The organism is Devosia pacifica (genome assembly GCF_014652635.1).
In the GTDB taxonomy this organism is placed as follows: domain Bacteria; phylum Pseudomonadota; class Alphaproteobacteria; order Rhizobiales; family Devosiaceae; genus Devosia; species Devosia pacifica.
In genome coordinates this window covers 1,022,741-1,077,866 of record NZ_BMZE01000001.1, presented here as the reverse complement: position 1 = coordinate 1,077,866, position 55,126 = coordinate 1,022,741, and the positions used below count along the sequence as shown (strand labels likewise).

Annotated in this window: 59 protein-coding genes (2 of these 59 cut by a window edge); 28 read left to right on the top strand and 31 right to left on the bottom strand. The window is 59.2% G+C overall.

Annotated features, from left to right (window positions below):
- The 6 genes from IE127_RS05490 to IE127_RS05465 form a co-directional block, all read left to right on the top strand.
- Window positions 1-158, top strand: the end of a protein-coding gene (locus tag IE127_RS05490) for an ABC transporter permease (RefSeq protein WP_189424117.1). Its footprint begins 928 nt before the window's first position; 158 of the gene's 1,086 nt are visible here — the last part of the coding sequence; its start codon lies beyond the left edge, outside the window; its stop codon occupies window positions 156-158.
- A gap of 2 nt (window positions 159-160) precedes the next feature.
- The gene (locus IE127_RS05485) at window positions 161-1,084 is read left to right on the top strand and encodes an ABC transporter permease (protein ID WP_210310446.1); all 924 of its coding nucleotides are present in this window, start codon (window positions 161-163) and stop codon (window positions 1,082-1,084) included.
- Window positions 1,085-1,121: 37 nt separating this feature from the next.
- Window positions 1,122-2,213 (top strand): BMP family ABC transporter substrate-binding protein, encoded by a 1,092-nt coding sequence (locus IE127_RS05480; RefSeq protein ID WP_210310422.1) that lies wholly within the window; start codon window positions 1,122-1,124, stop codon window positions 2,211-2,213.
- Between the two features lie 69 nt (window positions 2,214-2,282).
- Complete coding sequence (locus IE127_RS05475; RefSeq protein ID WP_189424113.1) at window positions 2,283-3,506, top strand: urate hydroxylase PuuD; 1,224 nt, start codon at window positions 2,283-2,285, stop codon at window positions 3,504-3,506.
- Window positions 3,503-4,789 (top strand): guanine deaminase, encoded by a 1,287-nt coding sequence (gene guaD / locus IE127_RS05470; protein WP_189424111.1) that lies wholly within the window; start codon window positions 3,503-3,505, stop codon window positions 4,787-4,789. The genes IE127_RS05475 and guaD overlap by 4 nt, the downstream gene beginning before the upstream one ends.
- Window positions 4,790-4,860: 71 nt before the next feature.
- Window positions 4,861-7,038, top strand: coding sequence for a malate synthase G (locus IE127_RS05465; protein WP_189424110.1), 2,178 nt, complete (start codon window positions 4,861-4,863; stop codon window positions 7,036-7,038).
- Here the strand turns inward: IE127_RS05465 and IE127_RS05460 are convergent.
- Window positions 7,035-8,672: a CocE/NonD family hydrolase gene (locus tag IE127_RS05460; protein WP_189424107.1), complete on the bottom strand. Its 1,638-nt coding sequence runs from the start codon at window positions 8,670-8,672 to the stop codon at window positions 7,035-7,037. The two genes, IE127_RS05465 and IE127_RS05460, sit on opposite strands and share 4 nt — an antisense overlap.
- A 7-nt stretch (window positions 8,673-8,679) precedes the next feature.
- Entirely contained in the window at window positions 8,680-10,389 is a 1,710-nt protein-coding gene (gene ade / locus IE127_RS05455) for an adenine deaminase (RefSeq protein ID WP_189424105.1), read from the bottom strand.
- 126 nt (window positions 10,390-10,515) lie between these two features.
- Here ade and IE127_RS05450 point away from each other — a divergent pair, with 126 nt between their 5' ends.
- A complete protein-coding gene (locus IE127_RS05450) occupies window positions 10,516-10,674 on the top strand; it encodes a hypothetical protein (protein WP_189424104.1) in 159 nt (52 codons plus the stop codon).
- Between the two features lie 3 nt (window positions 10,675-10,677).
- Here the strand turns inward: IE127_RS05450 and IE127_RS05445 are convergent, their stop codons facing one another.
- Window positions 10,678-12,894 carry a putative bifunctional diguanylate cyclase/phosphodiesterase gene (locus tag IE127_RS05445; protein ID WP_189424102.1) on the bottom strand — a complete coding sequence of 739 codons (2,217 nt, stop codon included), beginning with the start codon at window positions 12,892-12,894 and terminating at the stop codon, window positions 10,678-10,680.
- A 103-nt stretch (window positions 12,895-12,997) separates the two neighbouring features.
- Between IE127_RS05445 and IE127_RS05440 the strand changes: the two genes are divergently transcribed.
- Together IE127_RS05440 and IE127_RS05435 are read left to right on the top strand one after the other, a co-directional pair.
- Window positions 12,998-14,047, top strand: a complete 1,050-nt coding sequence (locus IE127_RS05440; RefSeq protein ID WP_189424100.1) for an NAD(P)-dependent alcohol dehydrogenase — start codon at window positions 12,998-13,000, stop codon at window positions 14,045-14,047.
- 58 nt (window positions 14,048-14,105) lie between these two features.
- Window positions 14,106-14,600: an MgtC/SapB family protein gene (locus IE127_RS05435; RefSeq protein WP_189424097.1), complete on the top strand. Its 495-nt coding sequence runs from the start codon at window positions 14,106-14,108 to the stop codon at window positions 14,598-14,600.
- On the opposite strand, the gene murD is transcribed toward IE127_RS05435, so the two are convergent.
- Genes murD through IE127_RS05420 form a run of 3 tightly spaced genes read right to left on the bottom strand, consistent with a single transcriptional unit; the run spans window position 14,597 to window position 18,166 of the window.
- Window positions 14,597-15,898, bottom strand: coding sequence for a UDP-N-acetylmuramoyl-L-alanine--D-glutamate ligase (murD, locus tag IE127_RS05430; RefSeq protein ID WP_189424096.1), 1,302 nt, complete (start codon window positions 15,896-15,898; stop codon window positions 14,597-14,599). The two genes, IE127_RS05435 and murD, sit on opposite strands and share 4 nt — an antisense overlap.
- Window positions 15,888-17,219 (bottom strand): MurL-like N-terminal domain-containing, encoded by a 1,332-nt coding sequence (locus tag IE127_RS05425; protein ID WP_189424094.1) that lies wholly within the window; start codon window positions 17,217-17,219, stop codon window positions 15,888-15,890. Before IE127_RS05425 ends, murD begins: the two co-directional genes overlap by 11 nt.
- Before the next feature lie 56 nt (window positions 17,220-17,275).
- Complete coding sequence (locus IE127_RS05420) at window positions 17,276-18,166, bottom strand: metallophosphoesterase family protein (RefSeq protein ID WP_189424092.1); 891 nt, start codon at window positions 18,164-18,166, stop codon at window positions 17,276-17,278.
- Window positions 18,167-18,273: 107 nt separating this feature from the next.
- Here IE127_RS05420 and IE127_RS05415 point away from each other — a divergent pair, with 107 nt between their 5' ends.
- Window positions 18,274-18,750, top strand: coding sequence for an NUDIX domain-containing protein (locus IE127_RS05415; RefSeq protein WP_244639944.1), 477 nt, complete (start codon window positions 18,274-18,276; stop codon window positions 18,748-18,750).
- On the opposite strand, the gene IE127_RS05410 is transcribed toward IE127_RS05415, so the two are convergent.
- Window positions 18,747-19,715 carry a glutathione S-transferase family protein gene (locus tag IE127_RS05410; RefSeq protein ID WP_189424090.1) on the bottom strand — a complete coding sequence of 323 codons (969 nt, stop codon included), beginning with the start codon at window positions 19,713-19,715 and terminating at the stop codon, window positions 18,747-18,749. The genes IE127_RS05415 and IE127_RS05410 overlap by 4 nt on opposite strands.
- Window positions 19,716-19,960: 245 nt before the next feature.
- On the opposite strand from IE127_RS05410, the gene IE127_RS05405 reads away from it, so the two are divergent.
- The 3 genes from IE127_RS05405 to IE127_RS05395 all read left to right on the top strand — a co-directional run bounded on the left by IE127_RS05405 (window position 19,961) and on the right by IE127_RS05395 (window position 22,455).
- Window positions 19,961-20,512 carry a GNAT family N-acetyltransferase gene (locus IE127_RS05405; RefSeq protein ID WP_189424088.1) on the top strand — a complete coding sequence of 184 codons (552 nt, stop codon included), beginning with the start codon at window positions 19,961-19,963 and terminating at the stop codon, window positions 20,510-20,512.
- 117 nt (window positions 20,513-20,629) lie between these two features.
- Window positions 20,630-21,256, top strand: a complete 627-nt coding sequence (locus IE127_RS05400; protein WP_189424086.1) for a CoA pyrophosphatase — start codon at window positions 20,630-20,632, stop codon at window positions 21,254-21,256.
- On the top strand, window positions 21,253-22,455 hold the full coding sequence (locus IE127_RS05395) for a CCA tRNA nucleotidyltransferase (protein ID WP_189424084.1): 1,203 nt from the start codon (window positions 21,253-21,255) through the stop codon (window positions 22,453-22,455). The genes IE127_RS05400 and IE127_RS05395 overlap by 4 nt, the downstream gene beginning before the upstream one ends.
- On the opposite strand, the gene IE127_RS05390 is transcribed toward IE127_RS05395, so the two are convergent.
- Both IE127_RS05390 and IE127_RS05385 read right to left on the bottom strand, forming a co-directional pair.
- A complete protein-coding gene (locus IE127_RS05390; protein WP_189424082.1) occupies window positions 22,456-22,644 on the bottom strand; it encodes a DUF1059 domain-containing protein in 189 nt (62 codons plus the stop codon).
- Between the two features lie 65 nt (window positions 22,645-22,709).
- Window positions 22,710-23,858 carry an AAA family ATPase gene (locus tag IE127_RS05385; RefSeq protein ID WP_189424080.1) on the bottom strand — a complete coding sequence of 383 codons (1,149 nt, stop codon included), beginning with the start codon at window positions 23,856-23,858 and terminating at the stop codon, window positions 22,710-22,712.
- A 138-nt stretch (window positions 23,859-23,996) separates the two neighbouring features.
- On the opposite strand from IE127_RS05385, the gene IE127_RS05380 reads away from it, so the two are divergent.
- Window positions 23,997-24,566: a DUF2062 domain-containing protein gene (locus IE127_RS05380; protein ID WP_189424078.1), complete on the top strand. Its 570-nt coding sequence runs from the start codon at window positions 23,997-23,999 to the stop codon at window positions 24,564-24,566.
- Here IE127_RS05380 and hemF read toward each other — a convergent pair.
- Both hemF and IE127_RS05370 read right to left on the bottom strand, forming a co-directional pair.
- A complete protein-coding gene (gene hemF / locus IE127_RS05375) occupies window positions 24,563-25,462 on the bottom strand; it encodes an oxygen-dependent coproporphyrinogen oxidase (RefSeq protein WP_189424076.1) in 900 nt (299 codons plus the stop codon). The genes IE127_RS05380 and hemF overlap by 4 nt on opposite strands.
- The gene (locus tag IE127_RS05370; protein WP_189424074.1) at window positions 25,459-25,929 is read right to left on the bottom strand and encodes a tRNA (cytidine(34)-2'-O)-methyltransferase; all 471 of its coding nucleotides are present in this window, start codon (window positions 25,927-25,929) and stop codon (window positions 25,459-25,461) included. Before IE127_RS05370 ends, hemF begins: the two co-directional genes overlap by 4 nt.
- A 233-nt stretch (window positions 25,930-26,162) precedes the next feature.
- On the opposite strand from IE127_RS05370, the gene petA reads away from it, so the two are divergent.
- The 5 genes from petA (at window position 26,163) to IE127_RS05345 (ending at window position 30,960) form a co-directional block, all read left to right on the top strand.
- Window positions 26,163-26,687: a ubiquinol-cytochrome c reductase iron-sulfur subunit gene (petA, locus tag IE127_RS05365; RefSeq protein WP_189424072.1), complete on the top strand. Its 525-nt coding sequence runs from the start codon at window positions 26,163-26,165 to the stop codon at window positions 26,685-26,687.
- Window positions 26,688-26,697: 10 nt separating this feature from the next.
- Entirely contained in the window at window positions 26,698-27,948 is a 1,251-nt protein-coding gene (locus IE127_RS05360; protein WP_189424070.1) for a cytochrome b, read from the top strand.
- Window positions 27,949-27,965: 17 nt separating this feature from the next.
- A complete protein-coding gene (locus tag IE127_RS05355; protein WP_373297282.1) occupies window positions 27,966-28,823 on the top strand; it encodes a cytochrome c1 in 858 nt (285 codons plus the stop codon).
- Window positions 28,824-29,017: 194 nt separating this feature from the next.
- Complete coding sequence (locus IE127_RS05350; RefSeq protein ID WP_189424067.1) at window positions 29,018-30,100, top strand: DUF4214 domain-containing protein; 1,083 nt, start codon at window positions 29,018-29,020, stop codon at window positions 30,098-30,100.
- 311 nt (window positions 30,101-30,411) lie between these two features.
- Complete coding sequence (locus IE127_RS05345; protein ID WP_189424065.1) at window positions 30,412-30,960, top strand: adenine phosphoribosyltransferase; 549 nt, start codon at window positions 30,412-30,414, stop codon at window positions 30,958-30,960.
- A gap of 57 nt (window positions 30,961-31,017) precedes the next feature.
- On the opposite strand, the gene IE127_RS05340 is transcribed toward IE127_RS05345, so the two are convergent.
- The 4 genes from IE127_RS05340 to IE127_RS05325 form a co-directional block, all read right to left on the bottom strand.
- The gene (locus IE127_RS05340) at window positions 31,018-31,368 is read right to left on the bottom strand and encodes a hypothetical protein (RefSeq protein WP_189424063.1); all 351 of its coding nucleotides are present in this window, start codon (window positions 31,366-31,368) and stop codon (window positions 31,018-31,020) included.
- An 87-nt stretch (window positions 31,369-31,455) separates the two neighbouring features.
- Entirely contained in the window at window positions 31,456-32,553 is a 1,098-nt protein-coding gene (ychF, locus tag IE127_RS05335) for a redox-regulated ATPase YchF (protein ID WP_189424061.1), read from the bottom strand.
- A 75-nt stretch (window positions 32,554-32,628) separates the two neighbouring features.
- On the bottom strand, window positions 32,629-33,342 hold the full coding sequence (locus IE127_RS05330) for an anti-sigma factor (RefSeq protein ID WP_189424059.1): 714 nt from the start codon (window positions 33,340-33,342) through the stop codon (window positions 32,629-32,631).
- Entirely contained in the window at window positions 33,339-33,893 is a 555-nt protein-coding gene (locus tag IE127_RS05325; protein WP_189424057.1) for a sigma-70 family RNA polymerase sigma factor, read from the bottom strand. The genes IE127_RS05330 and IE127_RS05325 overlap by 4 nt, the downstream gene beginning before the upstream one ends.
- Before the next feature lie 160 nt (window positions 33,894-34,053).
- On the opposite strand from IE127_RS05325, the gene IE127_RS05320 reads away from it, so the two are divergent.
- On the top strand, window positions 34,054-34,842 hold the full coding sequence (locus IE127_RS05320; protein WP_189424055.1) for a DUF4394 domain-containing protein: 789 nt from the start codon (window positions 34,054-34,056) through the stop codon (window positions 34,840-34,842).
- 68 nt (window positions 34,843-34,910) lie between these two features.
- Here IE127_RS05320 and IE127_RS05315 read toward each other — a convergent pair whose 3' ends face one another.
- The 4 genes from IE127_RS05315 to IE127_RS05300 form a co-directional block, all read right to left on the bottom strand.
- On the bottom strand, window positions 34,911-35,702 hold the full coding sequence (locus IE127_RS05315; RefSeq protein WP_280516634.1) for an amino acid ABC transporter ATP-binding protein: 792 nt from the start codon (window positions 35,700-35,702) through the stop codon (window positions 34,911-34,913).
- A 2-nt stretch (window positions 35,703-35,704) separates the two neighbouring features.
- Window positions 35,705-36,844: an amino acid ABC transporter permease gene (locus IE127_RS05310; RefSeq protein ID WP_189424053.1), complete on the bottom strand. Its 1,140-nt coding sequence runs from the start codon at window positions 36,842-36,844 to the stop codon at window positions 35,705-35,707.
- Window positions 36,845-36,847: 3 nt separating this feature from the next.
- Entirely contained in the window at window positions 36,848-38,068 is a 1,221-nt protein-coding gene (locus tag IE127_RS05305; protein WP_189424052.1) for an amino acid ABC transporter permease, read from the bottom strand.
- A gap of 108 nt (window positions 38,069-38,176) precedes the next feature.
- Window positions 38,177-39,196 carry an amino acid ABC transporter substrate-binding protein gene (locus IE127_RS05300; RefSeq protein ID WP_189424051.1) on the bottom strand — a complete coding sequence of 340 codons (1,020 nt, stop codon included), beginning with the start codon at window positions 39,194-39,196 and terminating at the stop codon, window positions 38,177-38,179.
- Window positions 39,197-39,313: 117 nt separating this feature from the next.
- Between IE127_RS05300 and IE127_RS05295 the strand changes: the two genes are divergently transcribed.
- Window positions 39,314-40,084 carry a class I SAM-dependent methyltransferase gene (locus IE127_RS05295; protein WP_210310421.1) on the top strand — a complete coding sequence of 257 codons (771 nt, stop codon included), beginning with the start codon at window positions 39,314-39,316 and terminating at the stop codon, window positions 40,082-40,084.
- 4 nt (window positions 40,085-40,088) lie between these two features.
- On the opposite strand, the gene pth is transcribed toward IE127_RS05295, so the two are convergent.
- The 6 genes from pth to lgt all read right to left on the bottom strand — a co-directional run bounded on the left by pth (window position 40,089) and on the right by lgt (window position 45,399).
- On the bottom strand, window positions 40,089-40,829 hold the full coding sequence (gene pth / locus IE127_RS05290) for an aminoacyl-tRNA hydrolase (RefSeq protein WP_189424050.1): 741 nt from the start codon (window positions 40,827-40,829) through the stop codon (window positions 40,089-40,091).
- Between the two features lie 74 nt (window positions 40,830-40,903).
- On the bottom strand, window positions 40,904-41,539 hold the full coding sequence (locus IE127_RS05285) for a 50S ribosomal protein L25/general stress protein Ctc (RefSeq protein ID WP_189424049.1): 636 nt from the start codon (window positions 41,537-41,539) through the stop codon (window positions 40,904-40,906).
- A 141-nt stretch (window positions 41,540-41,680) separates the two neighbouring features.
- Window positions 41,681-42,613 carry a ribose-phosphate pyrophosphokinase gene (locus IE127_RS05280; protein WP_189424048.1) on the bottom strand — a complete coding sequence of 311 codons (933 nt, stop codon included), beginning with the start codon at window positions 42,611-42,613 and terminating at the stop codon, window positions 41,681-41,683.
- Window positions 42,614-42,732: 119 nt separating this feature from the next.
- Window positions 42,733-43,497 (bottom strand): peptidoglycan editing factor PgeF, encoded by a 765-nt coding sequence (gene pgeF / locus IE127_RS05275; protein ID WP_189424047.1) that lies wholly within the window; start codon window positions 43,495-43,497, stop codon window positions 42,733-42,735.
- Window positions 43,494-44,579, bottom strand: a complete 1,086-nt coding sequence (locus tag IE127_RS05270) for a class I SAM-dependent methyltransferase (RefSeq protein WP_244639942.1) — start codon at window positions 44,577-44,579, stop codon at window positions 43,494-43,496. Before IE127_RS05270 ends, pgeF begins: the two co-directional genes overlap by 4 nt.
- The gene (lgt, locus tag IE127_RS05265) at window positions 44,566-45,399 is read right to left on the bottom strand and encodes a prolipoprotein diacylglyceryl transferase (protein ID WP_189424046.1); all 834 of its coding nucleotides are present in this window, start codon (window positions 45,397-45,399) and stop codon (window positions 44,566-44,568) included. Before lgt ends, IE127_RS05270 begins: the two co-directional genes overlap by 14 nt.
- Window positions 45,400-45,506: 107 nt before the next feature.
- Between lgt and IE127_RS05260 the strand changes: the two genes are divergently transcribed.
- The 4 genes from IE127_RS05260 to IE127_RS05245 all read left to right on the top strand — a co-directional run bounded on the left by IE127_RS05260 (window position 45,507) and on the right by IE127_RS05245 (window position 47,114).
- Window positions 45,507-45,752 (top strand): accessory factor UbiK family protein, encoded by a 246-nt coding sequence (locus IE127_RS05260; protein WP_189424045.1) that lies wholly within the window; start codon window positions 45,507-45,509, stop codon window positions 45,750-45,752.
- Between the two features lie 73 nt (window positions 45,753-45,825).
- Window positions 45,826-46,407, top strand: a complete 582-nt coding sequence (gene pgsA, locus IE127_RS05255) for a CDP-diacylglycerol--glycerol-3-phosphate 3-phosphatidyltransferase (RefSeq protein WP_244639938.1) — start codon at window positions 45,826-45,828, stop codon at window positions 46,405-46,407.
- On the top strand, window positions 46,404-46,655 hold the full coding sequence (moaD, locus tag IE127_RS05250; RefSeq protein ID WP_189424043.1) for a molybdopterin converting factor subunit 1: 252 nt from the start codon (window positions 46,404-46,406) through the stop codon (window positions 46,653-46,655). Before pgsA ends, moaD begins: the two co-directional genes overlap by 4 nt.
- Window positions 46,656-46,661: 6 nt before the next feature.
- Window positions 46,662-47,114: a molybdenum cofactor biosynthesis protein MoaE gene (locus IE127_RS05245; protein WP_189424041.1), complete on the top strand. Its 453-nt coding sequence runs from the start codon at window positions 46,662-46,664 to the stop codon at window positions 47,112-47,114.
- A gap of 50 nt (window positions 47,115-47,164) precedes the next feature.
- On the opposite strand, the gene IE127_RS05240 is transcribed toward IE127_RS05245, so the two are convergent.
- Window positions 47,165-48,055: a branched-chain amino acid aminotransferase gene (locus IE127_RS05240; protein WP_189424039.1), complete on the bottom strand. Its 891-nt coding sequence runs from the start codon at window positions 48,053-48,055 to the stop codon at window positions 47,165-47,167.
- A 203-nt stretch (window positions 48,056-48,258) separates the two neighbouring features.
- Between IE127_RS05240 and IE127_RS05235 the strand changes: the two genes are divergently transcribed.
- Window positions 48,259-48,711, top strand: coding sequence for a MarR family winged helix-turn-helix transcriptional regulator (locus tag IE127_RS05235; RefSeq protein WP_244639995.1), 453 nt, complete (start codon window positions 48,259-48,261; stop codon window positions 48,709-48,711).
- Between the two features lie 42 nt (window positions 48,712-48,753).
- Window positions 48,754-49,227 carry a hypothetical protein gene (locus tag IE127_RS05230; RefSeq protein WP_189424037.1) on the top strand — a complete coding sequence of 158 codons (474 nt, stop codon included), beginning with the start codon at window positions 48,754-48,756 and terminating at the stop codon, window positions 49,225-49,227.
- Here IE127_RS05230 and proC read toward each other — a convergent pair.
- The 3 genes from proC to IE127_RS05215 all read right to left on the bottom strand — a co-directional run bounded on the left by proC (window position 49,224) and on the right by IE127_RS05215 (window position 51,912).
- The gene (gene proC, locus IE127_RS05225) at window positions 49,224-50,051 is read right to left on the bottom strand and encodes a pyrroline-5-carboxylate reductase (protein ID WP_189424035.1); all 828 of its coding nucleotides are present in this window, start codon (window positions 50,049-50,051) and stop codon (window positions 49,224-49,226) included. The genes IE127_RS05230 and proC overlap by 4 nt on opposite strands.
- Window positions 50,048-50,548 (bottom strand): type III secretion system chaperone family protein, encoded by a 501-nt coding sequence (locus IE127_RS05220; protein WP_189424033.1) that lies wholly within the window; start codon window positions 50,546-50,548, stop codon window positions 50,048-50,050. Before IE127_RS05220 ends, proC begins: the two co-directional genes overlap by 4 nt.
- 290 nt (window positions 50,549-50,838) lie before the next feature.
- Complete coding sequence (locus IE127_RS05215; protein ID WP_189424032.1) at window positions 50,839-51,912, bottom strand: 3-deoxy-7-phosphoheptulonate synthase; 1,074 nt, start codon at window positions 51,910-51,912, stop codon at window positions 50,839-50,841.
- 297 nt (window positions 51,913-52,209) lie between these two features.
- On the opposite strand from IE127_RS05215, the gene msrA reads away from it, so the two are divergent.
- Window positions 52,210-52,929, top strand: a complete 720-nt coding sequence (msrA, locus tag IE127_RS05210) for a peptide-methionine (S)-S-oxide reductase MsrA (protein ID WP_244639936.1) — start codon at window positions 52,210-52,212, stop codon at window positions 52,927-52,929.
- A gap of 24 nt (window positions 52,930-52,953) precedes the next feature.
- Here the strand turns inward: msrA and uvrC are convergent, their stop codons facing one another.
- Together uvrC and IE127_RS05200 are read right to left on the bottom strand one after the other, a co-directional pair.
- Entirely contained in the window at window positions 52,954-54,861 is a 1,908-nt protein-coding gene (uvrC, locus tag IE127_RS05205) for an excinuclease ABC subunit UvrC (protein WP_189424029.1), read from the bottom strand.
- On the bottom strand, window positions 54,858-55,126 hold the end of the coding sequence (locus IE127_RS05200; RefSeq protein WP_189424027.1) for an SDR family oxidoreductase. Its footprint extends 514 nt past the window's final position; the window shows 269 of its 783 coding nt (coding positions 515-783); the start codon falls outside the window, past its right edge; its stop codon occupies window positions 54,858-54,860. The genes uvrC and IE127_RS05200 overlap by 4 nt, the downstream gene beginning before the upstream one ends.

Below are 55,126 nucleotides of genomic sequence, written 5' to 3'. Positions count from 1 at the left end.
TCGTCGGCGGCGAACTGGCACAAACCACCATCGGCCTTCCGAACGCAGCGAGCGGGATTTTCCAGGCTCTGATCCTTTTCCTGTTGCTCGCGGCAGATCTTCTGGTGCGCTATCGCGTGCGCAGCGTCAGCACCTCGCCCAGAGGAGCAACGACATGAGCATGGACCTGCTGATCGCGATCTGCATGACAGTTATCGGCGCCGCAACACCCATCCTTCTCGCTGCGACCGGCGAACTCGTGGTCGAGCGATCGGGTGTTCTCAACCTCGGTGTCGAGGGCATGATGCTGATCGGAGCGGTCACGGGCTTCATCGTCATGTTCACGACAGGAAATCCTTGGCTGGCAGTCTTTGTGGCTGCAATCGCGGGGTTACTGTCCTCGCTGATCTTCGCCGTGCTGACACTCTCGCTATCCGCCAACCAGACCGCTACCGGGCTGGCGCTGACAATTTTCGGAACGGGATTTTCTGCCCTTGCGGGACAAAACTACTCGGCGCAGCCGGTGGAACTCTTCCGCTCCATTTTTCCGCCAGAACTTGTCGGGCATCAGGTGCTTCGGCTGGTGTTCGGGCACTCGCCGCTGGTTTACTTCTCGCTGTTGATGGTGGTTGCCTGCTGGTGGTTCCTCAATCGCTCGCGCGCCGGGATGATCCTGCGCGCCGTCGGGGAGAACGATCACTCGGCGCACTCGCTCGGCTATTCCGTTATCGGCGTGCGTTATGCCGCGGTGGCCTTTGGCGGGGCGATGGCTGGAATTGCCGGCGCCGCATTCCCGCTGCTGTTGACGCCGCAATGGGCCGAACGGATGACAGCCGGGGGCGGCTGGATTGCTGTCGCGCTTGTGGTCTTTGCCTCGTGGCGCCCGTTCAGGCTGCTGGCGGGTGCGTATCTGTTTGGTCTTGTGATGACCATGGAACTCTATTCGAAGGCAGGGGGTGGGCCGCTTTCGGCAATCCCGGCGGAACTTTGGGCCGCAATGCCATATCTCGCGACAATTCTCGTTTTGGTGCTGATCTCGATGCGGCGATCGGGCAGCACCAGCGCGCCGGCCTGCCTGGGCAAACCCTTCATTCCCAGCAGCTAGCGTATTCAGGGGCAGTCATCATTATCAGGAGAAACAGATGATCAGGATCAATCGTCGAACAGCGCTGATGCTCGGCGGCAGCGCCATGGCCTTGCCGTTGGTGGGCGGACGCGCCTTCGCACAGGCCGAAACGCCGCTCAAGGTGGCGTTCATGTATATCGGCACGATCAACGACAATGGCTGGAACTACGCGCACAATCAGGCGCGGCTGGCGCTTGAGGAAGAACTCGGCGACATGGTCGAGACGACCTATATCGAGAATGTTCCCGAGGGCCCCGACGCAGAGCGCGTGTTGCGCGACTTCGCGCAGGCCGGCAACAAGCTGATCTTCGCTACCAGCTTCGGGTACGGGGACTATGTGCTCAAGGTGGCCCAGCAGTTCCCGGATGTGAAGTTCGAGCACGCAACCGGCTACCAGCGCGCCGACAACGTAGCCACCTACAATGCACGGTTCCATGAGGGCCGGGCAGTGTGCGGCACCATTGCCGGGCATATGTCCGAGACCGGTCAGGCCGGCTATATCGGCTCCTTCCCGATCCCGGAAGTCGTGCTTGGCATCAACTCGTTCACTCTGGCTGCGCGCAAGATCAATCCGGAGTTCACCATGACGCCGGTGTTTATCTCCACCTGGAACAATCCTGCGCGCGAAGCCGACGCGGCCCGTGCAATGATCGATCAGGGTATCGACATCATCGCGCAGCACACCGATGGCCCGGCGGCCCTTCAGGTTGCTCAGGAGCGCGGCATCGTCGGCGGCTTCGGCCAGGGTGCAGACATGAGCAGGTTCGCGCCTGACGCACAGCTGACATCGATCATCGACAATTGGGCGCCGCACTACATCGCGACCGCCCGCGAAGTTATCGATGGCACATGGGTGTCGGAAGACGTCTGGCCCGGCCTTGCCGAGGGCGAGGTTGTGATCGGGCCGTATGGTGAGAAGGTGCCGGAAGATGTTGTCGCTGACGCTGAACGCGTCAAGCAGGAGATCATCGAGGGCACCAGCGACATCTGGACCGGCCCGATCCGCGATACCGAAGGCAATGTCCGTATCGAGGAAGGCCAGACGATGACCGACGAGCAGATGCTGACCATCGACTGGTACGTCGAAGGCGTGAACCCGCCCGCCTGATCGGCCGGCACTCCATCATGACTAGGAGGCGGGGCTCGCTCCGCCTCTTCTTATGCAAGCGGGCTGATCATGGGCGAATACGCAATTCTCTGGGAGTGGCTGAGCTTTTCAGCACGCTGGCTGCACGTGATCACTGCGATCGCGTGGATCGGCTCCTCGTTCTATTTTATCGCCCTTGATCTCGGGCTGAGAAAGACTCCGAGCCTGCCCCCGGGCGCCCATGGCGAAGAATGGCAGGTGCATGGTGGCGGCTTTTACCACATACAGAAGTATTTGGTGGCGCCGGATTTTCTGCCGGAACACCTGACGTGGTTCAAGTGGGAAAGCTATGCCACGTGGCTCTCCGGCTTTTCGGTGCTCGTAATCGTCTACTACGTTGGCGCTGATCTTTATCTGATCGATCGCAATGTGCTGGATGTGCCAGGTTGGGCCGGTATCCTGATTTCGCTCGGCTCGATTGCCGGCGGGTTTCTCATCTACAACACGCTGTGCAAATCGCCGCTCGGCAACAGCCAGAACGGGCTGATGCTGGTGCTGTTCGCGCTGCTGACGGCAATGGCTTGGGGCTACACGCAGGTCTTCACCGGGCGCGCTGCGCTGCTGCATATGGGCGCGTTTACCGCCACCATCATGAGCGCCAACGTGTTCATGATCATCATTCCCAACCAGAAGATTGTGGTCGCCGATCTCAAGGCCGGGCGCACACCGGACGCGAAGTATGGGCGTATTGCCAAGCAGCGCAGCCTTCACAATAACTATCTGACGCTGCCCGTCATCTTCTTCATGTTGTCCAACCACTACCCTCTGGCGTTTGCCACGCAGTGGAACTGGTTGATCGCGGCACTGATTTTTCTCGTCGGCGTCGTTATCCGGCATTATTTCAACACCAGGCACGCCGGCAAGGGCAACCCGCACTGGACATGGGCTGCGGCCGTGATCCTGATGGTCATCATCGCCTGGCTCTCGACGGGGCCAAAACTTTACGGTTCAGCCGCTGATGTCGCTTCGCGCGGCGCAGAGCCGTTCATGGCGGCAGAGCATTTCGCGGCGGCGAGCCAGACCGTTCAGACACGGTGTTCGATGTGCCACACGGCAGAGCCCGTGTGGCCGGGCGTTCGTCAGGCACCGAAGAACGTTATTCTCGACAACGATATCGCTGTTGCCAACGCAGCGCATCAGATCGTCATGCAGGCCGGATGGAGCCATGCCATGCCGCCCGGCAACCTGACAGAGATGACGAGCGACGAGCGTGCGCTGCTGGTCGAGTGGTATCTCGAAGGTTCGGGCAGATGAGCCGCAGGGTTGTTCGCGGGCGTGTGCTGAGTTTTGTGTTGGAACCGCAAGGCGTCGATGATGTCGCCAGCTATCGGTACTACGAAGATGGTGCCATCTCGATTGAGGATGGGCGAATTATCTCCGTCGAAGAGTTCGATCCGGCAGGTTTGGCCGGGCTAGACGTCATCGATCACCGGCCGAACCTGATCCTGCCAGGTTTCATCGATACGCATCTGCACTATGTGCAAATGCAGATGATCGCGTCTTATGCCGGCGATTTGCTGGAGTGGCTCAATACCTACACCTTCGTTGAAGAGCAGAAATTCGCGCAGCAGGGGCATGCTGCGTCCGTTGCGGCGCTGTTTTTTGACGAGTTGATCCGGCAAGGCACGACCACCGCGGTCGCATATTGTTCGGTACATGCGCAGTCCGCCGAGGCTTATTTCGCTGAAGCCGAGCGGCGCAACATGCTGATGATCGGCGGCAAGGTTATGATGGATCGCAATGCGCCCGAAGCGCTGTGCGATACGGCCCAGTCGAGCTACGACGAAACCAAGTCGCTTATTGCCCGATGGCACGGCAAGGCGCGTTCGCTCTATGCCATCTCTCCGCGTTTCGCGCTGACCTCGACATCGGAGCAGATGGAAGCGGCGCAAGCACTGGTTGCCGAACATCCCGATTGCTACCTGCAGACCCATTTGAGCGAGAACAACGCCGAGATTGAGTACGCTGCCGAACTCTACCCTACCGCAAGGGACTATACCGGCATCTACGAAGACTATGGGCTGTTGGGACGAAAGAGTCTGATGGGGCACGCCATCCATCTGTCTTCGCGAGAGCGCAGTGTTTTAGCGGAGACCGGAGCAGTCGCGGTGTTCTGCCCAACGTCGAATCTTTTTCTTGGCAGCGGGCTGTTCGATAGAGATGGCCTTCGGGCTGCAGGTGTGCGGACTGCCGTTGCGACCGATACCGGGGGCGGCACCAGCTTCTCGATGCTGCGCACCCTGGATGAAGGCTATAAGGTGCTGCAATTGCGCGGCCAGCGGCTCGATCCGCTGTCCTCATTTTATATGGCGACGCTGGGCAATGCGCGCGCGCTTTCGCTTGAAGACCGGATCGGCACGCTGGAGCCTGGCAGTGATGCAGACCTCGTCGTGCTCGATGCCACCGCCACGCCGGTCATGGCCAGCCGCATGCAGACAGCGCAGAGTCTTGTCGAAGAGTTGTTCGTACTGCAAACACTTGGAGATGATCGCTCAGTCAGCGCAGTGTATGTCGCCGGCGACCCTGTCAAATCATAGCAGTAAGGCTTTTAACTTGCTTGCCATTCGCTTAGAGGTCATGACGCGAGTGTGACATAAGGGTGGCGTATATGAGCGATTACCAAGGCAGATCCGGGCTCCAGGTTAACGCGCTTCTGGTGGATTTCGTCGAGCGCGAGGCGCTTGCCGGTACCGGAATCGCGCCTGATCAGTTTTGGTCGGGCCTTGCTCAGTTGATTGCTGACCAGCGCGACACCAACCGGCGATTGCTGGAAAAGCGTGACGCTCTTCAGGGAAAGCTCGATGATTGGCACCGCGCCAATGGTCCCGCCGCCGGTGAACCTGAAGCCTATGAGGCGTTCCTGCGGGACATTGGTTATCTTGTCGCCGAACCTGATGATTTCGAGATCGAGACCACGGGGCTTGATCCCGAAATCTCATCGATCTGCGGGCCTCAGCTCGTGGTTCCGGTGTCCAACGCCCGGTATGCCCTCAACGCGGCGAATGCGCGGTGGGGCAGCCTATACGACGCGCTTTACGGCACTGACGTCATCAGCAAAGACGGCGCATTGGCGCCTGGCGCGGAGTTCAATCCAGCGCGCGGCCAGGCGGTGATCGATCGGGCGGCAGTCTTTTTGGACGAGGCTTTTCCGCTGGCAAAGGGCAGCCACAAATCAGTGACGTCCTATGTTGTGGCCGAGCAGGGCGGGCTCGCCAGCCTTGTCATCGATACGGAGGGGGGACCCACCACACTTGCCGACAAGGGCGCATTCGTTGCGTATGGTGGCGAAGGGGAACGCGCCGAGATCGTGCTGCGCCACAACGGGCTGCATGCGATCCTGGTGATCGACAAGACGCATCCGATCGGTATCGGGCAACCGGCAGGTCTTGCCGACGTCATTGTCGAAAGCGCGATCACGACAATCCAGGATTGCGAGGATTCGGTCGCGGCGGTCGATGCTGAAGACAAGGTCGGTGTCTATCGTAACTGGCTCGGCCTGATGACCGGCAAGCTAGAGGATACGTTTGAAAAGGCCGGAAGGACAGTTACCAGGCGGCTCGCATCCGATCGGTCCTACACTGACGTGAACGGCAAGGCTTTGACCCTCAAGGGCCGCGCCCTGCTGCTGGTCCGCAATGTTGGGCACCTGATGACCACGGACGCCGTACGCGACCAGCGCGGCCAGCCGATCGGCGAGGGGCTTCTGGATGCCGCCGTCACCGCGCTTTGCGCGCTAAGCGACAAGGTGAATTCGAAGACTGGCGCGATCTATGTGGTCAAGCCAAAGATGCATGGCCCGGAAGAAGTAGCCTTTGCCTGTGCGGTTTTCGCCCAGGTCGAGCAGTTTCTCGGCCTTGCGGAGAATACCATCAAGATTGGCATCATGGACGAGGAGCGCCGCACCTCCGCCAATCTAAAGGCCTGCATCTACGAGGCGCGGGAGCGGGTGTTCTTCATCAATACCGGGTTCCTCGACCGCACAGGCGATGAAATCCACAGTGCCATGGAGGCCGGGGCGGTTCTGCGCAAGGACGAAGTTCGCTCCGAGCGTTGGCTGCAAGCTTACGAAGACCGCAATGTGCTGATCGGCCTCAATACGGGATTTTCCGGACGCGCGCAGATCGGCAAGGGTATGTGGGCGCGGCCGGACGACATGGCAGCGATGCTTGAAGCCAAGATCGGGCACCCCAAAGCCGGGGCAAATACAGCATGGGTGCCGTCACCGACAGCAGCGACACTGCACGCGTTGCACTACCACCAGGTGGACGTATTCGCGGCCCAGGCCGAGCGCAGCGGGGAGGTTATTCCTTCGCTTGCAGAGCTGTTCTCAATGCCGGTCCTAGCCCCCTACCAATTGAGCCGTGATGAGATAACGCGCGAACTCGAGAACAACGCGCAGGGCATTCTTGGATATGCCGTGCGTTGGGTGCAGCAGGGCGTCGGCTGCTCAAAGGTGCCTGACATCAATAATGTCGGATTGATGGAAGATCGTGCCACTTGTCGGATTTCGTCGCAGGCGGTAGCCAACTGGTTGCGGCATGGCCTTGTGAGCAAGGACGATGTGACGTCTGTGTTCGAGCGGATGGCGGCGGTGGTCGACGAGCAGAACCGGAACGATCCCATTTATCGCCCGATGGCCGAGAATTTCCAGTCCGTGGCCTTTCAGGCGGCGCTCGATCTGGCGCTGCACGGTGCCGATCAGCCCTCGGGCTATACCGAGCCGGTTCTTCATGCCCGGCGGGCTGCGGTCAAGGCTCGGGAGGCCGAGAAAGCTCGGCAATCCTAGAGTTCGTAGCAGCGCAACATAATGCTGCTCGGGTGCTCGGCATCGCGGTGAACCGTTACGGCGTTCGTCAGCAAAGTCGTCGTCGTGCCAAGGGGTTCGCCGGTGCCGAGATTTCTAGCATAGCGTGGATGCGCGCCCGATGAGACCTGAACCCGGATGCGGTGGCCGCGCAAAAAGCAGTGCGCCGTAGCATGCAGGGTAAACTCAAGGCGCCATGTGCCGTCTGTCTGACGCGGCGTGTTCGGTGTCACGCGTAGCAGACCGTCGGTGATGTTGAGCGATTTTCCCTGCGGATCGACATCGCAGAGCCGGACGAAAAAATCGGTGTGCTCCAGTTCCGCCGACGCAAACAACACCACGTCGCTCTGGCCTATTATAGTGACAGGCTGGGCCAAGGGCTCAGTCGAGAAGCAAAGAACATCGTTGCGCGCCTCGCGTGCGGCATTGTCTGCAGGGCCGGCGCCCTTAAACGCGAACATTGCACCGCCGATATTGGGGGTGGGGTCCGCCGGATCATATGTGTATGTGTCCGTTGCGGCGTCGATGGTTGGCGCCTGCTCCGTCAGTTTCTCCTCCTCGTTGAGGTAGAACTGCGTGGCGCTGAACGCACCGGGCGGAAAGCTCTCGAACTCGTGCCATGTTTCGGTGCCGGTGACGTAAATACGCACCGGGTGCTCGCGAAGGCCGGATGGGTCCTCCAGCAGCTTGGCGTTCATCCAATGCAGCGTCTGGCGTAGGCTCTCGGCCTGCAACTCGCCCGAAACATGTGTCCATGGGCCAATCGTCAGGTGCGGGCGATGCCCAAATCCGACGAGTGTTGTGTAATCGCGCAGCAATTGGTCGATCATGAAGTCGTACCAACCCGACACGAAGTGGTTGGGCGGCGTTGTTTCCGAGAGCCTGTGGCGATGGTCCATCTCCCTCCAGAACTCATCGTTGCCGATGGCGTTCTCGAACCACTCGCGCCAGAAGGGCACGCGATGCCCGGTGACGATCTCGTCGCCTTCGACCAGCGGAAGGTGCATGGCCGCCTTGTGCGTCAGTCGTTCCACCGTTCCCGAAAACATGCGACCGGTCATCTTCAAGGGATTACCCCTGAGGCCTTCGATCACCTGCATCCAGCTCAACCAGAGCCCCAGATGGAACGCGCCGGACGGAAAGACGACTGATTGGAATTCCGAACTCGTGACCTTCGTCGCCATGGCAGATGTCGCCGGCAGGGCATCGCAGATGGCCCATTGCGCGTAGCCGAGGTAACTCGGGCCCGTCAGCCCGATACGACCATCAAACCATAGCTGTGCCTTGATCCATTCAAGCGTTGCCAGCCCGTCCTTGCGCTCGTTGACCAGCGGATCGAAGCGTCCGCCAGACTCCTCTGTGCCTCGGCAGGCCTGCAGCACGACATTATAACCGCGCTCGGCGTAGACCTCGGCGACAGGCGCGAAGCCGCGGCGCCCATACGGCAACCGCATCAATAGGGTAGGGTGCGGACCTGCAGTTTTGGGAGCGTAGTGGTCCGTCAGCAGTTCGACTCCGTCGTCCATGACGACGCGCAGTGACAGAGATTTTCCCACGGCGTGGCGCCGGGGTGGAAGTTGGTAGAGCTGTGCGATGAACAGGGAGCCGATACTCATCTGTCAGCTAGCTCAGAAACTCGAACATATCGACGTCAAACAGGCCGCGGTCCGTCATCTTGAGGTGCGGGATGACCGGTAGTGCAAGAAATGCGACCTGCAGGAATGGCTCGGGCAGCGTGCAGCCTATAGCTTGGGCGGCAGCGCGCAGTTGCCGAAGGCTTTCCGCAACGACTTCGAACGGCTCGAGGCTCATCAAGCCGGCAAGCGGTAGTGCAAGTTCGGATGAAATCGCTCCGCCGTCGGCGACAGCAAAGCCACCCCGCAACTCCATGAGCCGGTTTGCTGCCAGCGCCATATCCGCGTCGTTGGCACCGACGACAGTGATATTGTGGCTGTCATGGCCTACCGAGGAGGCAATGGCGCCGCGCTTTAGGCCGAAGCCCCGAACAAAGGCGACGCCGATATTGTGGTTGTTGCCGTGACGCTCGATCACAGCGACCTTGATCATATCAGCCTCCAGGTCGACGAGCTGTTCCTGCTGGTCGACCGGCAGCACGACATCCTCGCGGAACGTCAGAATAAGGCCCGGCTTCACTGCCATCACTGGGGTGGAGTTGCGCTCGCGCTGCTCGGGCACGCGGAATGCCTCCGGCGCCACCGGCCGAGCCTTCATTGAGTCGAGCCCGACAGGTTCGACCGGCGCACGGGCAGCGAAGCGCTCCGCAGTGACAACGCTGCCAGCGGCTATGACCTCAGAGACCTGGCACTCTTCAAGCGAGTCCAGTAGCGCAATATCGGCGCGCCAGCCGGGGGCCACGAGGCCTCGATCGGGCAGCCCGAAGATGCGGGCCGCCGAATGGCTGGCGGCCCGATAGACGTGGTGTATCGGGCAACCATGCGCGATGAGGCGCCGTATCGAACTGTCGAGATGTCCTTCTTCGTCGATATCGAGCGGATTTCGATCGTCCGTGCAAAGCGCGATGAAACTCGATGTATTGGCGTCGAGGATTTCTGCCAGGGCGTCGAGGTCCTTCGACACGGAGCCCTCGCGGATCAGGATCGCCATGCCCTTCAGCAGTTTCTCGCGGGCTTCCCTGGCAGAAGTGGCTTCATGATCCGTGCGGATGCCTGCGGCGAGATATCCGTTCAGCCCCATTCCCGACAACAGGGGCGCGTGCCCATCGATATGTCCGCCCTGGAATGCGGCAAGCTTGGCCAGAAGTTGCTCGTCGCCAGCTAGCACACCTGGGAAATTCATGACTTCAGCGAGCCCGATGACCTTTTCATGCTGACGGAACGGTTCGAGGTCCTCGATCTCAAGCCGGGCTCCGGCGCTCTCGAATGCCGTCGCGGGTACGCATGAGGACAAGTTAACCCGCACATCCATCACCGTGCGCTCGGCGCATTCAAGGAAGTACGCAATTCCCGAACTGCCAAGAACATTGGCGATCTCGTGCGGGTCGCAGATGACTGTCGTGACACCGTGCGGAAGCACGCACCGGTCGAATTCAAAGGGGGTGACAAGCGAGGATTCGATATGCAGATGGGTATCGATAAAGCCGGGCACTGCCCAGCGCCCGCCGGCATCTATGACCTCAGCGCCCTCAAATGTGCCGTGCGTGCCGACGATCCGGTCTTCAACGATCGCAATGTCGGAGACAGTCTGTTCTCCAGTGATGACATCGAGAATGCTGGCGTTTTTGATGACCAGATCTGCGGCAGCATTGCCCTGGCCCACGGCCACCATCCGGGCCAGTGTTTCAACAGACTGCATACAGAGGCCTCCGCCGGTGGTTTAGCGATAAAGGTCCACCGGAGGACAAGCGTGGTCAAGTGCTTACACGGAACCACGTTATCGAGCGCGACGTTATGCCCTCGAGCGTCGAAAGGAATACCGTCTATGGAAAACTACGATCCGCAAAAGAACACCACGGAAGTTCGCCAGGGCAGCAAGCGGAACATGAACCTTCGGGTTCTGGCCATATCGCTGGCCCTGATCGTCGTCGGGTTCGCGATCATCTACTTCTTTTATACCGCTACGCAGCCCAATCCGACCTGATCGTCAGGCAGTCGCCGCCGTTGGATATTCGGGTTCGGCAAACCAGGCCGAGATTTCTGCCTCATCAATTGGATGAGAGAACAGATAGCCCTGCAACGTGTTACAGCGAAGCTGGGTCAGGATACGCGCTTGTTCGCTGGTTTCCACCCCTTCCGCTGTAACATCCATGTTCATGGCATGAGCCAAGCTGACGAGAGCTTGAACGATTGCTACGGAGGCATGCCCTTCATTGAGTTGGCGGACAAAGGACTGGTCGATCTTGATGCGATCGACTGGGTAGCGTTTCAGGTAGTTCAGCGACGAGTAGCCAGTGCCGAAATCATCGAGCGCGATGCGAATGCCTTTTTCACGGAAGGCAGTCAGCGCTGAGTTTGCGGTTTTTTCGTCGTCAAGCAGAATGCTTTCGGTAATCTCAAGCTCGAGATTTTCCGGGGACATTCCTGTCTCTCTGAGGACCGAAAACAGCGCTTGAGGAAAAGCCGGGTTTCTTAACTGGGTCGGCGAAATGTTGACCGCTATGCGCTTGCCTTGATGCCGCACCCCCATCTTGCAGGCTTGGCGCAGTACAAAGGTTCCGAGTTCTTCAATCAATCCGCTCGTCTCTGCGACCGGAATAAACCGGGCGGGAGAGACGCGACCGAGCGTTGGGTGCGTCCAGCGGACAAGCGCTTCGGCTCCGACGGTTTGTTGAGAAGAGGCCGCAACCAGCGGCTGGTAAGCGACGCTAAGCTGGCCGTCTGCCTTGAGGGCTTTGCGCAACTCGCCTTCGATCCAATGCTGGGTTTGAAGTTGTTGGTCCATCTGATCGTGATAGAGAACCGCCCGGTTTCGTCCCGCCGCCTTTGCTTCGTAAAGGGCGATATCTGCCTTACGGAGCAGTTCCTGCGGCTCGAATTCGGTCCCGATGGACGTCACTATGCCGATGCTTACGCCGACATAAACGGTGGAGCGCCCCAAGTCGAACGGACGGCCGAGTGTGTCTATGATACGCCGCGACAGGTCCAGCATATCGCTTTGCGAACTCGAACTAACGTGAAGAATGCCAAACTCGTCGCCACCGAGCCGGGCGAGTCGGTCTGCGGGTCTCAATAACGGCCGAAGACGGCTCCCGACTGCACGAATGAGCTCATCGCCGGCCTGGTGGCCAAGCGTGTCATTGACCTGCTTGAATCGGTCAAGGTCCAGCAGCATGATGTGAATCAGCACGTTGTCGGCGTGGTTGCGCCGTCGGGCCGTCTCAAGTTCGTCATCGAACTGATTGCGGTTGTAAAGTCCGGTCAGTCGGTCATGGCTGGCCATGTATTCCGCGTGAATCCGCCGAGCCTCTGCCGTTGTCGAGAATTGCCTGAGCCAACGCAGCAAGATGATCATCAATAGCGTTGCTACCGCGAACGCCATTGCCAAGGCAGGACCTGATTGCCGCAACAGCATGGCCCCCGGCCGTTCAGCCTTCCAGCTGACAAAGGCGACGATCCGGCCATCCGGGCTCATAACAGGATAATTGGCGCGATCCGACGAGGCAGAGGGCGTGAGATCAAATGAAACCTCTTCCAGCCGGAACTTGCGTGCAATTTCTCCGGCTACGGCGTCATCCAGAAAGGCGACGCTGACATGGATGTACTCGTTGCCTGCAGTCTGAGAAAGGCGACCACTGTCCGAGATGATGGGTACCGCGCTGACTATCGCTGGCTCCCCATCTATCTTCAGGAAGCCACCTGCACGCGGCAAAGGGACGTTATTGAGCAGCCTGTAATGATGCAGAGCGCCTCCCGCGATCTCTCGCCTTACCGCCGCGACCTGACTCGCGACCTGGGGGGCGAGTTCTGGCGGCGTGTCGATGGTCCGGCCATCCTGCATCGCATAGCGCACGGTTCCATCCGGGGCGACCAGCATGTTCATATCGTGCCCGAAGAAGTGGTGCATCCACTGGCCGAGCGTCCGGGAAATCCATACCTGGTCGAAACCGAAGGCCACGTGTCCGACCGCAGTGTCGGAAACAACCACGCTTTCCTGCTGCTGTGCGGTCTCTTCCATCCGGTCGCTCAGCGCTTCCCGGACAATACCCAGTTGGCGCTCGCGTGCCCTGTCGTCAATTTCCGCAGCTGTCCAGAACAGGAACGCAATTACGCTCGTGCCTGTTATCAGCAAAGCACTGACAACGGGCAGCACGACGCGTGCTGCGAACCTCAACCTGCCCTGTCCCCTGTTTGGTTCGCTCATAAACTGTTCCCCTGCTCGGAAAACTAGCCAGAAGCACCTTTAATACTTATTACCAAGCTGGACGAAATGCTTCGAATGCCCGGCGATACGGAAGGAAACCGATATGACAATGCAGCGTGCACTTGTTTTGGAAAAGCAACACGAGCTTGCTCTTCGAGACATTGACCTGCCGCTCGAGGTAGCGCCTGGCATGGTGCGCATCAGCCTGCATACGGTCGGGGTTTGCGGCTCGGATGTTCACTACTATACGCACGGACGCATCGGGCCGTTCGTCGTCGACGCGCCGATGGTCCTCGGACACGAGGCGGCGGGTACTGTCATGGAGGTCGGCGAGGGCGTTACCCATCTCGCCGTTGGTGACCGCGTATGCATGGAGCCGGGCATTCCAGATCCCAACTCGCAGGCGAGCCGCCTCGGCATGTACAATATCGACCCAGCGGTGGAGTTCTGGGCAACGCCTCCCATCCACGGTGTATTGACCTCTGAGGTCGTGCATCCGGCGAACTACACATTCAAGCTTCCCGACAATGTGAGTTTTGCCGAGGGCGCAATGGTCGAGCCGTTTGCGGTCGGCATGCAGGCCGCAACAAAAGCCGGGATCAAGCCGGGAGACACTGCTGTCGTGCTTGGAGCGGGCCCGATTGGTACGATGGTCGCACTTGCCGCGTTGGCCGGAGGGTGCGCGCGCGTGATCATTGCGGATCTCGCCCAGCCGAAGCTCGATATTGCCGCACAGTATCAGGGCATTATCCCCGTCAATATCCGAGAAAAGAACATCGTTTCCGAGGTGAACGCGCTCACTGAGGGCTGGGGCGCGGACGTCGTGTTCGAATGTTCCGGGTCGCCCAAGGCCTGGGAGACCGTCATTGACTTGCCGCGTCCGGGCGGTTGCATCGTCGTGGTTGGGCTTCCGGTTGAGCCAACCGTGATCGATATCGCCTCCGCTTCGACACGTGAAATACGCATCGAGACGGTGTTTCGCTATGCGCATCAGTACGCGCGAGCAATTGCATTGATTGCCTCAGGCAAAGTCGATTTAAAGCCGCTGATCACGGAAACGTTCGATTTCGAAGAGTCCATAAAGGCTTTCGACCGAGCCGTCGAAGCGCGGCCTAGCGATGTAAAGCTGCAGATACGAATGCCACAACGCTGACCCCAGGAACTGCGCTCTTGCTAGCGCAGTCCATTTTTATGATCAGGTCGAGGCTGAAATGGAAGTCGGAAACAGCTTTGGGTTGGTGGATACTTATCTGCCCCTGCAGGTGATCGTCATCAGGCTGGCGGTGGCGGGCATACTCGGAGCCATCATAGGGTTCGAACGTGAGTTCCATACCGCCGAAGCTGGGCTGCGCACTCATATTCTCGTGGCACTGGCTGCCGCCCTTTATACCATCATCGCCTTTGAGATTTTCCACCTCATCGACTCGGGCAGTACTCAGGCCGACCCCATTCGTGCCGTCGAAGCGGTGACGGCAGGCATTGCTTTTCTAGGGGCCGGCGCCATATTCAGGCGGAATGCGGGCGTCCAAGGATTGACCACCGGGGCGGGCATGTGGCTTGCGGGTGCGGTGGGTATGACATCGGCTCTCGGCTACTACGCCATTGCCGGCCTTACTGCATTCTTTGCGATTCTCGTTTTGGCCGCACTCAGGTTCTTTGCGCATCATGTCGTCGATCCGCGGCGTCGAGACATGGACCAGCGCTAAACTGTCTCTGGACCTAGCAACTTTGCCAGCTCGAGAAAGGCTTTTCCGCGCTCTTCGAAATTCCTGAACTGGTTATACGAAGGCGCCCCGGGTGACAGGATGAGCGTGTCGAATCGATCGGCACGCTCAACCAGCGAATGCATTGCCTCATCGAGATCAGCGGCTTCAAGCACGAGGACGTGCGGGCAGTCTCGGGCCGCAGCTTCGGCCAGGCGCCGGCCAGTGACGGGCAGACAGACCAGCGTCGTCACGCCTTCCGCGTCGAGGCGAGTGACAAGCTCGCCGTAATTCTGCTGGCGTTCATGCCCGCCAGCGATGAGGGCAAGTCTTTGACCACGGTACGCGGCAAGGGCGGCCTTAGTGGCTTCCGGCGTGGTTGAAATCGAGTCGTTGACTACCCGGAACCGCCCGAACCGGTGTTCTTCCAGCCGGTGCGGCAGAGGCTGGAATTCAGCAATACCTGCGAGTACGCCGTCGACGGATGCACCGGCTGCGAGCGCCAAGCGCGCGGCAAGCCTGGCATTATCCCAATTGTGTGTTCCCTTGAGACGAGACCGGCCGATCGCTTCGTCGAGCGTTTCGGGATCGACGAGATCGTTGATCGGGGAGAGCAGACGCGAGCGGTCCCCCACTGCCTCAAGTACGGTTGGGTTTGCTTCGGCCGCTTTGCCAAGAGCGATTTGCAGCTTGCCAGGGCGGCTGATGAGATTGAGCTTGTCGCGATAATAGGTTTCCACGGCTTCGTGCCAGTCGACGTGCTCCGGGTAGAGGTTGGTGACGCCCGCGATGTCCGGCAGGAAGTCCATATCGGCCGTCTGATAGCTCGATAATTCGAACACGACTGTCTGATGCTTATCGGCGATATCAAGAGGCGCAACACCAACATTTCCCGCCAGGCCCGCATCGCTGCCGCTAGCCCTCAGCATCAGGTGGGTCAGTGTAGCGGTGGTCGACTTGCCTTTTGTGCCGGTAACCGCCACGACCTGGCGGCCTTGCCTGAAAGCCTCGCCCCACAAGTTTAGATTCGAGGTAACCGGAATGCCTGTCTCGCGTGCGAGGGTAAATACAGGCTTGTAGCGCGATACACCGGGGCTCTTGACGATTAGTGCAAAGCGGTGCTGCGAGATCGCTTCGGCAAGCGCTGCCGGGGCAATCTCTTCTGCGCCTTCAAGATCTGCCTGTCCGGAATCGACGGTTACAAAGAACCTGTTGTTGCCAGCCCGCTGCTGAAGGAAAGCGAGCGTAGAGCGGGCTTCGCGTCCGGCGCCGTAGAGCAGGATGTCTCCCTCAGGCAGCATGAGGCGCGATCCTCCGATAGACGTCCCCCGGGATGTGATGGTCTTGGCTTGCGGTCATCAGTTCGCTGCTGGCGCGCTCAAGCGTCTCGGCTCCGTACTGTGCCAGAAGTTCGCCGCCCAGTGCTGCAACTACGGCATCTGACGACCATTCCGGACGCTTCACCAGTTGATAAAGGCACGCAGCAGCTTCAAGAATTTCACCGACGCACTCCCAGGGTTTTTGTCCTGCAAGGCCTGTCAGTTCACGGTAGGCATCGATGTTCTGCGGCTTGTCGAAGAGGTTCTGGCCAAAAATCCCTATCAGGCGTTCTCGGTCCATCACGGGGGCGAAGATCAGGAAAACGAAGTGGCATTTGGGGCAATTGCCGCACCACAGATCGCCTTCGTGGCCGGCCAGCCGGAAGTTGCGGTTACAACTGGAAAAGGCATGATCGAACCGCTGTGTTCTCGCGAACAGATTGGCGATTTGTGCCTCGGAGAACGGCCTCAGCAGCGAATAATACCGTAGTGCTCCCCCGGTGGCGGCACCCAGCACCTGCGCGATATGCCGTTCAAACGCGAGAGACTTCGAATACTGATGATTGGCTTCGCGACCATCGAATTCGATATTGCCTTCGCTGGCGGATCGCTCGTTGGACAAGACGATTTCATCGAATCCGTAGGCGATGGCGCACAGAGCAGCGATCATTGAGTTGATTGCTGTCGATGGTACGTGCCCATTGTAGTAGCCAGGTTGCGTTGAGAGCCTGATCATCTCCGGATCAAGAGTACGCCGCACGTATACAGGTTCCAGTGCAAGTGCCTCGACAGAAGAGACGATCGGACCTTTCGGATTGACCGCGAACGGGGTGAACGCGATCTCGGCAGCTTGCAGAAGTTGTGCGCTGACCAGAGAGTCTTTGCCGCCGCCTATCGGCAGGAGAGCGCGGCGGAGCAAGTCCGGTCTCTCGGCAAGCTCGGACTCATCGACACTGACCTCTAGCTCCAGCCTGCCGTAGCGACGCAAATCATTACGGGCATAGAACTCGCCCAGACCGTTCTCATAGATGTCGATAACGAACGCGCGCTCGAGTTCGGTGAGTGTCAGTTGAGGCGCCGCTAGGCGCAGTGGCGCGAGGAGCTTGTAGTACGACACACCGAGTACGAAGGCGGCAAGTGTCAGCAGGCGCTGCCCACTTTGCTGCTGAAACACTTCAATGTCGAACGTCGAGGGGAACGCAAGGCGTTCTTCGAACTGCAAGTCGCCTAGCCGATAGCCAAACCGCAGACCAGTGGCGCCCGGCTCTATGACAGGAGGCAGGATCTCGAAATCTTGGCTCACAAAGGCACTCCGATTGGCGCGGTTTTCTTGTTCAGGTGTTACCGTGCGCAGGCCGATCAGTATATGCGCATCTGCAGGCGCATGACGATCTCGCTGCCGAGACGCTGGAAACCGTATTCCCGCATCGTACACGACCAGCCAGTGCCATTTCGTTCAATTCTGAACAGATTGTAGCGCGCTGGATCATCGAGGGGCGAGCCCTGATTTGCGCTGGCTGAAGCGACACCGATGACCGGAACCTCGCCATTCGGTCCATCAACGGAATGCACTGACGAGCGGTGTGTGTGTCCGTGCAGGATGAGCTCCGCGCCGTGTTCGGCAATGACGTCTCGGAACAACCGATGTCCGCGCAAGCCGAACGAGGGATGCTGCAACTCGACATTGGGCGGGTGATGAATAAGTACCGTACGGAAAAACCCTGCATTCTTGAGAACCGAGAGAATGCGCGAGAGTCTATCTGCCTGTTGCTTGTCAAATTCACCGATGGCCATGAAGGGCGCGGTAGGAATGGCGCTGGAACAGGAGATGATGGCGACTTCATCGATCCGGCGCACGAACGGGAAACGTCCCGTCTCCATCGTCTCACCGCTGATATAGCTGCCCCATTCGGAATAGGCAGTTTCAAGAGCGCCTTTGACATAGGCGTCATGATTGCCGGGCGAGACGCAAACGGTTTCCGCGCCGCCAATGCTTTGAAGCCAGGCGCCGGCTCGGGAAATCTCTGTGTCGAGCGCAAGATTGGTCAGGTCTCCGGTGACGGCGATGAAGTCCGTCTCCTGCTGGCGCAGATGTGCCACCAGTTCCTGCAAACCAGTGCCGCCAAGGGCGCCGCTCCGTGTCAGCTTCCAGTTCAGGTAGCCGGTTAGCCGCTTGCTCAGAAGATCCTTGAGATGGAGCTTGGGCAAGGGCGCGATGTGAATATCGGAGATGTGTGCGAGCAGGGTCATTACGCGCGTATTGCCACGGTCGTTGGTGCAAGAAAATGGCCAAGTGCGATTTCAGCCGATTTTGTCGCGGCCCGCGCTCTGCTAGTGGATAGCAAAAGGAGCGCCACATGCAGATGAGTCGATGGCAGCGCTGGCGTAGCAGCGCCTATCTCACGCTGGTGGGTTTGCGGCGCCGGATGACGCTCGGCACGCGTGTGATGGTGATCGATGGCGATAGCGTCCTTCTGATCCGTCACACCTATGTCCCCGGCTGGTCATTCCCGGGTGGCGGCGTCGAGCCGGGCGAGAGCGCTGAAGAAAGCGCGGTGCGCGAAGTGAGGGAAGAGACCGGCTATCAGCCCTTGGGGCCGATGAAGCTATTCGGACTCTATCACAACAACAGCCCCGTTTCGAACCGCGACCATGTGGCATTCTTCGTCACCAAGGATTTCGAGAAGAGCTTCGAGTTCAAGCCGACCCTCGAGATCGCGGAGATCGGCTGGTTTCACAAATCCTCACTGCCCGAAAAGGTGACCCCATCGACCTCGCAACGGGTCGATGAGGTCTTTGACCTGGCCGATCGCCGGGTCCTCTGGGGCTACTAAACGATAAAGCCAAGCTCTTCGCGTGACGGCCCGATCGGCACGATGCGGTGCGGGTTGATGGTGGTGTGGCTCCAGTAATAGTGCGTCTGGATGTGCTGCAGGTCGACGGTTTCCGCAACGCCCTCAATTGCATAGAGCTCGCGCGTCAGCCGCAGGATGTTGGGATAATCGGCGATGCGCCGACGGTTGCACTTGAAGTGGCCGAAATAGACCGCGTCGAACCGCACAAGCGTTGTGAACAATCGCCAATCGGCCTCAGTGATCCGGTCACCTGCAAGATATGGCGATTGGCCGAGAATATCCTCGACCCAGTCCAGCGCGTCGAACAATGAAGTCGCTGCATCCTCATAGGCCTGCTGCGTTGTCGCAAAGCCGGATTTGTAAACGCCATTGTTGATGTTGTCGTAGACGCGTGCATTCACCTCATCGATCCGCTCGCGCAGATCTGCGGGATAGTAGTCTTCGGAGTTGCCCGTCAGTTCATTGAACGCGCTGTTGAACATGCGAATGATTTCAGCGCTTTCGTTTGAGACGATCGTGCCGTTGTGCTTGTCCCAAAGAACCGGGACGGTCACGCGTCCGGTGTAGTCGGACATGGCTTCGGTATAAATCTGATGCAGAAAATCCTTGCCAAACAGCGGGTCGCCGGTCGAGCCCTCATCGGTCTTGAAACTCCAGCCGGTCTCGTCCGGCATTTTCGGAGAAACGATTGAGACAGGGATTAGGTCTTCGAGCTGTTTCAGCTTGCGAAAGATCAGCGTTCTGTGCGCCCATGGGCAGGCAAGCGAAACATAAAGGTGATAGCGATCGGCCTCAGCCTTGAAGCCGGCGTCGCCCGAAGGGCCCGCGCTGCCGTCACGCGTTACCCAGTTGCGGAATGCGGACTTGCTGCGTTCAAACTTTCCGCCCGTTTTGTCGGTGTCGTACCACTGGTCCGACCACACGCCATCGATCAGTTGTCCCATCAGCTATCCTCTCGCGGTTTGTCTGGTGTCACTCACATATGCACACTGGTGCAACGCTGACAGGGCGCAATCGTTTGACAGTCCGTTACCAGTGCGTTGCGGAGCCTTATCGAGGATGCTAAAAGCCGAGACAGGCGTGGAGGCGCCCAGGATGACCATGGCTATAGTTTACGCGCGACGATCTTGATCCGGGGACCTTTTGTGGTTCCGCTCGTGCCTGCCTGCTCATTCTTGGACTTTGCGACATGATAGCCTCAAGCCTCTCTCCGGCTGCGCCATTGCCTTCCCACATGCCTGGCATTCCTTATGTGCGCCCGGCCACCGAAACCGACGACGAGTTTGTTGCTGACTTGCACGCCCTGGCGTTCGGGCCCGGACGGTATGCCCGCACGGCATTTCGTGTACGCGAACAGTATTCGATCGATCCGAGCCTCAGCCTGATCGCGGAGGTGGATGGCGCGTTGTGCGGCGTGGTCTGGATGACGCCACTCAGCGTTGGTGGGATCAACGGATACATGCTCGGCCCGCTGGCGACACACCCTGCATACCGCAAGCGCGGCGCCGGAAAGCTTCTGGCACGCGAGGTGACGCGGCTGGCACTCGCCCGCGGTGAAGGCAAATTCGTGCTCTTGGTTGGGGATCGGGACTATTACTGCCCGCTGGGCTGGGAGCCCACGGCGCCGGGTGCAATCGTCTGGCCCGGTCCTGTCGACAAGAGCCGTGTGCTGGCTTTTTCGTATGATACCTCCCTGCCATTGCAACTGGCCGGGCCTCTGCAGCCATTCATCGCCTACTGACTTTAGCGGCCCTGCTCTCTGAGTGTTGTCCGCGACAGGACGCAAAAAAGGGTGCGGGCGCCGAGGCGCTCGCCTAGACTGCGATAAAGTGTGCGGCAGGAATCGGAACGGCGCCTCGTGGCTGTCGAAGACATCAGTATTGATCGCATCGTAACCAGGCTTCTCGACCGGCCGCCGGTTCTTTCGGGGCGCGAGCAGCTGGTGCCGGATTGGCGCCCATCGGCACCGCCGGATCGCCCGCCGGTGCCGGCCGCAGTCCTATTGGCGCTTGTCGAACGTCCTGAGGGGTACACAGTGCTTTACACGGAACGCTCCTCGCGTTTGCGTTCGCACTCCGGTCAGATTGCATTCCCAGGCGGCAAGCTCGATCCGGGCGATGCTGATGCTGCCGATGCGGCTTTGCGTGAAGCCGGCGAAGAGGTCGGCTTGCTGCGGTCAGAAGCCAGAGTGTTAGGATTCATGCCCACCTACTTCACCGGAACGAACTACCTGATTACGCCTGTAGTGGCGGTTGTATCGCCCTCGGCGCCGTTCGTGCCCAACCCGGATGAGGTGCAGGCCGTGTTTGAGGTTCCGTTTGCGCGCGTGATTCGTAAGGAAAGCTACTCGACCTACAGTATTCGTCGTGATGGCCGGGAACACAGAACCTGGCAGATCGACCACGAGGGTCACGTTATCTGGGGCATCACGGCCAATCTTACGCGCCAGTTCCGTGATCTCGTGCTGGGTGAGGGCCCCTCATGACGGGGGCAGCGACTGCTGAATCGCGTTTGCGCCTAGCGTCCTGGCGCAAGAACGACAATCTCCAGCGCGCGCTGGCGCTTCTTGATGGGGACGCTGGCCGTTCACGGATCGTGGGGGGACTTGTGCGCGATACGATTCTCGACGTTCCGCGCACACGGCGCGATGTCGATATCGCCACCGAATTCGAGCCTGACACAGTGATCGAGCGGGCCGAAGCCGGGGGTTTCAAGGCCATCCCCACTGGCATTGAGCACGGCACGATTACCCTGAAGCGCGATGACGACCTGTTCGAGGTGACCACATTGCGCGAAGACGTCAAGACCGACGGTAGGCACGCAGTGGTGCAGTTCGGTCAGGATTGGCACGCCGACGCATCACGACGCGATTTCACACTGAACGCACTCTATTCGGATATCGAGGGACAGCTCTTTGATCCGATCGAGGGCTTGTCGGACTGCCTCAATGCGCGTGTGCGGTTTATCGGCGAGGCCGCTCGGCGGATCGCAGAAGATGGTTTGCGAGTCTACCGGTTCTTCCGTTTCACGATCAGCCATGGCCAGGACGTGTTTGATCCCGAGGGTCTCGCTGCGTGTTCCGAGGCCGCCGGAAAGCTTGGACATCTATCCGGCGAGCGGGTTGGCGTTGAGATGCGCAGAATCCTCGAGCTGCCGCGTATAACTGTCGGGTTGCGCCGAATGAGCCAGATCGGTCTCGTCGATGTCGACGCCGATGTGATGGATGCACTCACCGCTTATGAGCGGCAAGTTGCAGAGCCTTCGTTTCTTGTTAGGCTTTGCCTGCTTGCTAAGGCGCGACCAATAGAAGAGTTGCAGCGCCTTTGGCGCTTGCCGAACAGCGAGATCGATCGGTGCCGCAGGATTGGTTTGGCTGCCGGCCTCGTCCAAGCCATGAAGCTCTACGAAGCCATAGTGCGGTATCCGCGGGAAACACACCTGGCACTGGATCTGGCAAGCATTTCGGCAGGTTGGAGCGCCGCTGGAAAGCAGGCGGTGAGCGATCAACTGGAGGCGATTGAGCCGGCACAATTCCCGGTCTCTGGGAGGGATCTACTGGAGCGCGGGCTGCCGCCCGGGCCGGCTCTTGGTCAAGAGCTGTCGCGGCTCGAACGGCTTTGGCTGGATAGCGGACTTAAGCTGTCACGCGATACACTACTTGAGAGCGCCAAGACATCTGAGTGATCAGTGCTTGGTATCATCGACGTCGACGATGCGCTCCTTGATCCGCGCCACCATTTCAGGCCGTACGTCGGTTTCGCCATGCCTTGTTTTAAGGTTTTCTACAGCTTGGCGAACCACTTCGGCTTCGCTCTCGGCTTCCGTATGCCATGTGGAACCGGGAATAAGAGTTCCAGAATCAAAGCGTTTCATCATGTCCTCCTGTGACATTCAGATTGGCTTGCCCAGAAAAACGTCTCCCATGCGCGCGAGTTCCGTCAGATATCATCAACGAAGGTCCCGAGTTTGCCGAGACCTCGCAGCGTCGTTGCTCCGTCATCCCGAATGACCTCGCGGGCGGCTGCTCCTGTCTCGAGTTCGATTGCATCTGCTAACGGCCGCGAGTGCGTGACCACCCAGATCTGACTGCGTTTCGCGGCCTGGGCGATGGCCTTTGCCAGAGCAGGCAGCAGGTCGGGATGCAGGCTCGCCTCGGGTTCGTTCAGCGCGATAAGCGGTGGGAGGCGATATGAGAGGAGGGCGCCGAGCAACGCCAGGAACTGCAGCGTGCCCTCCGAAAGCTCACGCGCCGCAAAGATTCGATGCGGCAAGTCCGGAAAGCGCATGGAGAACTGTGCTCTATCAGTTGGCGGATCAATCACCAGTTGAGCGCCGGGAAACGCTGCATCGATTGCGTCATCAAGGTCGACCGTGTCGCCCCTGATGTGTCGGAGGGTCGCCAGGACCGATGCCAGGTTCGATCCGTCGGCGTCCAGCAATGGAGAGGTGACGGGAAGGCCTGGCCGCCGTATCGGAGCATCGGGATCCGTCCGGAACTGATGATAAAAGCGCCAGCTGGAAAGGGTGTGACGGACCGCCTCGATCTCTGCAAAAACGCCGCCGCCGCGGATCTGCGATAAGGCTGTCTCGCTTGCGAGCAGTTCGTGCTCGAGCAGAATTTTTCTGCCATCGGCATCGCGCGCCCACACGCTGCGCCCCTTGCGCTCCAGAAGCGTGACGGAGCGCCCGCCAGCAGTGACAATAGACAGCTGTTCAGTCTTTACCTGCGCTTCCTGATCAAAGGCTGCGTGCTGAATGACGTCCGGGAACCCGATTTCTATTCGGTAACGCGGTGAGAATGGTGTGTTTTCGTGCCCGAGCACGGACTCGAGGAAAACCTCCAAGGTAATACGCGGTATTTGGTCGCGCCGACGCGGCCCGGCCCAGAAGATTGAGGCGAGGCCGCCCTCCTTGCCGATTTCTCTCGCCAGAGCCCCGGTGGCGGCGTGGTGTACGAGCTCCAAGGCCCGGTACAGATTGGTTTTCCCCACAGCGTTGCCACCGACATATACCGACACGCGACGTACAGGAAACCGCAGGGATTTGACGGATCGATAACCACATATATCGATAACGGTAAGGCTCATGATCTATGCCCCGCACTCCGATTTGCTTTCCACTTTGCCATCGAGTTTGCTAGGTCAGCCTTGTCGGAAATTTACTGGACCGGCAATGGGCGTTGAGGGCCAGTTTTGCCCGGATCTAAAGCAGCACGGAATGGACGCATGGCGTCAAGTTTTCTTGGCAGGCTCAGAAACACGCTGTGGCCCAAAATGGGCTGGCGACGCTATGGCACGTATCTGAGCAAACGCGTGCTTCGGCTTTCAGCGTCGCCACATGCCATTGCGGCAGGTGTCGCTTCCGGGGCCGCTGTATCGATGCTGCCGCTGGTGGGGCTGCACTTTCTGCTGGGGTTCGTTCTGGCATACCTTGTGCGTGGAAATATGGTTGCCGCGGCGATCGGCACCGTATGGGGTAACCCGCTTACCTTTCCGCTATTTTTTGCCCTCTCTTATGAAGTTGGGCACCGTCTGCTCGGCGGTGGCGATGTAAGCCTCGCCGAATCGGCCCGGTTTGAGAGCACTGGCGAACAACTAAGCCAGGGTCTTTTTGCAGGCGGGCTCGATGCCATCTGGCCAACGTTCCAGACCATGTTCATCGGTGCGATTCCGATTGCGGTGCTGGTATTCGCGCTGTTCTATGTGCTTGTGCGCTGGCTGGTGATCAGGTTCCGAACAGCGCGGCAGAAGCGTCTGGCGTTGAAACGCGCCCGCCGCGCCGAGTCCGAAACCTAGGGCCAGCGAACCGCCGGGGGCATGGACGAGAGGATGGAATTGACGTTTCCGCCTGTCTTCAAGCCGAAAGTTGTGCCGCGGTCATAGAGCAGGTTGAACTCGACATAGCGCCCGCGACGGATCAGTTGCTCGTTGCGCTCCTCGTCGTTCCAGGGCGTTTCAAAATTCCTCCGCACGAGCTTGGGGTAGATGTCGAGGAAAGCCTTGCCGACATCCTGCGTGAAAGCGAAATCGTTCTCCCAATCGCCGGAATTATGGTGATCGTAGAAAATACCGCCAATACCGCGCGGTTCGTTGCGGTGCGGCAGGAAGAAGTATTCGTCGCACCAATCCTTGAAGCGCTGATAGTCGATGCCCGGATGGCCTTCACATGCCATTCGCATCGCTTCGTGAAACTCTATAGAGTCTGGATCGTCCTGCGTGCGGCGACGGTCAAGGACCGGGGTAAGGTCGGCACCGCCGCCGAACCATTGCTTGCCGGTGACGATCATGCGGGTGTTCATGTGAACCGCAGGTACGTGCGGGTTCCAGGGGTGCACGATCAGCGAGATGCCCGAGCTCCAAAAGCTGGCGCCCGCCTCGGTGCCCTGGATCTGGCGCGCAAATTCGGGGGTAAATTCGCCGTGGACCGTAGAGATATGGACACCCGCCTTCTCGAATACCCTGCCGCTCAACATCGACATTTCACCGCCGCCGCCGGGCTCGCCACGGTGATCCGTGCGATCCCAAGGGGTGCGTTCGAAGCGGCCCGGCGCCATTTCGGAGTTCGGCTCTACGACTTCATCTTCAATTTTCTCGAATTCGGCGCAGATCATGTCGCGCAGATTGCGAAACCAGGCGCTGGCGCGTTCCTTGCGGGTTTCAGTCTGGTCATCCAGTACGGGCAGGGCAGTCATTTCAGGTCCTTGAACTGATCGGTCTGACGTTTCGCCTCACCGATTAGCAGGGCTCCGGCCAGCGCCACATTGATCGAGCGCAAATTCTCGCGCATTGGCAGGCGGACGCGCGCATCAGCACGGTCAGCCACTTCGTCGGGCACGCCAGCACTTTCGCGCCCCACCATTATCAGGTCATCGCCGCGATAGGCAAAGTCATAGGCGCCATTTGCAGCCTTGGTGGTTCCGAGAACCAGCCGTCTTCCGGCTTGCTGCCGATATTCTTCGAAGGCTGCAAAACTGTTGTGCTCGAACAATTCGACAAGATCGAGGTAATCGAGGCCGGCTCTGCGCAGGCTTGCGCGCGAAAATGGAAAGCCGGTGGGGTGGATGACATGGACTGCGACCCCGAAACAGGCTCCGAAGCGCAGTAATGTGCCGGTGTTCTGGGCGATGTCGGGTTGATAAAGAACGAGGTCGATGGCCATTTGCGTCCAAATCCCGGCGAGTTCGTGCAAGAAGCCGCGAAAGGGGCGGGTATAGTGTCGCATATGGCCCTTGTCACCCTTAGCCATACTGGACAAGCCGTAGCGGTAGTGCAAAAAGGGTCGCCAAATGACGGGCCGCTTTGTGGCGGCCGGTGGGCGATTCCGTTCCCGCAACGAATTCGACCACACGTGGCGCCGGTCCGTCGCTGATTATCGTACGGGGACCAAGCACTTTGGCTACGCAAGCAGAAACGCAAACAACGCGGCGGGATTTCCTTTACGTCGCAACCGGCGCCGTTGCGGCGGTGGGTGTAGGGGCCGTCGCCTGGCCCCTGATCAATCAGCTCAATCCCGACGCCTCGACGCTGGCGCTGGCGACCATTCGCTTCAACCTGGATGGCATCGAAGTTGGGCAGTCGGTGACCATTCTTTGGCGAGGCTTGCCGGTATTCGTGCGCCATCGCACGGAAGAAGAGATCGAAACGGCGCGCGAGACCCCGCTGAGCGAACTCAAGGATCCGCAGACGGACGCTGCGCGTGTCAAGGAAGGCCATGCAGAGTGGCTGGTGATGATCGCCAACTGCACGCATCTGGGCTGCATTCCTGTCGGCGAGTCCGGTGAGTATGACGGCTGGTTCTGTCCTTGCCACGGCTCTGTGTACGACACATCCGGGCGTATCCGGCGCGGTCCGGCTCCGACTAACCTGGTCGTGCCGCCTTATGAGTTTCTCACCGACTCCATGATCGAGATCGGCTAACGGGGTTCCGATGTCAGAGCATTCAACATATTCGCCGTCAAACGGTGCCGAGAAGTGGCTTGATGATCGGCTTCCCGTGGTCAGGTTTGCCAAAGAGCACCTGATGGACTTTCCGACACCGAAGAACCTGAACTATTTCTGGACCTTTGGTGCCATTCTGGTGATGTGCCTAGGCATCCAGATCATCACTGGCATCGTGCTTGCGATGCACTACACGCCGAACATCGCCATGGCTTTCGACTCGGTCGAACACATTCGGCGCGACGTCAACGGTGGGCGTATTATCCAGGCGGTGCACGCCGTCGGCGCCTCGATGTTCTTTGCGGCGCTCTACATTCACATCTTCCGCGGGCTTTATTTCGGCTCGTATAAAGCCCCGCGCGAAATCTTGTGGATCCTCGGCGTCATCATCTTCATCCTGACGATGGCAACTGCCTTCATGGGTTACATTTTGCCTTGGGGTCAGATGAGCTTTTGGGGCGCAACCGTTATCACCAACATCTTCTCGGCCGTGCCGATCGTTGGCGAGAGCCTGCAGGTGTTGCTGCGCGGCGGGTTTGCGGTGGGTAACCCGACTCTCAACCGCTTCTTCTCGCTGCACTATCTGCTGCCGTTCATCATCGCTGCAGTTGTTGCGTTGCACATCTGGGCGCTGCACGTGCCGGGCAACAACAACCCGATTGGCGTCGAGGTGAAGTCGAAGCGCGATACGGTGCCCTTCCATCCGTACTATACGATGAAGGACATGTTCGCGATGGTGGTGTTCCTCATCCCATTTGCGTGGTTCGTGTTCTTTGCACCCGACATTCTCGGCCACCCCGACAACTACATTCAGGCGAACTCGCAGGTTACCCCGGAACACATCGTGCCTGAGTGGTACTTGCTGCCATTCTACACCATCCTGCGCGCTATCGATTTCAACGTGCTGTTCATCGACTCCAAGCTCGGTGGTGTCATCGCGATGGCCGGCTCGATGCTGTTGCTGGTGGTGCTGCCGTGGCTTGATCGGTCGCCGGTACGTTCGGGCAATTTCCGTCCGTTGTTCCGCTGGTTCTACTGGCTGTTCGTGATCAACTTCATCGGCCTGACCTATCTTGGTGCGCAGCCGGCGGAAGGCATCTACACGCTGCTCGCCAAAATCTGTGTGGCCTACTACTTCATCTACTTCCTGGTCATCCTGCCGCTGCTCTCACGCATTGAGACACCCAAGCCGCTGCCGACCAGCATTTCCGAAAGCGTGCTCAAGAAAGCGCACGCGTGAGGACAGGGCAAAAGAGCATGATGTCAAATCGTATCGTAATCGCTGCTATCGCTCTGGCTGGGGCTTTGCTTGCAGGCCCAGCCCTGGCGGCGGAAGAAGGTGGCGGGCACTCGACCCCGCACATCGATCGTGTGGACTGGAGTTTCGCCGGTATCTTCGGCACCTATGACGAGCACCAGTTGCAGCGTGGCTTTCAGGTATACCGTGAAGTCTGCGCGAGCTGCCACAGCGCGCGTCTGTTCGCCTTTCGCAATCTTTCAGAGGAGGGTGGTCCTGGCTTCTCAGAGGCACAGGTTCGCGCCCTCGCGGCTGAATACCAGGTGCCGGACGACAGCGCTGATGGAGAGACCCGTGCTGCTATTCCGGCAGATCGCTGGCCGTCGCCTTACCCGAGCGACCAGGCTGCGAGAGACGCAAACGGCGGGGCCCTTCCCCCCGACTTTTCGGTTTTGGCAAAAGCGCGCGGTGTGAGTGATCCGTTTCCCACATGGGCATTCAATTACTTCACTGCCTATCAGGAAGGCGGCGTTGACTACATCCACGCTTTGCTGACGGGCTACGAGGAAGCGCCCGAGGGCTTCGATCTGCAGCCGGGCCAGTATTACAACGAGGTGTATCCGGGCCACGCGATCTCGATGCCGCCGCCGCTCGTTGACGGTGTTGTCGACTATGCAGATGCCGAGGCCGGTGGTGCCGAGGTGCCTGAAACGGTCGAGCAGTACTCTCGAGATGTCTCTGCCTTCATGATGTGGCTTGCCGAACCGCACCTCGCTTCGCGAAAGGCAGCCGGCTTCCGCGTCATTCTGTTCCTGGTCCTGTTCGCCGGCCTGATGTACGCGACCAAGAGCCGGATCTGGAAGGGTATCGAACACTGATCTTGTGTTCTTTGAGAAGAGAGAACAGGGGGCTTCGGCCCCCTTTTTTTGTGCGGTGGGAACCGGAACCGTGCGCGATTGTTTGGCAAATGCGGGCGGGCAGCGGCCAATGATGCATTCATTCGCCGTTCAGGCGAGCAGGTACAGTCTCGCGATCACGGCCCAGCGGCCACGGGTAATTTGAGGAGCTTTTCATGGCATACGAGACACGTCAGTTCTCGACAGTTCGTCCGGGTTCGCAGAACCAGATTTTTTATGAAGACCTCGGCTACGGAAACAACACGGACGATCGGTTCGTGATACCCACCTCGGGGCTAAGCTCCTTCAACCTCACCATCAACGATGATCAGCTGGCGAATAACGATGCGAACTATGCGTCGGCTTTGATCGTGCGTGTCTACGGGCAATCCTTCTTCGAAGAATATGCATATGTCGACTTCACGAACGCCAGCTTCAGCGATGCCGCGTATGAGCTCGCGGACTATTACGCCGACCGCGGCTTCATCGTCTACGACGACGAGACCGACTTCGAATTGCGTATCTCCCCGCGGTCAGGCGAGACAGTGACGGTCGATATTGCCGGGGCCCTTTATGATAACGCTGGCCAGCTCTATGGCGGCAGTGCTGAGCCAATAAGCTACACGGTGGCGATCTCCGACATCCAAGGGTCCGGCGGCGGCGGAGGCGGCGGGATCGTATCGGGCGATAACGGCAACAACTTCGTCTATTTCGCCCAGGTCGGCGAGTACTATGACGGCGAGGGCGGTCGGGATACGGTATATTTCCAGCAGCAATCCGGCAGCTACAGCATCGACGTTCAGAATACAAACACCGTGGTTGTGAACGGCGTTTCCTTGTTCGATGTTGAGCGTCTCGACTTTGCTAACGGAACGCTGGCGCTCGATATCAATGGTAGCGCCGGATACATGTATCGCCTGTATCAGGCTGCCTTTGGCCGTGACCCGGATATCGACGGACTGAGCTTTTACGTCGAGGCGACGGACAACGGCCAGTCGCTTATCCGCAGCGCGGCGATCTTCATCGACTCGCCCGAGTTTCGCGAGCTCTATGGTACTAACTTGCCGGACGATGCCTTCATCAACGAGCTTTATTTCAATGTGCTTGATCGTGGCGCCGATCAGTCGGGGCTCAACTACTGGAATCAGCAGATGGACAATGGCATGAGCCGGGCGGAAGTGCTGGCACGGTTCGCCGATAGTCCAGAGAACCGGCAGCAGGTGCTGCCCGAAATCGATGACGGCATCTGGCTCAACTGATTTCGGCTCTAACGCGCTGACGTGATCATGCAACCTCTTGCCAACTCGGCGAGGGGTTGCAATTTATTGGGGGCTTGATTGCAGGGAGAAAGTCGATGCCGGTCATGCGTTTGGCTATTGCCGTTGCCGGGGCCGCGGTCACCTTGAGCCGCAACCCCCTGGTGCGAGCCGGGGTTCGTTCCGCCTTGTCTAATCCTCAAACACGTGACGCAGCAATTGCAGCGACACGCAGCGCTGCCTACAATGCCGGCGTTCTAGCCCGGCATATTACCGGGCGGCGCGCGCGCTGACACAATTGGGCAAGGCTGATCATGACGCTTTACGAGGATAGGCTCGACCTAGAGGCGCTTGTGCGCGCCATTCCCAATTATCCAAAGCCCGGTATCCTTTTCCGAGACATTACAACCCTCATTGAACATCCGCAGGGCCTGAGGGTTACGATAGAGCGCATGGCGGAGGCTGTCCGGGAACACAGCTTCACTCATGTGGCTGGCATCGAGGCGCGTGGGTTCATCTTTGGCACCGGTGTCGCAATGGCCTTGGGCTTGGGCTTTGTTCCGGTGCGCAAGAAGGGCAAGCTGCCGGGCCAGACGATCGGCCAGAATTACGCACTGGAATATGGGGTTGATACGATCGAGATCCACGACGACGTGCTCGATGCTTCCCATAATGTTCTGCTTGTTGACGATCTTGTCGCAACAGGCGGAACAGCAATTGCTGCCGTCAATTTGATCCGGCGAACTGGCGCCACTATCGATAAGGCCAGTTTCGTCATCGATCTTCCAGATATCGGCGGAGCCGAGAAGCTGCGTGACAACGGCGTCGATGTGCATGCAGTGCTGACATTCGCCGGGGACTAGGTCGGCTCGGCTAAGCAATTATTGCGTCCGTCGACCTTTAGTCGTTGGCAGACCTTCTTAGGGCCCTATCGGGGTGCAGAGCATGGCGACTGCCTGACTGGTCTCAAGCTGGATTGCTGTGCCGTAGGATGGGTCCGCCACCAGACGTCCGGCCTCTATGCCCTTTTCCACCATCAGCGGCCCGGCTTCAAAGGCTACGCCATCGGTATAAACGGTCATGGTGCCCGTGCCAGAGGCCGGATCGCCATAAGCGGTCGAGGCGAAGCCATAGACGGGGCCGTATATCGTCAGGATCCCTGCATCGCGTGCGTCCGTGTCCCTGCATCCCCAACTGCCATTGGCGGATTGAGCCATGGCGGGTAGCGCTGAAACTGCAAGAAGGGCGGTGATGAGGGCGAATCGCTGCATGATCAGAGATTGGCCCGACCGCCTGCGGCTGACAAGTACCGCACATTGTGCCGAACGGCTCGCAACAGGCGGGCCGTCGACAGATCGCTAGTTATTGAACTTGAACATCATCACATCGCCATCCTTGACGACGTATTCCTTGCCTTCGTCTCGTGCCTTGCCGGCATCGCGGGCTGCCACTTCGCCGCCAAGCTCGACGAAATCCTGAAAGGCGATGGTTTGTGCGCGAATGAAGCCTTTCTCGAAATCGGTGTGGATCACGCCGGCGGCCTGAGGTGCCCGATCACCTTTGTGGATCGTCCAGGCGCGGGCCTCCTTCGGTCCTACCGTGAAATAGGTCTGCAGGCCCAAAAGGTCGTAGGCCTCGCGGATAAGCCGATTCAGTCCCGGTTCCTTGAGTTCCAGCGTTCCGAGATATTCAGCCTGCTCTTCATCTGGCAGCTGTGCCAGCTGGCTTTCGATCTCGGCCGAGATCACCACCACGCCAGCGTCACGCTCTTTCGCGTATTGCTCGACCTTGCGCGAGTTCTCATTGCCGGTTGCCGCCGAGCCTTCGTCGACATTGCAGACATAAAGAATCGGCTTGCTGGTCAGCAGTTGCAGTTCGCGGAAAGCCTTCTCCTCTTCGGCGCTGCGCTCTACTAGGCGCGCCGACTGTCCTTCACGAAGCAGTGCCAGAGAACGATGGATGAGGTCGATGGTAACCTTGGCTTCCTTGTCGCCGCCTTTGGCACGCTTCTCGAGTGCGGGGAGGCGCTTTTCGAGACTTTCGAGGTCGGCCAACATCAGTTCGGTTTCCACGACCTCCGCGTCAGCAAGCGGGTCGACCCGGTTATTGACGTGCAGGACGTTGTCATCCTCGAAGCAGCGCAGCACATAGGCAATGGCATCGCATTCGCGGATATTGGCCAGGAACTGATTGCCAAGGCCTTCGCCTTTGCTGGCGCCCTTCACCAGCCCTGCAATGTCGACAAAACTCATCCTTGCGGGAATGACGTTTGAGGACTTGCCGATTTCGGCCAGCTTGCCGAGCCGTTCATCCGGCACGGCGACCTCGCCAACATTCGGCTCGATCGTGCAAAATGGAAAGTTGGCCGCCTGCGCGGCAGCAGTACGCGTCAAAGCGTTGAACAGGGTCGATTTGCCGACATTGGGCAGCCCGACAATGCCCATCTTGAATCCCATCGGATCCTCCAAACGTTCGTTGGCCTCTCCTTCGGCGGGATGAGCTTCGATGTCAATGCCGGGCAGCTTAAGCTGCTAAAGGACGGGATTTCGGGCGAAACCCTTGACCAGGATCGGGCCAGTCGGGCGACCGGTGGGAGACCCTGGAGCCTGTTCCAGCGTTATCTCATAGAGCTGCCCGGGTTGCGGCTCCGGCAGGTCGGGCCCGGTCAGCATCGCCTCACGGGTCTCATCCAGTGTACCAAGCGAAACAGGGCCGGTTTCTGCATCAGGCAAGGTCCAGACCTCAAGGACCTGCCCTTGCGGTACTTCGAAGGTTTCTAGGGGGACGAGGTGCACGCTGTCATCGCCGAAAGCTTCGACGATTACTGCAGGGCTTGCACTGGTCTCATCAAGCAACACGGCGATGACCCTTGGTTCCGGCGGAGCCAGCGTCGTCGCGCCGAGTATGTACCCAAAGCCCAGCGCTACCACCGCGCAGGCTGCCAGCGCCATCCAAGGAGTGCCGGGCGCCTGCTGCGAGGTCTTCTTAGAGATTGGGACCACAGTCGTTTGTGGCTCGTCCGTAGCCGGATTATCCAACGCGGCTTCAATACGCGCCCAAAGCGCTGCCGGCGCCTCGGTTTCGGAGACATTGTCCAGCGAGAGCATACGGTCCGACAGATCGGCAACGAGGTGCGCCAGTTCCGGATCGCTTGCCAACTCCTGTTCGAAGGCACGCAGTTCGGGCCCATTCATCGTGCCGAGGACATAGTCGCCGGCGGCGGCCTGTTTCCCTTCCCTGGTCATGACAGGCAGTCCTGCAAGGCAATGGTGCCTCGCCGTATCCAGGCCTTCACAGTCCCTAGGGGTGCCTTGAGTGTCGCTGCCACCTCCCCGTGGCTCAGGCCGGTGACATAGCAGAGCAGGATCGCCCGGCGCTTCGGTTCATCCAGACGTGACAGGCACAGCTTCAAAGAATCGCGTTCCTCCAGCGCATCGAACGCGGCCATAGCGTCAGCAGCACGATCGCCGAGATCCGTCAGCGTCTCTGTATCGTGATAGTCCATACGGTGGCCGTCTCTCAGTAAATTGAGTGCGCGGTTGCGAACGATTCTCGTGATCCAAGCACGCGCAGAGCCGCGGCTGCTATCAAATTGGGTTGCGCTTCGCCAGATGGCGAGGAAGCTCTCCTGAACAACTTCTTCGGCAAGATCCCGCCGCCGCACGATGCGTTGTGCCACAGCGACGAGCCGGGCGCCTTCGGCATCGAAAAGGCTGGCGAGAGCGGCACGTTCGCCTTTCGCGATCCGCAGGATCAGGCCATCGGCGTCATCTGTGTTCGGGGCCCCAGCGAGCATGCAATTCCTCCTGCGCGAGGCTTATCGATACACATCGAACCGGGGTTAGCCTACCAACCCACAAATATTTTTTCTGCCTGCATCCAGCGGACGGTTCTCGTGTGTACAGCGAGTGTGACGGGAACGAACCCTTCACTGAAACCAGTATCAGGAGACGTCTATGACCCGTACTCTATCGCTTGGCCTTCTCACCGGCAGCGCACTTGTCGCACTTACCACCGTTGCACAGGCCGCACCTGCGATCGGTCTGATAGGCGACCGCACGCTCGTCATGTTCGATACGGAAACGCTCGAAGTCAGCGGCACCATGGAAGCCGCAGGCGTCGAGATGCTGCACGGCATCGACGTCCGCCCCGCCAACGACATGCTCTATGGCGTCGCCGATGGCACGAGCGTCGTAACCATTGATCTCGACACCGGCGAGACAACTGAAGCCTCTACTTTGTCAGAGACTCTTCCCGAAGGTGTCGATGCGATCGTTGACTTCAATCCAATGGCCGACCGCCTTCGCTTCATGGGGACCGATGGTACGAACCTGCGCGCCAATGTCGACGATGGATCGGTGACTGTCGATGGCTCACTGGCTTTCGAGAGCGCGGACATGCACGCGGGAGAAACCCCGGACATTGTTGCTGCGGCCTACACCAATTCCTACGGCCAGCCTGAATCAACCGCCATGTACGATATCGATGCAACCATCGTGGCGTTGATCCAGCAGATCGCACCGAACGACGGCACACTGGCTGCTATTGGAAAGCTGGGCATTGACGGCGCGGACCACTATGCCTTCGACATCATGTCCAACGAGGCGCTCGAGAACACTGCCTACCTCGTTGCCGCAAACGTGCTCTATACGGTCGATCTTGAAAGTGGAGAAGCGACCGAACTCGGCATGATCGAGGGGCTCGAAGACATGGGGATGGTCCGCGACGTGGCGCTACTTCCCTGATCCGTCGTTCCTTCCTGACGGATGAGGCTCGGCAAGCTTTGGCTTGCCGAGCCTTTTGGTTTGGGCCTCTAGTGCAGGATCTGGCTTAGGAACAATTTGGTCCGCTCGTGCTGCGGATTCGAGAAGAACTCTTCCGGCTCGTTCTGCTCGATGATCTGACCTTGGTCCATGAAGATGACGCGATTGGCCACCTGCCGGGCGAAGCCCATTTCGTGGGTGACGCAGATCATCGTCATCCCGTCCTCCGCCAGCTTGACCATCACATCCAGCACTTCCTTGATCATTTCGGGATCGAGGGCTGAGGTCGGCTCGTCGAAGAGCATGATTTTAGGGTTCATGCACAGAGACCGGGCGATAGCCACACGCTGCTGCTGTCCGCCAGAAAGCTGACCTGGGTATTTGTTCGCCTGCTCGGGAATCTTCACCCGCTCAAGATACTTCATGGCGGATTCCTCCGCCTCTGCCTTCGGCGTGCCACGGACCCAGATCGGCGCCAGCGTCAGATTCTGCAGGATCGTCAGGTGCGGGAACAGATTGAAATGCTGGAACACCATGCCAACCTCGCGCCGCACCTCGTCGATGCGCTTGAGATCGTTAGTGAGTTCAACACCATCGACAATGATCTGCCCGTCCTGGTGCTCCTCAAGACGATTTATGCAGCGGATCAGCGTCGATTTGCCGGACCCTGAAGGGCCAGCGATAACGATGCGCTCGCCGTTCATAACTTTCAGATTGATGTCACGAAGTACGTGAAAATCGGCGAACCACTTGTTCATGCCGATGATTTCGACGGCGACATCCGTTTCGGATACCGCCATGCGGGAGCGGTCGGCCTGCGGAGCCTCCATGGCTGTTGTCATGATTATCTCCTGTGACCGGTATGGAGCCGGTTTTCCATGTAGATCGAATAGCGGGACATGCCAAAGCAGAACAGCCAGAAGACGAAGCCGGCAAAGATGTAGCCGGTCACCGCATCTGTCGGAAACTGCCAGGCGATGTCTGAACTTGCCGCGCGCACCGTGTTGAGCAACTCGAAAATGCCGATAATCGACACGAGCGAAGTGTCCTTGAACAGGGCAATGAACGTGTTCACGATGCCTGGTATGACGTGTTTCAACGCCTGGGGCAGGGTGATGAGAGCGACGGTCTTAGGCTTGCTGAGGCCAAGGGCAAAGGAGGCTTCGCTCTGTCCGCGTGGAATTGCCTGAAGCCCGCCACGCACCACCTCGGCCATATAGGCGGATTCAAACAGGCAAATGCCGATAATGGCGCGTAGCAGCACGTCGGGCTGCATGCCCTGTGGTGTAAACAGAGGGAACATCACCGATGCCATAAACAGCACGGTGATCAGTGGTACCGCACGCCAAAGCTCAATGAAGGCGATGCAGAACCCCTTGATGACCGGCAGGCGAGACTGACGGCCAAGAGCCAGCAGGATGCCGACCGGCATGGAGACGATGATCCCGATCAGCGAGATGATCAGCGTCAGCGTCAGGCCGCCCCAGCGATTGGTTGGAACGCTTTCAAGACTCAGGATCCCGCCTGCCATAAGGAAGAAGGCAACGAACGGGAACACCAGGAAAAACAACACCGCAGCTGTGCGCGTGAACGGGGCGCGCGGCGCCAGAAGCGGGATCATCAGGATCACGCCGATGAGGAACATCAGGTTGATGCGCCAGATTTCCTCGGGCGGATAGAAGCCGTAAATGAAGAAGCTGAACCGTGCCTGGATGAAGATCCAGCAGGCGCCGACGCCTTCGAAACGGCACGCCTCGCCGCGCAGTCCCTCGGGATCGGAAAAGACGGCATCGGCAACGAGGAAGTTCCATATCGGAATGGCAAGCCAGATGATCAACGCGAGGCCGACAATCGTCAGCAAAGAGTTGGCTGGCGATGAAAACAGGTTCTCGCGCATCCAGGCGGAGATGCCGGTCGTACTCTTTGGCGGCGGCAAAGCCTCGGCCATTTCGGTACGAACATAGGTCAATGATCTATCAGCCATGACTCAACGCTCCACCAGCGCGACGCGCGAATTGTACCAGTTCATGAATAGCGACGTGACCAACGAGAAGGTGAGATAGACCGCCATGGTGAGCGCTACAATTTCAACAGCACGACCGCTCTGATTGATTGCGGTGCCCATGAAAACGTTGACCAGTTCGGGGAAGGCGATGGCCGCACCAAGCGACGAATTCTTCGTCAGATTGAGGTACTGGCTGGTAAGAGGCGGCACGATGATGCGCATCGCCTGCGGGATGATGACGAGCCGCAGCCTGTCGCCATCCTTGAGCCCGAGTGCTGCAGCGGCTTCCACCTGGCCGTAGTTGACGGCCTGAATGCCTGCTCGAACAATCTCGCCGATAAAGGCCGCAGTGTAGAAAACGAGGCCGGCGACGAGCGCAGTAAATTCAGGCGGTACGACGAATCCGCCGGCGTAATTGAAGCCCTGACGTACGGGCAGGTTGAACGCGACCGGCACCTGGAAGACAAAGTAGGCGACGATCGGAATGATCAGGATTATTCCCAGCATTGGCAGAAGCACCGGCTTACGTGTGCCTTCCGCCATCATCGCCTTTACCTGCCGGCGACGAAACCAAACGGCTATGACAACTGCCACAACGATCGAGATCAGCAAAGCGATGAACCGGCCGTCCGTCATCAGCCTGGGCATATAGAGCCCGCGCTGATTAAGAACGACGAGACCGGCCTCGCCGACTTCGACACCACCATAACTCTGAGCGACTGGCGGCATCGCGTTGAGCAGCACAAAGTACCAGCAGAGCAATTGCAGCAGAAGCGGCACGTTGCGCGCTACTTCGACATAAACCATCGCCAGCTTGCGGATCAGGAAGTTCGGCGACAGGCGGGCGACGCCGAGGATGAAGCCGACAATGGTTGCGAGCACGATACCGACCGCCGCAACGAGCAGCGTGTTCAGTATGCCGGCAAGATAGACTTCGCCGTAGGTTGAGTTTCTGTCGAACGGGAAAAGAGTAAAGCTGATGTTGAAGCCAGCTGTGGAATTCAGAAAGCCAAAGCCGGTATTGCGCCCTTGGGCTGCCATGTTGGCGGCGGCATTGCTTTGCAGCCACCAGAACAGCAGGGCCACGCCGATAAGAAGAAGGGCCTGGTACGCAATACCGCGAGCCGTCGGATTATAAAAAAGAGAAGGGTCGATCGATGAACGGGCAGTTTTGCCCGATCGCTTCTCCGAGACGTCTGCCATGTGTCGGGTTCCTCAACCTGCCGTTGTCGGAACGGACACGGTATCGCGCGTGACCGTTAGACAATACGCCCGGGCACGAAAGTGTCCGGGCGCAAGAGACAAGTTAGTTTAGCGGATCGGCGGCGCGTACATGATGCCGCCATTGGTCCAGAGCTGGTTCACACCGCGCGGGATGTTGATATCCGTGTCGGCACCGACATGGCGCTCATAGGACTCGCCGTAATTGCCGACGTGCTTGATGATCCGATAGGCCCAATCGGTCGGAAGGCCGATTGGCTCGCCGAATTCGCCCTCAACACCGAGCAGACGACGGATCGCCGGATTATCGGACTCGAGCATCTCGTCGACGTTTTCCGACGTCACGCCCAGCTCTTCGGCGTTGATCATCGCAAACAGTGTCCATTTGGCGATGTCAAACCACTGCCAGTCATCAGAGCGCACGGATGGGCCAAGCGGCTCTTTGGAGATGATCTGCGGCAGAATAACGTGAGCGTCCGGATCGGAGAAGGTCGAGCGTTCTGCAGCAAGAGCAGACGAGTCCGTGGTGAACACGTCGCAGCGGCCGTCGAGATAGGCCTGAACCACTTCGTCCTGGTTGACGAACACGACGGCGTTCGACAGATCCATATCGTTGGCAGCGAAGTAGTCCGCAGCGTTCAGCTCGGTTGTGGTGCCGGATTCGATGCAGACTGCTGCGCCGGAAAGCTCGAGCGCAGATGTGACGCCGGAATCTTCACGAACCATGAAGCCCTGGCCATCGTAGAACATTGTTCCTGTGAACGAGATACCAAGATCCGTATCGCGGCTCATCGTCCAAGTGGTGGTGCGAGACAAAACGTCGATATTGCCGTTCGCAAGGCTTTCAAAGCGGACCTGCGAGGTCAGCGGCGTGTAGCGGACTGCCTCCGGGTCATCGAAGATGGCTGCGGCCATGGCCTTGCAGAAATCCACTTCGAGCCCAGTCCAGTTGTTGTTCTCATCCGGGAATGAGAAGCCGGGAACGCCTTCAGTCACGCCGCATTGGATGTAGCCGTTTTCTTCCACAGCATCGAGAGTTTGCGCCATCGACGTCGAGGCGGTCGTCGCCAGAGTGGCGGCCGCGGCGAGCATCACAATATGCTTTTTCATCATTGTTGCCTTTGTTTCCTAACCTGACCTGGTTCTGTGCCAGCAGTTGCTGCTGAAACAGTTCCGTCGTGGTGCTAATTTTTCTTCTGCACTCACTTGTCGACATCGAGCCTCGTTTTGACGAAGCCGTCAAGTGGTTACGGTGCGATTATAAGCAAGTGTGTGGGGCTGCCTATTTGTAAAGCAACTCGGTCGAGAATTAGCTCCGGGCGCGAGCATGCGCTATTTCAATGGGCAAATGCCCACTTTTCAGGGGAAGTGATGGCAGAAGACGCACGGTTTTGGAACCGCATGGCGCGCCGCTATGCGGCACAGCCTGTGGCTGATCAGGCTGTTTATGAGGAGAAGCTGCACAGAACGCGCCGATATCTTTCGAGCGAATCGCAAGTTCTGGAGTTCGGCTGCGGCACAGGATCCACGGCTTTGCTGCACGCGCCTTATGTCGCCAACATCGTCGCTATCGATTTTTCGAAGGAAATGATTTCGATCGCGCGCGAAAAGGCACGAGGGGCCGGCATCGATAACGTTCACTTCGAAGTTGCCGGGATCGAAGCCTATGACGTTGGGCGCGCCAGCTTTGATGCGGTGCTAGGCCTTAGCGTGTTGCATCTGGTGCGAGACAAGCAGGCCGTGGTGAACACGGTCTATACGATGCTTAAACCTGGCGGCGTGTTTGTTTCTAGCACTGCGTGTGTGGCTGATACCCGTCTAGGATTTCTCAGGTATGTCGCCCCGCTCGGGCGCGCCATCGGCCTGCTGCCGTTCCTCGATGTGATGACCCATGAAGCCTTGCTGGACTGCCATCGCAAAGCCGGGTTCGAGATTCTGGAGGACTGGCAACCGAGCGCAGAAAAGGCGGTGTTTGTGATTGCTAGGAAGCCGGCTTGACGGATCAATCCTTGTTGAAGAGCTTCTTGAGCATGTCGGCCATCGGCCCGGATTTTGGCAATTCGGCCTGCGTACGCGGCTGCCGGGCCTGGCGGACATGGCTTCGGCCCTTTGCAGCGGGAGCGGCGGCTGGTTCGGGTGGAGTTGCACGCTTTTTCTGTGGAGCGGTCGACTCGGGGCCGGCGACCGCGAGGGAAATCTTGTTCATCAGGCTGCCGTCCTCGCCGCTCACCAGCAGGTCCGCATTGGCGCCAAGCGTTTCCAGCAGGGGGACAAGCCACTCACGATCGGCTTTCGAAAAGTCGCCGAGGACGTGCGGGGTCACCAGTTCCTTGCTTCCGGGATGCCCAATTCCCAGCCGGACGCGGCGATAGTCACGCCCAAGTTGAGGATCGATGGAGCGAAGGCCGTTATGGCCGCCATTACCGCCACCGGCCTTTATCCGCACCTTGCCGGGGGCCAGGTCGAGCTCGTCATATAGGACGGTTATGTCGGCAGGGGATAGCTTATAGAATTGAGCCGCCTGCTGAACGCTGTCGCCGGAGCGGTTCATGAACGTCTGCGGCTTGAGCAAAAGCACCTTCTCGCCACTCAAAGTGCCCTCGGCCAGCAGACCGGCAAACTTTTGGCGGTACGGGCCGAAATTGTGCGCGCGTGCAATCTCGTCCACCGCCATGAAGCCGATATTATGACGGTTGTTTTCGTATTGTGCGCCCGGATTTCCGAGGCCGACGAGCAGTTTCATGTGTTGTGCCTGCACAAATGAAAGAGGCGGCCAGAAGGCCGCCTCCATTACTAACACGCAAGAGCGTTCGAGGACTATTCCTCTTCAGAATCGTCGCTTTCGTCGGCCTCAGACTCTCCGTCTTCGGACTCAGCGGACCGGAGGCTGGACGGAGCCACAACGGTTGCGATGGTGAAGTCGCGGTCGGTAATCGTCGGCGTCACACCCTGCGGAAGGGTCACAGACGAGATGTGGATCGAATCGTTGATCTCGGTGCCTGTCAGATCGACGACGATCTCTTCCGGGATCGACTCGGCCGGGGCCGTGACGGAGACCGTGTGGCGAACGATGTTCAGCGTGCCGCCGCGCTTCAGGCCGGGGCTTGCATCCTCGTTGATGAACGTCACGTGCACTTCAACATCGAGCGTCGCGCCCTTGGCAACGCGCAGGAAGTCGACATGGATCGGGAAATCCTTCACCACTTCCAGCTGGTAGTCGCGCGGGATCACGCGGTGCTTGGTGCCATCGACATCCAGATTGATCACGTGCGACAGAAAGCCGCCGGAATAGATCGCCTTGTGGATCTCGTTGTAGGGGAGGGCGATGCTCATCGGAGGCTTCTTGTCGCCGTAGATGACGGCAGGGACGAGTCCCTGACGACGCAGTGCACGAGCGGCCCCCTTGCCGACCCGGTCACGCGCCTGAGCTTTAAGCTCTGCGGTCTGTGCCATGGTATATCCATTTCATGGGCTGGTGCATGCAATCACCACGAAAGCATGCGCGCCCGTCCTCCAGGGGTGACGAGCGCTTCATGGCGCGCGCATATAGAGCATTGGCTGGCGTTGCGCAAGCAATCCGACGGGACGGCGAGCCTAGTCGAGCAGGCTGGAGACGCTTTGCTCACTCGCGGTGCGGGCGACTGCCTCGCCAATAAGCGATGCGATCGATAGCTTGCGGATGTTGGGTGCTGAGGACACCTCCGGAGTGGCAAGAATGGAATCGGTCACGACGAGTTCGTTGAGCTTCGATGCCGCGATGCGTGCCGACGCATTCTCTGACAAGACTCCGTGGGTGATGTAGGCGGATACATCCTTGGCGCCGGCATTGAGCAGGGCCTCGGCGGCATTGATCAAAGTGCCCCCGGAATCAATGATGTCGTCAATAAGGATACAGGTCTGGCCTTCGACATCACCGATGATGTTCATCACTTCAGAAACGCCGGCGCGGGGGCGTCGTTTGTCAACAATGGCAAGGTTCGCGCCAATGCGGCTGGCAACGTTTCGTGCGCGTTTCACGCCGCCGACGTCGGGCGAAACGATCATCACCTTTTCGAGGTCGTGCCGGTCGCGGATGTCGCGCACCATGACGGGGGCGGAAAATAGATTGTCTGTGGGTATATCGAAAAAGCCCTGGATCTGTTCGGCGTGCAGATCAAGCGTCAACACCCGGTTTGCGCCCGCCTCGGTGATCAGGTTGGCGACCAGCTTGGCGGAAATCGGCGTGCGCGATGCCGATTTGCGGTCCTGACGGGCGTAGCCAAAGTAGGGGATCACCGCCGTGATGCGCCGTGCTGAGGAGCGCTTCAGCGCGTCGCAGATGATCAGCAGTTCCATCAGGTTGTCGTTCGCAGGATACGATGTCGACTGCAGGACGAAGACGTCCTCGCCGCGTACATTTTCCTGGATCTCAACAAAAATTTCGTTGTCGGCGAACCGCTTGACCTCGCAGTCGGTCAGGGGGAGTTCAAGATATTTGGCGACGCTTTCGGCCAGAGGGCGGTTGGAATTGCCAGTGACCAGTTTCATCGCACGATCCTGTTTTCAACATGCGCCGCAAACCCGTGGGCGCACCCCAGTTTCGGGGGCACGTTTAGCGGCCTGAAACGAGCAGCGCAATGCAGCAGATGACGCCTGGGTGAATGAATCTATATCCTGTGACGAGCGATCACCGCCAACTGGCGTCCGGTCGTCGTCTGGTGATGCGTCGCGTATCGATGCGAATAGTAGGTTTCCGGGCTTGCATAGGTGCAGCCGCCCACCCGTTCGATTTTACTGACGCCGGATGCGCGCAGCCGTGAACCCACATAGCCCGGCAGGTCGAAGTGCTCACGTGCGCCATTGTTCCTGGTGAAATACGGTTCCGCTTCGGGTCTGGTCGCAAGAAACTGAGCCATGAATTCGGCACCCACCTCATAATTCTCTGCCGAAATTGTAGGGCCGATCGCTGCCACGATCGTTTCGTGTCGCGCGCCGCGTGCCAGCATTTCATCGATGACCGCCTCGAGCACACCATCACGGGCCCCGCGCCAGCCGGCGTGAGCGGCGCCAATGACGCCATAAGCGGGATCGGCCAGCAGTATCGGTGTGCAGTCGGCAGTCAGTATCCCAAGTGCCAGACCAACGGTGGTCGTCACCATGCCGTCGGCTTCTATCGTGCCTGACGGAACAGCTTCGAGAACCTCCACGCGGGCGGAGTGGATCTGGCGGAGAACAACAAGACTGTCAGAGGGAAAGCCGAGTTCTGCAGCGATTCTCGCCCGGTTCGTTGTTACATCCTCAGGCGAGTCTTGGGTGCTGGCACCTGCGTTCAGCGAAGCGTAGGGAGCCGCAGAGACGCCGCCGCGACGACCAAAAAAACCGTGCCGCAGGGCGGGCACGTTCAGTAGTGCGCTTTGCTCGTAAGGAATCACTCCACGAACCCGTGCGGTTTCAGGCCGGGGCTCGCCGCGCAAAATGCCTTGAAGAGCGTGCCCATGCCTTTCTCACCGATCAACCTGTCTCTCGCGACGGTAATCGCGTCGGCATGATCAGGATTGGCTTTCACGAGAGCAGCCGCGCGTTCGCCAATCCCCATCCGCCAGAGGAAGGTTCCCTGGTCCAGCAGCGGATGAACCTCGAGGCCGGTGCGACTGGTAACGGCCTTGAGCGCGTTGAAGTCGACATGGGCCGAAAGGTCAGTTTCTCCCGGGGCCTCAAGTGGATCAGCGTAGCGATGCTGGCGCACGGCCTGGAGGGTCTCGCCCACGCCGGTTTCGGGGTAGCCATAATCTATGGCGAGGATGGCGCCACCGCGTCGTGCGACCTGCACCGCGAGGCGGCCCATCACCTCTCCGGCGGTGATGCCGACCTCAAACACCTCGCCCGGTTCCGCATTCTGCACAGCTTCCGGCATTGCCGTGGGCGGTATCGCGGTTGGCCCAAGCCCGAAGCCCAGCCTGTCATCGATCAGCCCGACCAACCGCTCGCGCCAGCCATCCGCATCGCGCACGAACTGGCGGATCGGCAGTGCGTCAAAGAACTCGTTGGCAACAACCAGTAGCGGCCCATCTTCCAGTTCATCGAACTCGTCCACCCATTTTGGCTGGTACTCGCTCAGTTGCAGGCGTTGCTGCTCGATCAGTGCAGGGTTGGTTTCGAGCAGATTGATGCGCACGGCTTCTCGGAAACCTTCGGCGCGGCAGGCGACGCGCATGATGTCGCTCATCAGAGTGCCGCGTCCTGGGCCGAGTTCGAGCAGATTGAAGGGGTTTGGCTCTTGCATCTGTTGCCACAGATTAACAAGAAAGAAGCCGACCAGTTCACCGAACATCTGGCTGATTTCCGGTGCGGTGACGAAGTCTCCAGCAGCCCCAAGTGGGTCAGCGCGGCGGTAATAGCCTTGCTTGGGATGCGTCAGGCAAAGGCCCATATAGCTGGCGATTGACATCGGCCCCTGAGAGCGGATCTGCATCTCGATGAGGTCCGAAAGTTCTCGGGATTCAGGCTCTGACATTGGACCTCCGGGAAGAATAGACGACGAAGCCGATGCCGATGAGCACCATTGGCAGGCTGAGAACTTGGCCCATCGTCAGCCAGCCGCCGTAGATGTAGCCAATCTGGGCGTCCGGCAGACGAACGAACTCCACCGCAATCCGCGACAGGCCGTAGCCGATGCCGAATATCCCGGTGACGAGGCCAGGTCTGCGCAGACCGTGGAAGACGTGCGTTGCAATGCGAATAATGACGAACAACAGCAAACCTTCGAGCACGGCTTCGTAAAGTTGGCTTGGATGGCGCGCAACCTGGAACGGGTCTGTTGGAAATACGACCCCCCAAGGCACATCGGTCGGGGCGCCGTAGAGTTCGGCGTTGACGAAATTCGCGAGGCGCCCAAGAAAGATCCCGATGGTGGCGACGCAGGCCAAAAGGTCGACTGCCGACCACAAATTGCCCTCACGTTTTCGCGTGAACAGCAATGCCGCGACAACAAGCCCCAGCATGCCTCCGTGATACGCCATGCCTCCATCCCAGACGGCGAATATCTCCGCTGGGTTCGAGACGTAATAGGGCAGGTTGTAGAAAAGTACGTAGCCAAGACGGCCTCCGACGACGATGCCCAGCACGGCCCAGGAGGCGAAGTCCCAGATATCGGGGGCCGGGAATGGCGGCGCATTACGTGCCCAAAGGGATCGTCTTGCGAGCAGCGCGTAGCCGTATGCAGCGCCCAGACCGACCCCAGCCAGATAGGCCAGCGCATACCAATGCACTGTGAACGGGCCGAACGAAAAGGCGACGGGATCGATCTCGGGAAAGGGCACGCGATGTCGCTCCATAAGGGTTGGCGGACCATTGCCATTTCACCCGCTCTGGTCAAGCCGCCCACAAACCCCTAAAAAGGCGCTATAGGCGAACTGACCACACCAGCTTCAGGAATACGGCCATGAATCAGAACAACAGGATTTTCGACGATCTCGGACGCCTGATGAACGAGGCGGCCGGCGTTGCGGACGGGGTCCGCCGGGAAGCGGAAACAGTCATGCGCGCGCAAGCCAACCGCATTATCGCCGATATGGATCTGGTCAAGCGCGAGGATTTCGATGCCCTGCGCGAGCTCGTTCAGGTGCAGAGCGAAGAAATTGACCAGTTGAAGGACGAACTGGCAAAGCTGAAGGGCAAGGCTGACTAGGCTGGAGACCTGCCAGCACGTAAGCGGCACGAGCTCCAACCGTGATCTGCCGTAGCTTGACCTCGGACCCGGCATGCTATTGTCTCCGTCCATGTCCAGCATCCTCAATCTGCCCAATATTATCACGATCGCTCGCATCGCCACGATCCCGGTGATCATATTGCTGATGTCAGCAGACGATGGGGCATTGCGTGTAGCTTCGGCGGTATTATTCGCCATCGCCGCGGGCAGCGACTGGGTGGACGGCTACCTTGCAAGGAGCCGCAACGAGGTGTCGGCGTTTGGTCGCATGCTCGACCCGATCGCTGACAAGTTGCTCGTCGGGCTCTTGCTCGTTGCATTGGCGTGGGATGGGAGCCTGTCGGCGCTGGATCTGGTGCCGGTCCTTGCGATCATGTTTCGCGAATTCTTCATTTCGGGCCTGCGCGAGTATCTCGGCAATTCGCAGGTTGTGCTTCACGTCTCAAAGCTCGCCAAATGGAAAACGACGCTGCAGCTGGTTGCAGTGACACTGATCTTGCTGGAGCCGGCGCTTCCGGTGCTGACGCTTCTCAGCGATGTTGTGCTGTGGATTGCAGGGATCATCACCGTGTGGACGGGCATTCAGTACTTCAACAGCGCGATGCCGGCATTCTCGGATGAGCAGCCAGAATGAAGGTTCTCTATTTTGCATGGCTGCGAGAGCGTCTCGATCGGTCAGAGGACGAGGTCGCTCCACCTGCTGAGGTCGAGACCGTTACCGATCTGGTCGATTGGCTTGCACAACGCGACGAAGTATTGGCCGCGGCTCTTGAGAAGCGCAGCATCTTCAAGTTCGCCGTAGATGCGAGGATTGTGCCGCCGCAGACACCATTGGCCGGGGCGGACTCCGTCGCGATCTTGCCACCTATGACCGCGGGATGAGACGCCGTGAGCGTTGAGGTGATAACCGGGTCGTTCGATCCAGGTGCCGCTTACTCCGAGTTTCTTGCCGGCGCACGCGGCATTGGGGCCGGAGTGGTGTTCACCGGCGTCGTGCGCTCCACACACGAACGGCCCATCACCGCGTTGATTCTCGAGTGCTATGTGGAACTGGCCACCAACGAGATCGAGGCCATTCGCCGAAGTGCGGTCGATCGGTTTGCGCTCGCTGAGGCGCACATCATCCATCGCCACGGTCGCCTGCTACCGGGTGAGCCGATCATGCAGGTCATGACCCTTGCCGAACATCGTGGCGCCGCCTTCGATGGAGCGCAGTACCTGATGGACTACCTCAAGACGGACGCACCGTTCTGGAAGAAAGAAGAGACCGCCGACGGATCTAAGTGGGTCGAGCCAGTAGCGGCTGACGCGGTGGCGCGCTTGCGCTGGGAGCAAACGTAGAAAAGGCGGCCCCGCGACCGCCTTTTGAACTCGTATTACGCCGTTGGCGCTTATTCCGCCGCTGCCTGCTTTGGCTGCACTTCCTTGGCATAGGCATCGATCAGCGTGCGGCATGCCTCGGCCGGCGTGAACTTGTAGTCGCCGATCAGCGACACCGGGGTGACCTCAGCAGCCGTGCCAGTCAGGAAGCACTCGTCGAACTTGCCGAGTTCTTCCGGATTGATGTGCCGTTCAATCACGGTATAGCCGGCAGCCTTCGCAAGCCCGATCACCGTGCGGCGGGTAATGCCGTCAAGGAAGCAATCCGGCTGCGGCGTATGGATTTCCTTGCCCTTGACGAAGAACACGTTGGCGCCAGTCGCTTCAGCGACATAGCCCCGATAGTCCTGCATCAAGGCATCGGAATAGCCGTTTGCCATTGCGGCGTCCTTGGACAGCGTGCAGATCATGTAGAGACCTGCCGCCTTTGCCTTGCACGGGATGGTGTCGGGAGCCGGGCGGCGCCACTTCGACCATTCAAGACGAATGCCCTTGAGTTTCTCTTCAACCGAGAAGTAGCTCGGCCACACCCAGGCGGCGATCGCCAGATGAACGGTGTTGTTGCGTGCCGGCACACTTAGCTCTTCCGAACCGCGCCATGCCACCGGACGCATATAGGCGTCGACCAGATCATTCTTCGACAGCACCTGCCGGCAAGCATCGTCAATCTCGTCGGCTGACCACGGAATGGTGAAATCCAGGGTCTTGCCTGAGGCAATCAAGCGGTCCGTGTGCTCTCGCAGCTTGAAGACTTCGCCGCCATAGGCGCGTTGACCTTCAAATACGCAGCTGGCGTAGTGCAGACCGTGGGTCAACACATGAATCTTGGCGTCCTTCCAGGGCACCATTTCGCCATCGAACCAGATCCAGCCCTCGCGCTGGTCCATCGGCAGGCCTGACATTGTCCTCTCCCACTCAGAAGTGTTGCGTGGTCCGGTGCGCCGGACATCATTGCCGCTGATGATGCAATAGCCGCCGGGCCTTGGCAAACCGGAACGGCTTTGGGATAACTCGCAAGAGCGGTGTTGATGAGTGGACAATGGCAGCTAGCGAAATAAATGTCAACAAGGCTGACATAAATTCTGACTCGCAGCATGATCCGGATATGCCGCTCGATATCATGGGCTTGTTCTTTTTTGCGTATCGCGACTTCGTGGGCGATGCCGATGCATTGTTGGAACGGCAGGGGTTCGGGCGCGCGCACCATCGAGTGCTGTATTTCGTGAACTTGAAGCCAGGCATGACCGTTGCCGACTTGCTGGATATCCTGAAGATCACCAAGCAGTCACTGGCGCGCGTCTTGCGCCAGCTCATCGACAATGGCTACATCGAGCAACGACCGGGCCCGGCCGATCGACGCCAGCGGCTATTGTACGCCACACAGCTCGGGCGCGAGTTCTTCGCGGTACTGTCAGAATCGCAGGCGCGCCGGATTAATGCCGCCATTGCGTCACTTCCGCCTGAAACAGCCGACAAGGTTAGGCAGTTTTTCGTGCACATGGTGGAATCGAGCGACCGTCCGATGCTCGATCATCTGAACCTCACACAACGCCTCTAGATCATGGTTCTGGAGTTTCTTCGCCAACCTCTGCGAACCGCCTTGCAGCGGGCGAGCGAGCTGGCGCGCGGCTCCCTCGACACGCGCGAAGCGCTTGTCGAGCTTTGCGGTGCCAATGAGGAAGCGCTGGGGGAGAAGGACGTCCTCGACGATGCGCTGCTTCGGGCCGAAGTTCAGAACAATCTGGGTGCGGCGCTTGTCATGCTGTCACAGCATGAGACGAACGAATCGACACAAAAGAAGCTTCTGGCGACGGCATTGCGATGTCTCGGGGGCGCCCTGCAAATCCGTACCCGGAGCGTGGTGCCCCGCGAGTGGGCGATCACCAAGACAAATCTCGCTCTGGCGCATTTGCAGCGATATAGGCTCGTTGGAGATCAGATCGACATCATGGCAGGGCGCGTCGATGTTGATTTGGCACGCGCGATGTTTGCCGAAATGGGGCTCGAGGACGAAAAGACCTGGGCCGAAGCCGTGCGGCGCCAGCTGCTCTCAGCAGGAAAGGCGCGGTCTTAGTCGTGCCCAAGTTCCTCGCTCCGCGCCTTCGCAGCTTGCGCCGTTTCGAACATCAGATCGGTTAGGCCGTCGGGATCACGCATCAAGACCTTCAGTGCCTCTGCGGTGACACCATTGGGCGACGTCACATTCTGGCGCAACAGAGCGGCGCTGCTCTCTCTGTCGGCATCCATCAGTGCCGCTGCGCCGATGACAGTGCCACGTGCCAGCCGCATCGAAACGTCCTCGGGAAGCCCGAGCCTTTCACCCGCTGCAGCCATGGCCTCGACCAGATGAAAGACATAGGCGGGGCCGCACCCCGAGACAGCAGTGACGAGGTCGAGATCGCTTTCGGTGTTGAACCAGTTCACATCGCCTGCCGCCATGAGCAGGGCCTCAGCGATGTCTCGATCGGCCGCATTCGCAGCAGGGCCGGGCACGGCTCCCGTAACCCCCTTGCCAATCTGCGCAGGGGTGTTGGGCATGGTGCGCACTATGCGGTTTGTGCCGAGGCCGGCAGACATCCGCTCGATCGAGATGGCCGCCACAACCGAAACCACTAAAGTCTTTTCGCCGATGGCCGGCTTAACCTGCTCGAAGACCGACTGGATGATCTGCGGCTTTACGGCAAGAACCAGTACACTCGGTTCAATGTCGACGCGTTCGGCAATGCGCAGTCCGTGTTTGCTGGCAAACGCCAGTGTGGCGTCGCCGGGGGTGGGGTCAACGAGGACGAGCTTCTCAGCCTGTAACCCCGACTCGAGCCAGCCGCCTGCCATGGCCATGCCCATCTTGCCGGCTCCGACCAGAACAACCGTACCGACACCTGAGAGCGTGCTGCTCATGCTTCGCCCACGGTCTCGAACATGACATGGCTAAGTGCTTCCTGAGCGCTCTTGCCGGCCCAGACGACGAACTGGAACGCCTGGTAATAAAGATCGCAGCTATCCGTCGCAGAGCGAAGAAGGGCTTCACACTGCTGCGGCGAAACTTCTGCACCGCCGGTGAGGAGGTGGGAGTTCCGGAACAGAACGACGCCTTCCTTGTTCCAGCTGTCGAAATGGCCAATCCACAGCTGCTCGTTGACCAGAGTTATCAGGCGCTGCACCTCGGCGCGTCGGGCCTCCGGTACTTTCAGATCGAATGCACAAGCGATGTGAAGGGATTCCAGATCCTCCATCCAGTTGAAGGAGACGTGATAGTCGCTCCAGCCACCGCGAACGGAGATTGAAATTTCGTCGGCATCCTGACGCTCGAACGTCCAGTCATTGATGGATGCAATGTGTTCGATGATGTCTACCGGATGAACTGTCCGGTCTGGCTCGATCTGGATGAGTGACATTGGTTCCGCCTTGGCAACTCTGGTTTGGGAGCGGCCGGAATCAGGTCCGGATCCTACGCAAATACTTCGTGAACTTGCCGCACGCGTAATAACTTACGAATCGTTCGATCCTGCTCACCGTACACGTTGCGGCTGGCTTATGCCGCCACTGGCTTGCAAGTCGCTGGATTCTCTTGTGGATGATCCAACCAAGGGGATTAACAGGGCATTAACCAAGCCAGCCTAATCGGAAGGTTTTGCGCGGTTTTCCACTACAGGGCGGCCGAGGACCAGCCGCCCCTCCATCTGTCTCACGCAACCCGACGGTTCCGAACCTTGCGTCGCTCGCTCACAGCGGCAGCCAGTTCGTTGAGAACCTCTACGGTAGTCTGCCAGTCAATACAGCCATCGGTAATCGACTGGCCATAGGTGAGAGGCTTGCCCGGCTCGAGATCTTGTCGGCCCGCTACGAGATTGGACTCGATCATCAGCCCGATGATGCGCTGATCGCCTCCCGCCACCTGTCGCGCAACGTCAGCGCAGACGGACGGTTGATTTTCCGGCTTCTTGGCGCTGTTCGCGTGGCTGGCGTCGATCATCACAGCCTTCGGCAGACCATGCTTTTCCGCTTCCATGCAAGCGGCTTCAACGCTTTGTGCATCGTAGTTGGGGGTCTTTCCGCCGCGCAGAATGATGTGACAATCCTGGTTGCCGGTGGTCTCGGCAATTGCTGACTGCCCCGTTTTTGTGACCGCCATGAAATGGTGCGGCTTGCTTGCCGATTTCACTGCATCCAGCGCAATGCGTACATTGCCGTCGGTGCCATTCTTGAAGCCGACCGGGCAGGAGAGGCCGGATGCCAGCTCGCGGTGAATCTGGCTCTCGGTGGTCCGCGCACCAATGGCGGCCCAACTGACAAGATCGGCGATGTATTGCGGCGTCGTCATGTCGAGAAATTCGCACGCAGCCGGAAGGCCCAGATTGCCGATCTCGAGCAGCAGCGAGCGGGCGGTGCGCAATCCGGTGTCGATTTCGAAGCTTCCATCGAGGTTCGGGTCGTTGATCAGCCCTTTCCAGCCAACCGTAGTGCGTGGCTTTTCAAAGTAGACACGCATGATGATCTGGAGCGAGTCGGAGAGCTGATCCTTTATCTCGGCCAGCCGGCGTGCGTAATCGAGGGCCGCATCAGGATCGTGCACCGAGCATGGTCCTACCACCACTGCCAGCCGATCATCCTCACCTGTCTGGATCTGGTGAAAAGCGTGCCGCGCGCTCAATACCGTCTGAGCGGCAGTGTCGGTGCGCGGGTATTCGCGCATGACGTCGATGGGCGAGATCAGTTCCCGTATTGCGGCGATGCGCAGATCGTCAGTGGCTTTCAACATGTTGGCTCCTCGGTGCCGGTAGCTCGGGCGGCGGCCAACAAAAAAGCCGCCTGGCGAGGTCCGGCGGCTGCTTCGGGGGTTGGTCTGTTCTGGTTCAGATCAAGCGCGCGCAAGCCTCCGCCGGTGCGGATAGCTAAAGTACCAAAACGAAAAGGTGGCGAAAGACTTGATCATGCCGGAAGCTATAGCTGCCAACCAGAACTTTGTCACCCCACGATCACGATGTCTCAAGCAGGTGATACATTTTGGCTGCTGGCTTCGTATCTATAGTAGCGAATGAGCCAAAGGAGCCATGACATGTTCACCAAGACCATTGGAGCGGGTGCGACGCTCGGCGTTGCCGGCCTTTCTGCCTTGCTGTTGGCCTCGGCCTATACACTTCCGGCATTCGGCGAGGAGGAGCCGTTCATCATTCCGGCACCATCGGTGGATGCAACCTCCGAGACAGATCAGGATCAGGCGACCGCGTTGTTTGCGGCAGGTTGTTTCTGGGGCGTACAGGCTGTTTTCCAGCATGTTGATGGGGTGACGGCAGCGGTTTCAGGTTATGCCGGCGGCACTGCTGACACCGCCGACTATGAGACAGTCAGCAGCGGTCGCACCGAGCACGCCGAGGCTGTTGAGATTACGTATGATCCGGACGTTGTCAGCTACGGCGAGCTGCTGCACATTTTGTTCTCGGTCGTGCACGATCCAACGCAACTAAATTACCAGGGCCCTGACTACGGCACACAGTATCGCTCAGCCATTTTCCCGATGAGTGAGGAGCAGGAGCAGATTGCCCGTGCCTATATCGAGCAGCTCGATCAGACAGGTGTGTATTCCGATGATATCGTGACGACGATCGAGTCAGCGGACACCTTCTATCCGGCAGAAGAGTACCACCAGGACTTCCTCGTGAGGAATCCGAACTATCCATACATCGTGCGCTTCGACATGCCGAAGCTCGAGAACCTCGAGGCCGTGTTCCCCGAGTATTATCGCCAGGAGCCGGAGCTCGTCCTCGCCTCCAACTAACCATGATCGGACCGGCTGACGGCGTCAGTCGGTCCGATTGAAGTGATCATAGACAGTCTGCGCTATCTGGTCGGAAATACCCGGAACGTTGGCAAGATCATCAAACGAAGCCCGCGAGACAGCCTTGGCTGATCCGAAATGATTCAGCAGAGCACGCTTTCGGGTCGGACCGATCCCCTCGATCTCGTCGAGGGGATTTTTTGCAATGTCCTTTTTGCGACGCGCCCTGTGCGTCCCGATTGCGAAGCGGTGGGCCTCGTCACGCAATCTCTGGACGTAATATAGCACCGGGTCCCGGTGCGGCAGCATGAAGGGCTCGCGACCCTCAATGAAGAATTTTTCGCGGCCGGCATCGCGCTCCTCGCCCTTGGCAATGCCGATCAGCGCCACGTCTCTGGGCAATTGCAATTCTGCCAGCACTTGCCGCACTGCGTTTAGTTGGCCCGCGCCACCATCGATGAAGACCACATCGGGCCATTCCGGCATAGCATCCGGATCATCCTCGGCTGTGTCTGCGGTTTCGGCGGCCAGGCGCGTAAAGCGGCGCGTCAGCACCTCGCGCATCATGCCGAAATCGTCGCCCGGCGTCAGAGTTTCGGACTTGATATTGAACGTCCGATAGTGCTTCTTCGAAAGGCCCTCAGTACCCGCGACAATCATGCCGCCAACGGCGTTGGTGCCGGATATATGCGAGTTGTCATAGACTTCGATGCGGCGCGGGACGACCTCTAGGCCGAACCGCTCAGCGACGCCTTCGAGCAGCTGGCGTTGTGAAGCACCTTCTGCGAGCTGGCGGCCAAGCGCCTCGCGCGCATTGTCGAGTGCATGTTGGACGAGATCACGCTTTTCGCCGCGCTTTGGTGTTTCAAGCCTGACCTTGCGGCCGGCGCTCGAACTGAGTGCTTCTTCAAGAACCTCAGGTTCGGCCAAGTCATGGCTCAAGAGCACCAGACGCGGCGGAGTCCGGTTCTCATAGAACTGGCTGATAAACGCCTCGAGCACTTCCACGTCATCGAGCGAGGCATCGGCGCGCGGTCGATAGGCGTGGTTGCCCCAGTTCTGATAGGCGCGGAAAAAGAACACCTGTACGCAAAACTGTCCGCCTTCATGATGAATGGCGAAGACGTCCGCTTCCTCGACTGAGCGCGCGGTGGCGTCACCTTGGCTCTGGATAAGGGCAAGCGCAGACAGCCGATCACGCAGCAGCGCTGCGCGCTCGAAATCAAGATCGGCGGACGCTTGATTCATTTCACCCTGCAGCTTTTCGCGCACGGTGCGTGATTTTCCCGAGAGGAACTGCCGGGCCGAGTCGACCAACCCTGCGTAGTCATCGAGAGCAATTTCTCCGGTGCAGGGGGCTGCGCAGCGCTTGATCTGGAATTGCAGACAGGGGCGCGTACGGGCGGCGTAGAAGCTGTCGGAGCAGTTGCGCAGCAGGAATGCCTTTTGCAGCGAGGCGATGGTGCGATTGACCGCAGATACCGAGGCGAACGGACCGAAATAATGGCCCTGACGCCTGCGTGAGCCCCGGTGCTTCATCAGTTCCGGTGCTTCATGGTCGGTCGCAACGAGAATGTAGGGAAAGCTCTTGTCATCGCGCAGCAGCACGTTGAAGCGCGGCTTGAGCCGCTTGATAAGGTTCGCCTCGAGCAGCAGCGCTTCGCTCTCGGTTTCCGTGCGTACGAACTCCATTGAGTGCGTAGCCGCGATCATACGTTGGATCCGGACCGGAAGCCCCTCAGGGCGTGTATAGTTGGTGACCCGCGACTTCAGGCTGCGCGCCTTACCCACATAAATCACGTCACCCTTGGCATCGATCATCCGATAGACGCCGGGGGCGGACGGCAGCGTCTTGACGAAGGTGCGGATGGTTTCCGGTCCGCCAGCTTTTTCGGCGCCGGGTTGAATGGTGGTGAAGCTGTCGTCTGTCATTGGCGTGGCGTTGGGCCGCGTCGCGGCAGGTAATCGATATGGCTACCGCCATCGAGGGCCAGCATCTGGCCGGTCATCGACTGAGCCGATAGCAAGAACATCAGTGCGTCAGCAATCTCATCGGGTCCCGCATGCGTTTTGAGCGGCAGCTTTTCGACGCCCGCTGCAAACGCGTCTTCGCTTTGCCCGGTGTGCGGCAGCACGGGGCCAGGCCCTATGGCGTTGACGCGGATACGAGGCGCAAATGTCTGGGCCAGCAATGTGG

Excerpts from the sequence above, each read along its gene's own strand:
- ychF (WP_189424061.1), bottom strand. The coding sequence starts at position 32,553 with ATGGGATTCAAGATGGGCATTGTCGGGCTGCCCAATGTCGGCAAATCG.
- IE127_RS05370 (WP_189424074.1), bottom strand. The coding sequence starts at position 25,929 with ATGGCCATCGACCTCGTTCTTTATCAACCCGACATCGCCCAGAACACC.
- moaD (WP_189424043.1), top strand. The coding sequence starts at position 46,404 with ATGAAGGTTCTCTATTTTGCATGGCTGCGAGAGCGTCTCGATCGGTCA.
- IE127_RS05330 (WP_189424059.1), bottom strand. The coding sequence starts at position 33,342 with ATGACCAGGGAAGGGAAACAGGCCGCCGCCGGCGACTATGTCCTCGGC.
- IE127_RS05395 (WP_189424084.1), top strand. The coding sequence starts at position 21,253 with ATGACGGGGGCAGCGACTGCTGAATCGCGTTTGCGCCTAGCGTCCTGG.
- IE127_RS05410 (WP_189424090.1), bottom strand. The coding sequence starts at position 19,715 with ATGGGACAACTGATCGATGGCGTGTGGTCGGACCAGTGGTACGACACC.
- IE127_RS05355 (WP_373297282.1), top strand. The coding sequence starts at position 27,966 with ATGATGTCAAATCGTATCGTAATCGCTGCTATCGCTCTGGCTGGGGCT.
- IE127_RS05260 (WP_189424045.1), top strand. The coding sequence starts at position 45,507 with ATGAATCAGAACAACAGGATTTTCGACGATCTCGGACGCCTGATGAAC.
- IE127_RS05380 (WP_189424078.1), top strand. The coding sequence starts at position 23,997 with ATGGCGTCAAGTTTTCTTGGCAGGCTCAGAAACACGCTGTGGCCCAAA.
- IE127_RS05440 (WP_189424100.1), top strand. The coding sequence starts at position 12,998 with ATGACAATGCAGCGTGCACTTGTTTTGGAAAAGCAACACGAGCTTGCT.
- IE127_RS05360 (WP_189424070.1), top strand. The coding sequence starts at position 26,698 with ATGTCAGAGCATTCAACATATTCGCCGTCAAACGGTGCCGAGAAGTGG.
- IE127_RS05460 (WP_189424107.1), bottom strand. The coding sequence starts at position 8,672 with ATGAGTATCGGCTCCCTGTTCATCGCACAGCTCTACCAACTTCCACCC.
- IE127_RS05280 (WP_189424048.1), bottom strand. The coding sequence starts at position 42,613 with ATGAAACTGGTCACTGGCAATTCCAACCGCCCTCTGGCCGAAAGCGTC.
- IE127_RS05485 (WP_210310446.1), top strand. The coding sequence starts at position 161 with ATGGACCTGCTGATCGCGATCTGCATGACAGTTATCGGCGCCGCAACA.
- IE127_RS05415 (WP_244639944.1), top strand. The coding sequence starts at position 18,274 with ATGCAGATGAGTCGATGGCAGCGCTGGCGTAGCAGCGCCTATCTCACG.
- murD (WP_189424096.1), bottom strand. The coding sequence starts at position 15,898 with ATGCTGCCTGAGGGAGACATCCTGCTCTACGGCGCCGGACGCGAAGCC.
- IE127_RS05310 (WP_189424053.1), bottom strand. The coding sequence starts at position 36,844 with ATGGCTGATAGATCATTGACCTATGTTCGTACCGAAATGGCCGAGGCT.
- IE127_RS05285 (WP_189424049.1), bottom strand. The coding sequence starts at position 41,539 with ATGGCACAGACCGCAGAGCTTAAAGCTCAGGCGCGTGACCGGGTCGGC.
- IE127_RS05215 (WP_189424032.1), bottom strand. The coding sequence starts at position 51,912 with ATGTTGAAAGCCACTGACGATCTGCGCATCGCCGCAATACGGGAACTG.
- IE127_RS05405 (WP_189424088.1), top strand. The coding sequence starts at position 19,961 with ATGATAGCCTCAAGCCTCTCTCCGGCTGCGCCATTGCCTTCCCACATG.
- IE127_RS05240 (WP_189424039.1), bottom strand. The coding sequence starts at position 48,055 with ATGTCAGGCCTGCCGATGGACCAGCGCGAGGGCTGGATCTGGTTCGAT.
- lgt (WP_189424046.1), bottom strand. The coding sequence starts at position 45,399 with ATGGAGCGACATCGCGTGCCCTTTCCCGAGATCGATCCCGTCGCCTTT.
- IE127_RS05340 (WP_189424063.1), bottom strand. The coding sequence starts at position 31,368 with ATGCAGCGATTCGCCCTCATCACCGCCCTTCTTGCAGTTTCAGCGCTA.
- IE127_RS05350 (WP_189424067.1), top strand. The coding sequence starts at position 29,018 with ATGGCATACGAGACACGTCAGTTCTCGACAGTTCGTCCGGGTTCGCAG.
- IE127_RS05450 (WP_189424104.1), top strand. The coding sequence starts at position 10,516 with ATGGAAAACTACGATCCGCAAAAGAACACCACGGAAGTTCGCCAGGGC.
- IE127_RS05420 (WP_189424092.1), bottom strand. The coding sequence starts at position 18,166 with ATGACCCTGCTCGCACACATCTCCGATATTCACATCGCGCCCTTGCCC.
- IE127_RS05325 (WP_189424057.1), bottom strand. The coding sequence starts at position 33,893 with ATGCTCGCTGGGGCCCCGAACACAGATGACGCCGATGGCCTGATCCTG.
- IE127_RS05465 (WP_189424110.1), top strand. The coding sequence starts at position 4,861 with ATGAGCGATTACCAAGGCAGATCCGGGCTCCAGGTTAACGCGCTTCTG.
- IE127_RS05390 (WP_189424082.1), bottom strand. The coding sequence starts at position 22,644 with ATGAAACGCTTTGATTCTGGAACTCTTATTCCCGGTTCCACATGGCAT.
- IE127_RS05320 (WP_189424055.1), top strand. The coding sequence starts at position 34,054 with ATGACCCGTACTCTATCGCTTGGCCTTCTCACCGGCAGCGCACTTGTC.
- IE127_RS05235 (WP_244639995.1), top strand. The coding sequence starts at position 48,259 with ATGCCGCTCGATATCATGGGCTTGTTCTTTTTTGCGTATCGCGACTTC.
- hemF (WP_189424076.1), bottom strand. The coding sequence starts at position 25,462 with ATGACTGCCCTGCCCGTACTGGATGACCAGACTGAAACCCGCAAGGAA.
- IE127_RS05475 (WP_189424113.1), top strand. The coding sequence starts at position 2,283 with ATGGGCGAATACGCAATTCTCTGGGAGTGGCTGAGCTTTTCAGCACGC.
- proC (WP_189424035.1), bottom strand. The coding sequence starts at position 50,051 with ATGAGCAGCACGCTCTCAGGTGTCGGTACGGTTGTTCTGGTCGGAGCC.
- ade (WP_189424105.1), bottom strand. The coding sequence starts at position 10,389 with ATGCAGTCTGTTGAAACACTGGCCCGGATGGTGGCCGTGGGCCAGGGC.
- IE127_RS05480 (WP_210310422.1), top strand. The coding sequence starts at position 1,122 with ATGATCAGGATCAATCGTCGAACAGCGCTGATGCTCGGCGGCAGCGCC.
- guaD (WP_189424111.1), top strand. The coding sequence starts at position 3,503 with ATGAGCCGCAGGGTTGTTCGCGGGCGTGTGCTGAGTTTTGTGTTGGAA.
- IE127_RS05315 (WP_280516634.1), bottom strand. The coding sequence starts at position 35,702 with ATGACAACAGCCATGGAGGCTCCGCAGGCCGACCGCTCCCGCATGGCG.
- IE127_RS05385 (WP_189424080.1), bottom strand. The coding sequence starts at position 23,858 with ATGAGCCTTACCGTTATCGATATATGTGGTTATCGATCCGTCAAATCC.
- pgsA (WP_244639938.1), top strand. The coding sequence starts at position 45,826 with ATGCTATTGTCTCCGTCCATGTCCAGCATCCTCAATCTGCCCAATATT.
- IE127_RS05220 (WP_189424033.1), bottom strand. The coding sequence starts at position 50,548 with ATGTCACTCATCCAGATCGAGCCAGACCGGACAGTTCATCCGGTAGAC.
- uvrC (WP_189424029.1), bottom strand. The coding sequence starts at position 54,861 with ATGACAGACGACAGCTTCACCACCATTCAACCCGGCGCCGAAAAAGCT.
- IE127_RS05345 (WP_189424065.1), top strand. The coding sequence starts at position 30,412 with ATGACGCTTTACGAGGATAGGCTCGACCTAGAGGCGCTTGTGCGCGCC.
- IE127_RS05445 (WP_189424102.1), bottom strand. The coding sequence starts at position 12,894 with ATGAGCGAACCAAACAGGGGACAGGGCAGGTTGAGGTTCGCAGCACGC.
- IE127_RS05270 (WP_244639942.1), bottom strand. The coding sequence starts at position 44,579 with ATGTCAGAGCCTGAATCCCGAGAACTTTCGGACCTCATCGAGATGCAG.
- IE127_RS05305 (WP_189424052.1), bottom strand. The coding sequence starts at position 38,068 with ATGGCAGACGTCTCGGAGAAGCGATCGGGCAAAACTGCCCGTTCATCG.
- IE127_RS05300 (WP_189424051.1), bottom strand. The coding sequence starts at position 39,196 with ATGAAAAAGCATATTGTGATGCTCGCCGCGGCCGCCACTCTGGCGACG.
- pth (WP_189424050.1), bottom strand. The coding sequence starts at position 40,829 with ATGAAACTGCTCGTCGGCCTCGGAAATCCGGGCGCACAATACGAAAAC.
- msrA (WP_244639936.1), top strand. The coding sequence starts at position 52,210 with ATGTTCACCAAGACCATTGGAGCGGGTGCGACGCTCGGCGTTGCCGGC.
- IE127_RS05435 (WP_189424097.1), top strand. The coding sequence starts at position 14,106 with ATGGAAGTCGGAAACAGCTTTGGGTTGGTGGATACTTATCTGCCCCTG.